We start from the raw sequence: 52,691 nt of genomic DNA, 5'->3' as shown, positions 1-52,691 counted from the left end.
CCAGCACCATGCCGAGCACCGCGAGCACCACGGCCTGGCGGGCCGGGTCCCGGGCGAGGGCCGCCATCGTGGCGACGGCGGCGAGCAGCAGCAGGACGGGCAGGATCACCAGCTCGTTCACGACTCGCCTCCCGGGCGGCCGGTGCGGCCCGCCGTGCCTCGCCCGGAGGGTTCGCGCCGCGCGGCTTCCCGCGCCGCGGGCCGGTGCGGCGGCCGCTGCTCGCGCAGGGCCTTGCCGATGGCCATGGTGGTCACCGGGCCGCTCACGGCGACCAGGGCGCCGATGAGGAGCAACTTGACGGCGCCCCGGCCTGGCCCGGTGTCGACGGCCACGGCAAGCGCCAGCAGCGGCAGACCAAGGGATGAGGCGAGAGCCGTCGCGTGCAGCCGCACGAACGGGCCGGGCAGGGCCACCAGGGCGAAGCAGCCGAGCAGCACCGCCGCCGCGCCGAGACCGAGCAGGGCGAGGGCGACGTCATGACGGATCATCGGGTGCCTCCCCGCGTTCGCCCGGCTCGTCTGCGTCCTCGTCGTCCTCGTCCGGGGCGAGGAGCCGCGTGAAGACCAGCGTTCCGGCGGGCGCCAGCACGGCCAGCACGAGCGCGACGTCCACGTAGGCGGACCGCCCGAGGCCCTGGGCCAGCAGGAGCAGCACGCCCACCGCCACGACGCTCAGCAGGTTGGCCCCGATCAGCCGGTGCAGCGACTCGCCCCGGCCCGCCACCGCGACGCACGGCGTCAGACCCGCCACGATCAGCAGGAGCGCGACGAGCAGCCAGGCGTTCACGGCCCGTCCCCCGCTCCGGTTCCGGGTGCGGGCTCGGGCGCGGGCCCGGTCAGCACCCGGTCGAGCGCGGAAGGCTCGGGGAAGATGCGATGCACCGTCAGCACGGTCACGTCCCCCCGTTCCTCGACGCCGACGACGCAGCCGCCCGGCGTGGCGGAGATCAGCAGACCGCTCCACGCCGCGCCAGCCCCGTCCCGCAGACGCACCTGGCGGAACGACCCGCGCGGGCGGCGGCCCAGCACCGCGCAGGCGGCAGCCAGCCGGAGCAGCCGTCCGGTGTCGGCGAGCAGCGTCCCCGGCCAGGCCGCGACGGCGGGGGCGAACCGGGTCAGCGGGCCGACGCGTGGGCGCTCCAGCCGGCTCAGCAGCGCGGCGGCCGCAGCCCCGAGGGCGGCCGCGCCCGCGCCGAGGACGAGTTCGGCCGGGGACACCGTGCTGATGAACACGCATTCCAGGCCCAGGAGCAGGAGCCACCAGGCTGCGAAGGTCGTCACGAGCTGTGCCATCCGGGCCTCCCGCCTCGTCGCCGCGCGGGCGTTCAGACCTTCCCGCCGCTGTAGAACGGGCCGTAGTAGCCGCTCAGCCGGTCCAGATAGTCGGGCTCGGGCGGTCGGATCACGTCTTCGAGCTCGGGGGCGTCCTTGATCTCCTGACGGGTCCGGTCGACCAGGACCACGGACCGGGCCAGGTCGATGAGGGAGACCGCGCCCGCGGGCAGCACGACGTGCTTGCCGAAGATCCAGTGGCCGGTGTCCACCACGATGTACCGCATCCCGCTGTCCGTCCCACCGGCGTGGATCACCTTGCCGATCTTCCCGTCGGTGGCCTCGACCGCGAAACCGACCAGGTCCGTCTCGTCCTGGTATCCCGTGCCCTCGCGGTAGCCCCAGATCAGGGTGTCGCCGTCCATGGGTCCCCTCCGGGTGTCTGCGGTTCTCCGGCTGTGCGTCCTGGGAGTGGTTCCAGGCGCGGGTACCCCGGGCCGGGGGAGGAAAACGCCGGGGAATCGTCTGGCGAAAGATTCACGCTTTCGCGGGCACGACACTTTTTTCGTGCTTCCGTTGACAGGCATCGCCTGTGGGAGTGAGCCTGTCCCTGGGACGGCTTCGAGGAGAACAGACCACCCGCCGGGGTCCTCGGCCGGTCCCTGCGTACAGGAAGGTTTCGACAGAGGGGCCGGGTGACCCGCCATGCGCGACGAGGATCTTCCGCTCCCCTGGCGGCCGGGCCTGTGCTCGTCCGAGACGGCCTGCGGAGATGTCCTGGTCTACCGCCTGTCCGGGGAACTCGACTCGGCGACCAGCGACGCGCTCGCCTTCGACAAGCCGCTGGACGCGTTCCGCGCCGTCGTGGTCGACATGGCGGACGTCGGGTTCTTCGGCTCCACCGCGCTCAACGCCCTGCTCAGCCTGCGGCTGGACGCGCAGCGGTCCGGCGTCGTCGTGCATCTGAGCGCGGCGCCGCGCGTCGTCGCTCGCGTCCTGGAGATCACCGGCGCGGACGCGCTCTTCCCCACCCACCGGTCCCTCGACGCCGCCCTGCGCCTGCTCGGCCCGGTCTAGTGACCCAGCGCGCGGGCGAGTTCGCGCTTGTTCATCCGGGAACGGCCGGCGACGTGGCGTTCCCTCGCCTCGGCGTAGAGCTGATCGAAGGTCGGGCCGCCGGCCGTGCTCCCTTGCCCCGGCCGGGACCCGCCGTGGGAGGGACCGTTGGCCAGCGCCGAGCGCACCAGGGCGGCCGCCAGGCGGGCGAGTTCCGAGTCCGGCACGGAGCGGGCGAGCCCGCGCGGGGTGCGCGGCAGGCCGAGCCGTTCCGCCTCGGCGAGGGCCCGGGAGTCGAAGGCGGGGCGCAGTTCCGGCCAGACCGCCTGGGTCTCACGGCAGAAGATCGCCGCTCCCACCGGCCCGATCCGCGGATGCTCCTGAAGAAGGGTCCGGATGCGCTCCGGGTCGCGGCCCGCCTCCTCACGCAGTCCGCGCAGGTCCCCGTCCCAGCGGTCGCGCAGCATCCGCGCGCCCTTCTGCAGCGCGGTCGCGGTGCTCTCGTCGTAGCGGACGTAGCCGGCCCGGCCCAGCGCCCGGACGATGTCCTGCCAGGTCGCGTGGGCCATCGCCCGGGGGCTGGTCAGGCCGTCGGCGGACAGCTCCCGCGAGGCGGCGACGGCGATCCGGGCCGAGATCCGTGTCGAGCTCAGCAGGGCCAGCACGAGGAGCCGGTAGAGCGGCTCCGGCTCGTCGCGCGGCGTGATGCCCGCCTCGTCGGCGAAGGTGCGGCCGTGCTCGGCCATGAGCGCGGCGATCCGCTTGTGCGCGCCGTGGTGCCTGTCGGCGCCGGACATGGCGCTCAGCCCTCCGCCCGGCCGTCGGCCTCGCCGTCGGCGCTCACGGCTCGGGTCAGCGCTTCGACGAGCAGCCCGACGCCGATGCCGAGCATCCAGCTGTCCTTGCTCAGGCCGATGCCACGCTCGGTGGGCCAGGGACTCCCGGGCTCGCGCAGGCCCGGCGTGCGGGCGTAGAGGCCGACCAGGGCGCCGGAGAACGCGGTCAGCGCCGCCCCGGCCAGGGCCGTCGGCACCAGCGGCAGCAGCAGCGCGCTCCCGGTCGTGATCTCCGCGGCGGACAGCAGCCGCACGAACCGGTCGGGCGGCAGGTGGGACAGCACGGGGTAGGCCCGGACGGCCATGCCGTGCAGGCCCTCGGCGGTGTCCTGGTCCGCGTCCCACTTCTGCAGGCCGCTGTGCCGGATGAAGGCGCCGGTCGCCAGTCGCGGCGGGTACTCGCCGGGGCGCATCGTAGGAGGTCGCATGACGTCTCGCTCTCGTTGCTCGCAATTCTCCCGCCGTGGGACGCCCGCTCAGGGGAGCGACCGGTAGCGGTTCCAGCAGGCGGGGCAGACGCCGCCCTGCACGATGGCGTGCGGGTCGGCGATCGGCACGGTCTCGGCGTCGTGGGCGAGGACCTGCCCGCACAGGGCGGCGTGCTGGTCCTGCCGTACGACGTGCCAGCGGGCCACTCTGGTCGTGCCACCGGTCCTCTGCCCTCGTTCGGCGATGAACTCGCAGTACATGACCGCCTCCTCCGCCCGCCGCCGCGCGTCTTCCCGAGCCGGTTCCGGACACACCTCACTCCTCCGGACGAAACCGGGTCCCACCGGCCCCGGGTAGGCCCCGGATTGGCCCCGACGTCCACGGGTAGGCGCGGGGCGCCGATCGCACGCGCCCAAGGAAGGAAGCCTCGATGACCCCGCAGGCCGCTGCCCTCTTCGACGTCGACGGGACCCTGGTCGACAGCACCTATCTCCACACCGTCACCTGGTCGGAGGCCCTGCGCCAGTACGGGCACGACGTGCCGATGAGCCGGGTGCACCGCGCCATCGGTCTGGGCACCGACAAGCTGCTGGACCACCTGCTCGGCGCCGAGCGCGACCGCTCCGGGGACGACGCGATGGACGCCGCCCATCTGGCCCTCTACGCGGCCCGGTGGCCCTCGCTGCGCCGTCTGCCCGGCGCCCGCCGACTGCTGCGCGCCTGCGCCGAGCGCGGCTGGTCCGTGGTCCTGGCCACCTCCGCCTCCGCGCGCGAGGTCGAGGTGCTGCGTCGCGTCCTCGACGCCGACGACGCCATCGCCCAGCACGTGGACGCCGACGCGGTCGACGCCGCCAAGCCCGCGCCCGATCTCGTCCAACGCGCCCTGGAACAGGCCGGCGTCTCCAGCGGACGCGCCGTCTTCATCGGCGACACCGCCTGGGACGTCCAGGCGGCCCGCAAGGCCGGCGTCCCCTGCCTGGGCGTCATGACCGGCGGCTGGTGCCGCGGCGAGCTGGAGGACGCGGGAGCCGCCCAGGTGTACCGGGACGCCGCCGAGATCGCCGACTACCTGGACGCGAGCCTGCTGGCCGATCCCGCGGCCCTGACCCCGCCCGTCTCCATGTGACGCCGCGCCGTGCGCTCGGACGAGGAACGGGTGCCGTGCACCCGGACGAGGAACAGGCGTGAGGGGCGCGAAGGCCGCTTGTCCAGCGGTTTAACCCCGGGGGAGCTGGTTAGCCGCGGGGCATGGACACTCCCCTCGTCACCTCCACGGCCTCCGCCCTCGGCGCCCGGCCCGTCCGTCGGGCGCTCGACGCGCTCGGCCGGATCGAAGGGCTCGACGCCGTCGCCCGGCCGCTCCGCGGCGCCGTCCGGGCCGCCCCGCTCGGCGAAGCCCGGGACGTGCTCCACGGCACCTGGCTCGGACATCCGCTGCACCCCGCGCTGGTCCAGTTCCCCATCGGCTTCTGGACCAGCGCGGCGGTGCTGGACCTGGTCCCCGGCGAGCACCGCGCGGCGACCGGGCTGGTGGCTCTCGGACTGCTCGGCGCCGTGCCGAGCTTCGCGGCGGGCTGGGTCGACTGGGCCGAGCAGCCGCCGGAGCAGCAGCGAACCGGGCTGGTCCACGCCGCCGCCAACGCGACGGGGGCGGTCCTGTACTCAGCCTCGCTGCTGGCCCGGCTGCGGGGCCGACGGGTCCGAGGCCGGCTGCTGGGCTGGGCGGGACTGAGCGCCGTGATGGTGGGCGGAGTGATCGGCGGGCACCTGGCGTACCGCCAGGCTGCGGGCGCCAACCGCACGGAGGACGTGCCGCTGCTCGCCGAGGAGGGCTGGCAGTGGATCGGGCGCACGGACGAGTTCCCGGTCGGCAAGCCGGTCCGGCGTGACCTCGGCGACGTGCCACTGGTGGTGGTGCGTCAGGCGGAGGGCCCGCCGCGGGTGCTGGGCGGCCGGTGCAGTCACCTGTCCGGGCCGCTCGCGGAGGGAACGCTCCGGGACGGCTGCCTGACGTGCCCCTGGCACGGCAGCACCTTCCGCCTCAGCGACGGCGAGGTGATGAGCGGCCCGGCGACCTCGCCGCAGCCCGTCTTCGAGAGCCGCACGGTCGACGGCCGCATCCAGGTCCGCCGACCGGCCTCCTGACGCCGGGCGCCCCGTCAGCTACCGCCGCTCCTCAGGTGCCGCTGCGGCGGTGGCGTTCCAGGACGTCGTGGCGGAGCGTCAGTCCCAGGCCCGGGGAGCCGTCGTGGCCGGGGCGGAGCGCGCCGCCCGTCGGATCGAGAAAGCCGTCGAACAGGGCGCTCTCGATCCGGACGTGGTCGTGGAACCACTCCAGGTGCCGCAGGTTGGGGATCGCGCAGGCGGCGTGCGCGTGGACGTGCGGGGCGCAGTGGCCGGAGAGCTGGAGGCCGTGTGCCTCGGCGACGGCCGCCGCCCTCAGCCAGACGGTGATGCCGCCGCAGCGGGTCGCGTCGGCCTGGAGGCAGTCGACGACGGGCGCCATCGCCGCGAAGTAGGGCAGCGTGAAGCCGTACTCCCCCGCGGCGACCTCGGTGTCGAGCGCGTCGCGGACGCGGGCCAGGCCGGGCAGGTCGTCGGAGGAGCAGGGCTCCTCGAACCAGCGCACGTCGAGGTCGCGGGCCATGCGGTGGCCGAGCCGGATCGCCTGGGCGACGCGGTAACCGCCGTTGGCGTCGACGTAGAGCTCGACGTCGGGGCCCACGGTCTCGCGCGCGAGTTCGACGCGGGCGAGGTCGCGGTGCTCGCACCCGCCCCAGCTCTCACCGATCTTGATCTTGACACGGGGGATCCGCCGGTCCTCCGCCCAGGCCCGCAGCTGCCCTTCGAGCCGTGCGTCGTCGTAGGTGGTGAAGCCGCCGCTGCCGTAGACGGGAACGTCGGGGCGGGCGCGGCCGAGCACGTCGGCGAGCGGCAGTTGCAGCAGGCGCGCCTTGAGGTCCCACAGGGCGATGTCGACCGCGGAGAGGGCGTAGCCGCCGACGCCGGGGCGTCCGGCGTTGCGCAGCGCGCGGGTCATGGCCTCGTTGGCGGCCGGCACGTCCCACGCGCTGCGGCCCACGACGCAGTCGGCCAGCAGGTCGTGGACGACGGAGGCCGCGCCCGCCGCGCCGTAGGTCCAGCCGATGCCGGAGGCCGTGCCGGACCGGGCCTGGACGAGCACCATCGTGGTCGCGCTCCAGCTCGCGGTGCCGTCGGCTTCCGGCTCGTCGGTGGGGAAGTCGAGCACCTGCACGGTCAGAGCGTCCACCGTCGGGTCTTTGGTCGGCCTGTCCACGGGTCAGTCCTCCTCGGCGACGTGCTGCGCGTGCACCCGCCCGAACTGGAGCAGGTCGGAGACGGCCAGCGCGGCGAACGTCGCGGTCACCAGGCGCGTGGCGCGCGGGGCGAAGACGGAGCCCGCGGTGAAGCCGGTGGCGATCCACAGGCCGGTGCAGAAGGGGCAGCTGACCATCTCCCCCACCGTCTTCCTGGCGCCGTGCCCGCGGACGTCCTCGGCCAGCTCGGCCGGTCCGCTGGTGCCCTCGAACCGGGTGAACGGCGCCCGCAGCGGGCTGGTCACCGGATCCTTGGCGATGAGGCGGCCGAGCTGGTGGGTGGCGAGCGCGGCCAGGGTCACGTCCCAGGGCGTCGGCGAGGGCAGCGGACGGCGCGTCAGCCGCGCGGCGGCGCCCAGTGCGAGGACCGTGGCGCCGTAGACGCCCATCGCGCCCGCATATCCGGCCAACGGGCGGTCGTCGTCCGGCGCGTAGGCCTGGGCCTGTTCCTCGAGACGCTGCTGGAGCTTGTCCCGCACGTCGCGGACGGGGTTCATGAGGTCCTCCGGGAGGCTCGGCGGGCAACGGCGGCGCGGCCCGCGAGGGTGACCGCCCCGAGCAGGCCCGCGACGGCCGCCGCGGTGAGCGCCTGGGCCCGCCGGGGGTGGTCGGTCGGGCGCGACACGGCTTTCTCGGGGTGGTCGCTCGGGGGCGGTCCGTCCAGGCCGAGGGCGAGAGCCTCGGCCAGATGCAGAGCGTGGCGGCCGGTGTCGGCCTGGTCGATCTGGGTGCGGCAGCTGAAGCCGTCCGCGAGGACGAAGGCGCCCGGCGCGGTCTCCCGCACGGCGGGCAGCAGCCCGTCCTCCGCGATCTTCAGGGAAAGGTCGTGGTGCCCCTGCTCGAAGCCGAAGTTGCCCGCGAGGCCGCAGCATCCCGCGTCCAGCACGTCGGCGTCGAGATCGGCCCGGCCCATCAGCTCGCGGTCGGCGTCGAAGCCGAGGACTGCGTGCTGGTGGCAGTGGGTCTGCACGGTCGCGGCCCGGGCCAGCTGCGGCGGCGTCCAATCCTTCGGTGCGTGGTGGACCAACTGCTCTGCGAGGGTTCGCAGTTGTCCGGTGAGCCGCATCACGTCCCGGTCGGCGGGCATCAGTTCGGGGGCGTCGGCGCGGAAGACGGCGGCGCAGGAGGGCTCCAGGGCGACGATCGGCGTCCCGGCCTCCAGCCAGGGCCGCAGCTCGCCGGTGGTGCGCCGCAGGATCCTTTTGGCGGTGGCCAGTTGGCCGGTCGAGATCCAGGTCAGTCCGCAGCACACGGTGGCCTCCGGCAGGGCGACGCGGAACCCGGCGTCCTCCAGCACGCGGACGGCGGCCTGCCCGATGTGCGGGTGGAAGTGGTTGGTGAAGGTGTCCGGCCACAGCACGACGGTCTTCGGGTCGCGGGGGTCGGGGTTCTCCCGTCCGCTCTCGCGACACCACTCCTGCAAGGTCCGGGCGGCGAACAGCGGAGCCTCCCGCTCGGGAGCCACGCCGGCCAGGCGTTTGCCCGCGTTCGCGAGCAGCGGTGCGTGCAGGGCCGCGTTGGCGAGCCCCGGCGCGACGCGCGCCAGCCGCGCCCACAGCGGCAGCCACCCGAGCGCGTAGTGCGCGGGCGGACGCAGCCGGCCCTCGTAGTGGTGGGAGAGGAACTCGGCCTTGTGGGTGGCCATGTCGACGCCGACCGGGCAGTCGGACTTGCAGCCCTTGCAGGCCAGGCAGAGGTCGAGGGCGTCGCGGACCTCGGTGGACCGCCAGCCGTCGGTGATCGCTGAGTCGGCGTGGCCGCCGAGCATCTCGAACAGCAGCCGGGCGCGGCCCCGGGTGGAGTGCTCCTCCTCCCCCGTGGCCCGGTAGGACGGGCACATGACGCCGCCCTGGTGGGTGCGGCAGTTGCCGACGCCGACGCAGCGCAGCACGGCGCGGGTGAAGTCGTGGCGGTCGTCGGGGTAGGCGAACTGCGTCTCCAACGGCTCGGGCCGCCACTGCTCGCCGAGGCGCAGGTTCTCGTCCACACGGTACGGGTGGACGACCTTGCCGGGGTTCATCCGGTTGCCCGGGTCGAAGAGCTGCTTCACCTCCCCCATGGCGTCGACGAGCGGCTGCCCGAACATGCGCGGCAGCAGCTCGCCGCGGGCCTGCCCGTCACCGTGCTCGCCGGAGAGCGAGCCGCCGTAGGAGGCGACGAGGTCCGCGGCGTCCTGCAGGAAGGCGCGGAACTGCTCGATCCCCCGGCCGTCGCTCAGCCCGAACGGGATCCGGGTGTGCACGCAGCCCTGACCGAAGTGGCCGTAGAGCGAGGCCTGCTGGTATCCGTAGACGTCGAACAGACGGCGCAGGTCACGCAGGTAGTCGCCGAGGCGCGCGGGCGGGACGGCGGAGTCCTCCCAGCCCTCCCAGGTGTCGCGGCCGTCCGGCGGGCGGGCGGTGACGCCGAGCCCGGCCTCGCGGGTCTTCAGCATCTCCTGCTCGCGGCCGGGGTCGTCGGACAGGGCCACCGAGGGGTCCTTCTCGTCGCGGCCGAGCGAGCGCAGCAGCGCGCGGGCCTTGTCGTCCGCCTCCTGCTTGCTGTCGCCGGTGAACTGCAGAAGCAACCAGCTCTCGCCCTCGGGCAGTTGCCCCAGCGAGTCGAGGTGGACGCCCTCCTCGCGCATCAGTTGCGCCATGCGGCCGTCGACGGCCTCCAACTGCGCCGGGTCTGCGTGGGCGAGCAGCTCGGGGACGGCGTCGGCGGCGTCGCAGATGTCGTCGAAGCCGATCACGAGCATGGCGTCGGCCGCCGGCACGGGCACCAGTTCCAGCTCGGCGCGGAGCACGGTGACCAGGGTGCCCTCGCTGCCGACGAGCGCGCGGGCGAGGTCGAAGCCGTTCTCGGGCAGCAGCGAGTCCAGGTTGTAGCCGGAGACGCGGCGCGGGATCTTCGGGTAGCCGCGCCGGATCTCGCCGAGGTGCCGGGCGGTGATGCCGTGCAGCCCCTCGTACAGCCGGGCCAGGGCGCCGCCCTCGCCGAGGACGCGCTCGTACTCGACCGGGCTCGTCGGGCCGGCCCAGAAGCGCAGGCCCTCGTAGGTGAGGACCTCAAGCCTGCGCACGTTGTCCACGGTCTTGCCGTAGGCCTGCGCGGAGGCCCCGCAGGAGTTGTTGCCGATCATTCCGCCCAGCGCGCAGTGGGTGTGCGTGGACGGCTTGGGGCCGAACATCAGCCGGTGGTCCGCGAGTTGCCGGTTCAGCTCGTCCAGCACGATGCCGGGCTCGACGACACAGGTCCGGCTCTCGGCGTCGACGGAGATCAGGCGGTTGCAGTACTTGGTCCAGTCGATCACCACGGCGGTGTTGGTGCACTGGCCGCCGAGGCTGGTGCCCCCGCCGCGCGACAGCACCGGCGCGGCGAAGCGCGAGCAGAGCGCCACGGCTTTGGCGCCGGCCTCCACGTTCCGCGGCACCACGACGCCGAGCGGGACCTGACGGTAGTTCGATCCGTCGGTCGCGTACGCACCGCGGCTGCCCGCGTCGAAGCGGACCTCGGCGTCCACCTCGGCGCGCAGCGCACGCTCCAGACCGACGAGGTCCACGTCCCCGGTCATCGGCTCTCCTCACTCGGTCGTGCCGGCCAGGGGGCGGTCGGCCTACGGGCTCGTCGCGGAGCGCCTAACCGCCTCCTCTCACGGCAAACCACCTGTGTGTGCGGGGCGGTGACGTGTACCGGCGGAGATCGCGGGCAGGCGCGAGCAGCACACACAGCCGCCGGAGAGGAGCTTGCAGTGGGCACGGAAGACGGCACCGCACCCGAGGCCAAGCGCTCGGGTGTCCCGGACCGCACCGACGACGATGTGGTCAAGACCCGGATACCAGCCCGACTCGACCGCCTGCCTTGGTCACGCTGGCACTGGCGGATCGTGATCGGGCTGGGCACGGTCTGGATCCTGGACGGGCTGGAAGTGACCATCGTCGGGAACATGGCCGCCCGTCTGGCCCAGCACGGCAGCGGCATCGCCATCAGCACCGCCCAGGTCACCACCTGGGCCGCCGCGCTGTACGTGGCGGGCGCCTGTTGCGGCGCACTGTTCTTCGGCTATCTGACCGACCGCTTCGGGCGAAAGCGCCTGTTCATGGTGACGCTCGCCGTCTACCTGTCGGCGACGGCGCTGACCGCGGTGTCCTGGACGGCCTGGTTCTTCTTCCTGTGCCGCTTCATCACCGGCCTGGGCATCGGCGGCGAGTACGCGGCCATCAACTCCGCCATCGACGAGCTGATCCCGGCGCGCGCCCGCGGCCGGATCGACCTGCTCATCAACGGCAGCTTCTGGGTCGGCGCCGCGGTGGGCGCGCTCGCCTCGATCGCGCTGCTGAACACCGCACTGTTCGCCACCAACGTGGGCTGGCGGCTCGCCTTCGGCATCGGCGTGGTCCTCGGCCTGTGCATCCTGCTGGTGCGCCGGCAGGTCCCGGAGAGCCCGCGCTGGCTGATCACGCACGGCCGAGCGGAGGAGGCCGAGCGGCTGGTCGGATCGATCGAGGACGAGGTCCGGGAGCAGACCGGGCAGGAGCTGGAACCCGCCCAGGACGAGATCTCCGTGCGGCAGCGCGGGGCGCTCGGCTTCGGCACGATCGCCCGCACGGTGCTGCGCGACTACCCGCGCCGCGGCGTGCTGGGCCTGTCCCTCTTCGTCGGCCAGGCGTTCCTGTACAACTCGGTGACCTTCGGTTACGCGGTGATCCTGACGACGTTCTTCAAGACGCCGGCCGACGAGACCGGCTACTACTTCGTGGTCATCGCCGTCGGGAACTTCCTCGGCCCGCTGCTGCTGGGCCGCCTCTTCGACACCGTCGGCCGCAAGCCGATGATCTCGGGCACCTACATCCTGTCCGGCGTGCTGCTCTTCGGCACGGCCGCGCTCTTCCAGCGTGGCGTCCTGGACGCCGCGACGCTGACGGCGTGCTGGACGGCGGTGCTGTTCTTCGCCTCCGCGGGGGCCAGCGCGGCCTACCTCACGGTCAGCGAGATCTTCCCGCTGGAGACGCGTGCGCTGTGCATCGCCTTCTTCTACGCCGTCGGCACCGCGCTCGGCGGCATCACCGGGCCGCTGCTCTTCAACGGCCTGGTCAGCAGTGGCAAGACCGCCGACACCACGTTGGCGTTCTGCATCGGCGCGGCACTGATGTGCGCGGCCGGGCTGGTGGAAGCGGTCATCGGGGTGCGCGCCGAACGGCGCAGCCTCGAATCGCTGGCCGCCCCACTCAGCGCCGTCACCGCGCCCGCCAGCACGCCCGGCACCGGGGCCTGAACACGGAGGGTCTGATCCCCGGTCGCACGCCAGTGGGGCCCGCGCCTCGCGCGGGCCCCACTGAGGTTGCCACAAGAGGTCACGGATCGACGGAGCCCGTCCCCAGATGCAGTCCCGGCTCCTGGCCGAGCCGCACGGCGCACTCCAGCATCAGCGCGTGCACGAAGGCCTGCGGCAGGTTGCCGCGCAGCTGCCGCTGGGCGGTGTCGTACTCCTCGGCGAACAGGCCCGGCGGACCGCAGGCGGCGCGGTTGCGTTCGAAGTAGCGCACGGCGCTCGCCTCGCGGCCCTGCTGGTGCTGGGCCAGCGCCATGGTGAACCCGCACAGCAGGAAGGCGCCCTCGGCGTCGCCCAGCGCGCCCTGGGAGTGACGGTAGCGGTAGACGTAACCGTCCTCCGTCAGGCTGGTGCTGACCGCGTGCAGCGTGGCCCGGGTGCGCGGGTCGTCGGCGGGCAGGGCGCCGCGCACGGGAGGCAGCAGCAGGGCTGCGTCGGTGCGCTCGTCGTCGGGTGTCCGCTGCCAGTAGCCGTCCGGGTGCAGGGCCTCCTTGGAGGTCTGCGCCAGGATCGTGTCGGCCAGCGCCGCGCAGCGCGTGGAGCGCCGGGGCGAGCCGGGGAGCGCGGCGACCGCCCGCAGTCCGGCGACACAGGCCAGCCGCGAGTGGGTCCAGCACTTCGGGCCGAGCTCCCAGATGCCGGCCTCCGGCTCGGTCCAACGGTCCTCGATCGCGCCGACGGCCAGGGAGAGCGCCCGGACGCCGTCGGCGTCCAGCCGGTCGAGCCGTGCCGCCGCGGCGAGCAGTTGCAGGGACTCGCCGAAGGCGTCGAGCTGGAACTGCCGGTGGGCGCGGTTGCCGATCCGGTCCGCCCCGCCCGGGTAGCCGGGCAGGTCGAGGATGCTCTCGTCCGGGACGGGGTCGCCCTCCACGGTGTAGGCGGGCCGCAGCGCCGGACCGTCCTGCAGCAGCCGCGCGCCCACGAACGACGTGGCGGCGTCCACGAGTTCGGTGGCGCCGGTCGCGGCGGCGGCCAGCCCGGCGTAGCACTGGTCGCGGATCCAGGCGTAGCGGTAGTCGTAGTTCCGTTGCCCCTCGGCCTGCTCCGGCAGGCACATGGTGGCGGCGGCGACCATCGCACCGCTGTCGCTGGTGAGACCGCGCAGCACGGCGTACGCGTGGTGGGCGTCACGCGGGGCGATGGCGCCGTCCAGCGCCGGACGGCCCTCTGCCCAGGCGGCCTCGGTGGCCCGCCACGCGGCGTAGGGGTCGGGCGGCGAGGACGGCAGCGGACCGTCGGCCAGCTCCAGCACGATGTCGTGACGGCCGCCCTGCTCCAGGTCGAACTCCCACACCAGCGGCTGCCCGTAGGCCTCACGTCGGGGCCGGGCGTCGGCGGCGCCGGTGAGCCGCCAGCGCACAGGACCGGTCCGGCCCTCCCAGACCCCGTCCTGCCGACGGGGTTGCCCGGCCGGCTCGCGGCCGAAGTCCGCACGCGGCTCCAGTGCCAGTCGGACGTGCGCGGCCCCTTCGACGGCCCGGACGCGGCGCAGCAGCACCGCGCGCCCGCTCTCGCCGGGAAAGGCCAGCGCCTCGCGGCACTCGATCACGGAGTCGGTGGTGACCCAGCGGCTGTGCCAGATCAGACTGCCCTGCTCGTACCAACCTCCCCAGAAGCGCCGGGGATCGCGCGGGGTCAGCGCGAAAACGCCGCCCCCGCCGATCAGTTCGGAGCAGACCGCGGCACTGTCCCAGCGCGGCACGCAGAGCCACGCCACCTCGCCGTCCGGGCCGATCAGGGCCCCGCGCTCCCCGTCCGCGAGCAGCGCGTACTGACGCAGCACGCTGGGCCGAAAGGCCCACGCGCCATCGGACCGGGTCCGCCGCCGGCTGTGGCGCTCCACGGTCACCGGCCGGAGGGCAGGAATTCCTGGATCTTGGCCTTGATCCCCTGCCGCACCATCGACGCGCGGTCACTGTCCCCTCGGATCACCGCCTCGGCCGCGGCCTCGATCTGGTCGAGCGTCGCGTGCGGCGGGATCGGCGGCACGGCGGGATCGGTGCGGAAGTCGATCACGTACGGCCGGTCGGCCGCGAGCGCGGCGGCCCAGGCGCCCTCCACATCGGCGGGCGACTCGACCCGGGTGCCCTCCAGGCCGACCATCCGGGCGAAGTCGGCGTAGCGCACGTCCGGGAGGTGCTGCGAGGGCTCGAACTGCGGCGCGCCCTCCATGGCGCGCATCTCCCAGGTGACCTGGTTGAGGTCCTGGTTGTTCAGCACCGCGACCACGAGCCTGCGGTCCTCCCACTGATGGTGGTACTTGGCGGCGGTGATCAGCTCGGCCATGCCGTTCATCTGCATCGCGCCGTCGCCGACCAGGGCGATGACGGGCCGGTCCGGGTGGGCGAACTTGGCGCCGATGGCGTACGGGACGCCGGGCCCCATGGTGGCGAGCGTGCCGGAGAGCGAGCCGCGCATGCGACCGCGCATCCGCAGGTGCCGGGCATACCAGTTGGCCGCGGACCCGGAGTCGGACGTGATGATCACGTCCTCGGGCAGCAGCGGGTCCAGCGCGTGGATCACGTACTCGGGGTTGACCGGGTCGGCCGTGACCTTCGCCCGACGGCCCATCACCTCCCACCAGCGGGCGGTGTTCTTCTCGACGGTCTCGCGCCACTTCTTGCGGTCGTCGCGCTGCTCCAGCAGCGGCAGCAGCGCCTGCAGCGTCTCGCGCGCGCCGCCGACGAGGTTCACCTCGAAGGGGTAGCGCAGCCCCACCATGCCCGGGTCGATGTCGATCTGCACCGCGCGGGCCTGGTCGAACTCGGGCAGGAACTGCGTGTAGGGGAAGCTGGAACCGATCATCAGCAGGGTGTCGCAGTCGCGCATCAGCTCGTAGGACGGGCGGGTGCCGAGCAGCCCGATCGAGCCGGTCACGTAGGGCAGGTCGTCGGAGAGCACGTCCTTGCCGAGCAGCGCCTTGGCGACGCCGGCGCCGAGGACCTCCGCGGTCTGCTCCACTTCCGCCCGGGCGCTGCGGGCGCCCTGGCCGACCAGCATGGCCACCTTGCTCCCGGCGTTCAGCACCTCGGCCGCGCGCCGCAGCTCCTCGGCCGCGGGCACCGGCACGCTGTGCGGCATACCCAGGCTGGAGGGCACCATCTTGAACGCGTGCCCCGGCGGGCTGTAGTCGAGCTCCTGCACGTCCGCCGGGACGATCACGGCGGTGGGCGCGCGGCGGGTCGCGGCGATGCGCATGGCGCGGTCCAGGACGTTCGGCAGCTGTTCGGGGACGGTGACCATCTCGCAGTAGTCGGAGGCCACATCCTTGAACAGGCTGAGCAGGTCCACCTCCTGCTGGTAGGAGCCGCCCATCGCGGAGCGGTTCGTCTGACCCACGATCGCGACCACGGGCACGTGGTCGAGCTTCGCGTCGTACAGGCCGTTCAGCAGGTGGATGGCGCCGGGCCCGGAGGTCGCCGCGCAGACCGCGACGCGGCCGGAGAACTTGGCGTAGCCGACCGCCTCGAACGCGGCCATCTCCTCGTGGCGGGCCTGCACGAACACCGGCTTGTTGTCGGCCCGGCCCCACGCGGCGAGCAGGCCGTTGATGCCGTCGCCCGGATAGGCGAAGACGTACTCGACCTCCCACTGGCGCAACCGCTCCAGCATGTAGTCCGACACCTTCATCAGCGGGTCTCTCCCTTCGCCCTGCGGCGCAGGCCAGAGCTGCGCCCTCGTCCCGGCGCGTCTGTCCCGGCGGGGGCGCGGTAAACCTGCGGCGGGCCACCCGCGATCACCTTCCGTGGCAGCACCGGAACGCGGCGTGGCGCGCGAAATCCGGTCTCCCCGGCCCCGTCCCGACCCCCGGCTGTACGCGTGTCTGCGGTGGAGCGGTCCGGGTGAGAGCCGTGGGCGAATAGTCCGTTTTCGTCTGCATGTGGCGAGGGTGGTCGGGTAGGCGTGGGATGAGCCCCGAAGCGGGACGGGTCCGCGCGGCCTCGGGGTCCGCGGACGCACACCAGTTCAGGAGCCCCACCCCATGTCCCCAATGCCCACTGACACGACCCCGGCCCGGGGTCGGCTGCCCGCGCCCCACGCCGTCGACACCGAGGACGCGCGTGCGCTGTCCTCCCTGCTCTTCGAGCGCCTCGACGAGCTCGACGAGGGCACGGCCGACTACTCCTACGTGCGCAACACGCTCGTGGAACTCAATCTCGCGCTCGTCCGCTACGCCGTGGCGCAGTTCCGCCACCGGAACGAGCCGACGGAGGACCTGCTCCAGGTCGGGATCGTCGGGCTCATCAAGGCCATCAACCGGTTCGACCCGCACCGGAACGTCGAGTTCTCGACGTTCGCCCTCCCCACCATCACGGGCGAGCTCAAGCGGTTCTTCCGCGACACGAGCTGGTCGGTCCGGGTCCCCCGGCGGCTCCAGGAGCTCCGCCTGCGGCTGGCCAAGGCGCGCGACGGACTCTCCCAGGAGCTCGAACGCGAACCCACCGACGCCGAGCTCGCGAAGCACCTGAGCCTCACCGAAGCGGAGATCGCCGAGGGCCAGGCCGTCAGCAACGCCTACACCGCCGGAACGCTCGAACCCCCCGACCCCGACGAGCTGGAGGGCCCGCAGACGCGCCGCATGGGCTACCTGGACCGAGGCATCGAGGGGATCGAGAACCTGGAAAGCCTCAAGCCCCTGATCGCCGCCCTCCCGGAACGCGAGCGCACCGTACTCGCGCTCCGGTTCACGGGCGAGCTGACGCAGTCCGAGATCGGCGCCCGCCTGGGCATCTCCCAGATGCACGTCTCCCGGATCCTCAGTCGGGTGCTCACGGGCCTGCGCGAAGCCCTGCTCGCCGAGGACTGAACAGCCGACGAGGGGACCGGGACGACTGAGACGGCGGCGTCAGGCGGAGGTCGGTGCCTCAGGCGGGGGCCGGTGCGGGGCCCGGTCCCGGGCGGCCGGGCGGCGGTGGCGGCACCGGGTCAGGGCCGAGGGGCTCCGGACGCGGGGGCGGCATCGGATCGGGCCCGAGCGGATCGGGGCGCGGACCAGGGTCCGGTCCCGGCTCCGGTCCTCCCGGGGGCGCCGGCGTGGGAGTCGGCGGAACCGGGTCGGGGTGGCGCACTGCGATGACGGACACGAGGCTCAGTCCTCCTGGGTCGGACCTTGTTCGGACGAGGACGGCCGCTGACGTGACGTCAACGACCGTTCCAGAAGAGCGACTCGGAAGTGGATCACCTTCGGTACCAGCGACCGCGACGGGCGCCGGCTCCCTCCGCGCCGCGGAACAGGAAGCCCAGGAGCCAGAGCACCAGAACCGCGAGGGCGATCCACCAGAGCACGTGCACAGCGAAGCCGAGACCGCCCAGGACGAGGGCGAGAAGCAGCACGAGTATCACAAGCAGCATGTCGGTCCAACCTCCTCAAAGGCGCGTCTGCCCCGGCTTCGCGGCGTCACACCTGGGCGCGGCCGTCGCGGTCGTACAGGCGCAGCAGCAGGTCGTGGAGCACCGCGCGCTCGTTCGGCGCCAAGGGGGCGAGGACGGCGTCCTGCACTTCCCGCGCCTCGGCGTCCAGCGCGGCGAGCTCGGTTCGGCCGGCGTCAGTGAGGGTGACCCGCACCCGGCGGCGGTCGGCGGCGTCGCGGTCGCGCGCGACGTGGCCGAGGGCGGCGAGCTCGTCCAGGAGCTTGGCCATGTCGCTGGGATGCACGTCCAGCCGTTCGGCCAACTCTCTTTGGGCGTGGGGGCCGAAGTCGGCCAGGGCGGCCAGGGTCGCCATGTGCCACAGGCGCAGCCCCCGGCTCGCGAGGCGCTCCGCGAGCTGCCCGCGGGCATCGCGGCCGACCTTGGACAGCAGGTAGGTGGTGAGCCCGGTGAGGGTCGGCGGTGTGGTGGTCACCGGCCTATAGTAGGCGCGCACCAATCGTTGGCCTGTTCCTACTGTTCGGGGGACCCATGGACGCCGCCTATCCGCGCCTGCTCGTCGCCGACTTCGCGGACAGCTTCCGCTTCTACGCCGCGGTCCTGCCGCAGCTCATCGGCGCGCACCGGACCAAGGGCGACGCGGAGGGCCCCTACGCCAGCTGGGACCTCGGCCACGAGGGCGTCATCTCGCTGCTGGACCGCGCCGCGATGGCGGCGCTCGCGGGCACCGCCGAGCTGCCCCAACCGTCCCCGGCGCAGGACACGTCGATGCTGGTCTTCCGCGTCCCCGACGTGGCGGTGGCGCACGCGTTCTGCCTCGACCGAGGCGCACGGCACGTGGCCGGGCCCGCCGACCGTCCGGCCTGGGGTCCCACCTGCCGCACCGCCCACGTCCGCGACCCCGAGGGCCACCTGCTGGAGTTCCAGTCCTACTGACCTCGGGCGTTCCGCCGACGGCGTCCCGCCACCCGTGCGGCCTCCAGCAACGCGACCGCCGCCCAGAAGCCAGCCGTCGAGGCGGTGACGGCGGTGGTACGGACCTCCACGGCGACGGTCGCGAGCGCGAGGCCGGAGGCGACCAGCAGCACCATCCAGTCGAGTTGGACGCGGGCGCAGCGTTCCAGCAGGCGGCCCCACAGCCCGCGGTCCGGCGCGGCCATCGTGCGGAGCGCGCGATCGAGCGCCTTCTCCTGCCGCAGGTCGCTCTCCAGGGCGGCGAGGATCCTCCGCTCGCGTGGGCTCAGTGTCTGCCCGGCCACGACCGCCTCCGTCCGCCGTCACCCGGGGGACGGCCACCCGTTCTCCCGGCAGGCGGCTTCTGTCCACATGTTGGACCGGTAAACGCCGCCGGCCCGTTCAGACCACGTCGTGCGGCGGCCCCGGGGCCGTCGGCGGCGCCCCGTCACCGTTGGGCGACGGGGCCGGGCCGGAGTGGTGGCTGAGCAGCAGCGCCAGCAGGTCGGCGACGTTGGGGCCGGCGTCCGCAGGGTGGCGCAGCGGGCTGGCCGCGGTGATCTGGTAGTGGTTGGTGCGGCCGACCCGCGTGTGGGTGAGGTAGCCGCCCTCTTCCAGATCGGCGATGATCCGCTGCACGGCGCGCTCGGTGAGCAGGCACTGCGCGGCGATGTCCCGCACCCGCATGCCCGGGTCCCGGGAGATCTGCACCAGCACCCTGGCGTGATTGGTCAGGAAGGTCCACCTCGCGTGCGTCGCGTGCGAACCCGGCACCTGGTCCATGGGCACCATCGTAGGACTGTCGATTCACGCTTCGCGACAGCCGAAAGGCTTTTCGTGCGATCACGATCCGATCGGCACACCACAGGAACGGGCACCCGTCGGCCGATGCCCGTTCCTGTGGTGTGCCCGGGCCGCGCCCGATCAGTCGACGCGGCCGCGCAGCCCCAGCCAGGTGAGAACCCCGACGACGGCCGCCGCGCCGAGACCGACGAGCGTCTTCGTGCGGGTGCTCGTCCCCGCGCCGGCGTCCTTGGCGCCCTGGGCGGTGCCCTTCATGCTCTTCGCGGTGCCCTTCATGCTCTTCGCGGTGCCCTTCACGGTCTTCGCGGTGGACGCCGCCTGGTGCTGAGCCCGGTCGAGGACCGTCGTGGTCCGTTCGGCGGCCGCCCGCGCCATCTTGGCGGCGCGGTCGGCCACCACGGCCGCGCCGTCGCTGACGGTGTGGGCCGCGGTCGTGGTCTTCTCCTTGGCCTGCGCGAATGTGCTGCCCATGAGGAAAGCCCTCCCTGACGGTGACGTTGCGGTTGCGCAGGGCGTCTACCCGGGATGGCGGCGGATATCAGCGCCGCGCGGAGTCCGCTGCCGACCTGCCCGTTTGGCCTACCGCCGGCCGGGCATCCGCGCGGTGGCGCTTCAGGACCGTCCACCGCACGCGAAAGAGGCTGACGAGCATGGCCGACCCCCACCCCTCCACCCGCGACCGCTCGCACGGCGGCGCCCCCGGAGAGCACCCCGGCGCGAGCGTCAGGGCCTTCTGGATCGGCGTCCTGATGATCCTCGTGCTGCTCGTCGCGGTGATCGTGGCCGTGGGCTGAGCCCGGCCGACAGCGTCGCGCTCAGCCGCGCTCAGCCGCACGCGGCCGCGCTCAGCCGCGGGTGACGCGTGCCCGGACCGCCGGGTCGGGTGCGGCAGCGGCGAGGTGGACGACGGTCCACCAGTCCGCCTCTTCGGCCTCCAGCCGCCACGCGCGGGCCGAAGCGGCGGCTGCGGCGGCGTTGCGCTGGGCCTGCCGGTTCCAGCCGCGCGGCTCGACGGCCGCCAAGCCGCGCACGGCGTGTGCGCCGATCGCCCGAAGCACCTGCCGGGTTCCGGGCAGCGCGAACATGAGCCATTCCTCTCGAGCGGAGACGAGCGCTCACGACGCTACTCGCCGTCGGGCGCCGCGCAGCCCGACCCGCACCGGGCTTGGGCCGAACGAGTCAGGACAGGCGTGGGGGCGGAGCGTCCGCGTCGGCCGTCCCTGGGTTTCGACGGGTGTTTCGGCGGACGCCGCGCGGGCAGGGAGCCTGGGACCGGAAGAGGGAGGTGGGGTCATGCCTGCCGTCACGGTCCGGGACGTCGTCATCGGCTTCGGCGGGGAGGCCGTCCACGGCGATCTCGCGCTCCCGCCGTCGCCGCCGTCCGTCGTGGTGTTCGCGCACGGGAGCGGGAGCTCCCGGTTCAGCCCGCGCAACCGCACGGTCGCGGCCGTCCTGCAGCGCGCCGGGCTCGGCACCCTGCTGCTGGATCTGCTGACCGCGTCCGAGGAACGCATCGACGACGTCACGTGCCGCCTGCGGTTCGACATCCCGCTGCTCGCCCGCCGACTCGTCGCGGCGGTCGACTGGCTGGACGGGGAGTCCGCGACAGCCGAGCTGCCGGTCGGCCTGTTCGGCGCGAGCACGGGCGCGGCCGCCGCGCTGCGGGCGGCGGCCGAACGCCCGGCCCGGGTGAGCGCCGTCGTCTCCCGGGGCGGGCGGCCCGACCTCGCGGGAGAGGCGCTGGCGCGGGTGCGCGCGCCGGTGCTGCTGCTCGTCGGCGGTCTCGACCAGGAGGTGCTGCGGCTCAACCGTGCCGCCGCCGACCGGTTGACTGCTCCGTGGCGGCTGGTGGTGGTCCCGGGGGCGACCCATCTCTTCGCCGAACCGGGGACGCTGGAGCAGGTCTCGGCCGCGGCCCGGGACTGGTTCCTCGACCCCGAGGGAACCCCGCCCTGACGGCTCGTCCTGACGGGGTTTCAAGCCCTCTCGGCGTCGGTTCGGCGTCAGCGTTCCTCGCCGCCCTGCGGGAGCTGGGCCAACTCGGCCGCCAGAGCTGCCCGCTGGGGACCGCTGATCGCGCCGATGGCGGTGTCCTCGTGCCGGACGCCCGCGCGCAGCAGCATGTCCCGTGCCGTCAGCCAGTCGATACCGGGCAGGGCCCGCAGCACCGGCCCGATCGGGAGCGCCGCGGCGCGGCCGTCCCCGCGCATGGAGGCGAGGAAGAGTTCGGCGACGCGGGTGGGCCCCTGCCGCTTGACGTCGGCCAAATCCCGCTCCCACTGCCGTCGCTCGTCGCTGGTCCCGCCGTTCGTGGTGTCCGGACGCGGCGCGGTCGTCATGACGCTTCCTCCCGTTGCGGGTTCCCTTGCGGGTTCTGGTGCGCTGAGGTGCGGTGCCTGCCGCCGAGCACGGCCAGGGCCGCCTCGGCGATGCGGGTTCCGGAGAGGCCCGCGCTGTCGAGCAGTTCCTCCGGGGTGCCGGAGCCGGGCAGGTCGCGGACGGCCAGATGGGCCCAGCCGCCGAGGGACTCGGCCGCCCCGCGGGCCGCGAGGGCGGACAGGACCGCCTCTCCCAGACCACCCTGGACATGGTGGTCCTCCGCCACCACGATCGCCCCGGTCTCCGCGGCGGCGCGCACGAGCGCGTCGCAGTCCAGCGGCTTGACCGAGTAGAGGTCCAGGACCCGGGCCGCCACGCCGTGGGCGGCGAGCCGGTCGGCGGCCTCCAGGCAGGTGTGCACGGTGACGCCGGTGCCCGCCAGGGTGATCCGGTCCTCCTTCGAGTGACGCAGCGTCTTGGAACCGCCCACCGGGAACTTCTCCCCCGCCTCGTACAGGACGGGATAGGCGCCGCGAGTGGCGCGCAGGTAGGAGATGCCGGGCAGGTCCGCCATGGCCGCGGTGAGGGCCGCGGCCGAGGTGGCGTCGCTCGGGCTGAGCACCGTCGAGCCGAGCACCGACCGCATCATCGCGAGGTCCTCCAGACCCATCTGCGACGGTCCGTCGGGGCCGATCTCCACTCCGGCGTGGGTCCCGCACAGCGACAGCGCCACCTGGGAGATCGCCGCCATCCGGATGAAGTCGTGAGCGCGGGTGAGGAAGGCCGCGAAGGTGCTGGCGAAGGGGTGGTAGCCGCGCACCGCGAAGCCCACGGCGGTGGCGATCATCTGCTGCTCGGCGATGTAGCTCTGGAAGAACCGCTCCGGGTACGCCTCGCCGAAGTCCTCGGTGTGGGTGGAGTTCCCGACCTCCGCGTCCAGCACCACGATGTCGGGGCGGACGCCGAGCGCGACCAGCGCCTTGCCGAACGCGGCGCGCGAGGCCGCCTTCTCCCCCACCTCGAAGCGGGGCAGGTCGACGGCGGCGCGCCCGCCGTCCCGCCGGGGCGACCCGACGGCGCCCCGTGTGGGCGAGGGGGCCGGGCCCTGGACCGTCAGGGCGCGCAGACCTCCCAGCTCCACGAGAGCCCGATCGGCCAGGTCGTCCGGGAGCGGCTTGCCGTGCCACCCGTCCGCGTCGGCCACCTCCGTCACGCCGCGCCCCTTGACCGTACGGGCCAGCACCACCGTGGGCTCGTCACCCTCCGTGGCCTGCGTCAGCGCACGGTCCACGGCGGCGAGGTCGTGGCCCTCGACCGTCAGCGGACGGCAGCCGAACGCGGCGACCCGGCGCGCGTAGGCGTCCAGGTCCCAGCCCAGCTCGGTCGGACCGCACTGGCCCAGCCGGTTGACGTCCACGATCACGGTCAGGTTGCCGAGCCGCCGTCGGCCGGCGCGGTCCAGCGCCTCCCACACCGAGCCCTCGGCCATCTCGCTGTCGCCGCACAGCGCCCACACCCGGTAGTCGCGGTGCTCCAGCTCGCGTCCGGCCAGAGCGATGCCGACCGCGTACGCGACTCCCTGCCCGAGCGAGCCGGTCGCCAGGTCGACCCACGGCAGTACGGGGGTCGGGTGCCCCTGCAGTCGCGCCCCGGCGCGGCGGTAGGTGGTCAGCAGCTCCTGCTCGCCGATCACCCCGGCCGCCTTGAACAGCGAGTACAGCAGCGGCGAGGCGTGCCCCTTGGAGAAGATCAGGTGGTCGTTGTCGGGGTTCGCCGGGTCCTGCCAGTCGTAGCGCAGGTGCCGGGCGGCGAGCACCGCGATCACGTCCGCGGCCGACAGGCTCGACGTCGGGTGGCCCGAGCCGGCGGCGGTACTGGCGCGGACGGAGTCCACGCGCAGCTGTTGCGCGAGCTCGAACACACCGCCCAGGTCCGTGTCCGGTCCCACTCGTCCGGTCTCCGCCGAAGTCAGCACCTCGCCACCTCCATACCGCCGCTGCTGCGCTACCCAAGGTCAGTGCTGCGCCTTGCCCCGCCCTACGTGGGCAAACCCGCGACCGGGGTAAAAGGCGAGGCAAGTCGATCGACGCCCGGCACGTCGACGGCACAGGCGTCACGGTGTGTGACCGGTGGCGCCCCGGGTAGGCGCGATGCGGGTCAGGATCCGCTCGTGGCCCGTCCGTGGCCCGCTCGTGGCCCGCCGGCCGATGAGGAGGAACATGCCCGGCGCAGACGTCCAAGTGAGATCCCAAGGAGTCCGCTTGCACGGGGAGCTGGCGCTGCCCGAGTCGCCGTCGGGGGTGGTGCTGCTGGCCGTCGGCCGCGCGGGGATGCGCCGCCGTGACGAGGCGGTGGCCCGCACCCTCCATCTGCACGGTTTGGGGACGCTGCTGCTCGACCTCCTCCCCCGCGCCGAGGCGTCGCTCGATCCGTTCGAACCGGTCGAGACCACGGCGCTGGCGCGCCGGATCGTCTCCGCCGTGGACTGGCTCGGCCACAGGGCCGGGACCGCGCACCTCCCGGTCGTGCTGCTGGGCTTCGGCGACGACACGGACGCCGTGCTCGCGGCGGCCGCGAGTCGGCCCGACCAGGTGGAGACGGTCGTCCTGCTCGGGAGCGGCGGAGATCTGAACGTGCCCGTCGAATGGGTGCGCGCACCAGTCCTGCTGGTGGTCGCCGCCGGCGACGACCAGGCGCGCGGCAAGCAGGAACAGCTCCGGCGCCGGCTGCGGGCGCCCTTCCGCGCCGAGTGCGTGGCCGCGTCCGACCAGCGGCTGGCCGACCCCGACGCCCGGGAGCGGGCTGTCGGCGTCGTCGCCCGCACGTTGCGCCGTCCGCGCGCGCTGAGCACCGCGACGGCGGCCGGGAAGGCCCGCTGACGGCGGTTCAGCCGTCGCGCTGGTCCGAGCCGAGGAGCCTGCCGAGAGGGCCGAGGTCGAGATCGAGGTCCTTGCGGGTGAGGCCGAAGTGCTCGCACAGTTCGTCCATCCGCTGGTTCAGGGCCATCAGGGTGAGCCCGATCTCCTCGATCTGCTCGTCCCGCAGGCCGCCGTCGTCGATCCTGCGCAGGGCCTGGCGTTCCATGAGTTCGCGGATCAGCTCGACGACGGTGAGCACGAGCCCGGCGAGGTCGCGCCCCACCCGCTCCGGGTCGGTCTGAACGCGGTGCCGCGGCGGCCGGCCGTCGGTCATCCGTCCTCCTCCCAGGCCTCGATTCCGGCGGCGCGGATCGTCGCCACAAGCGCCCGCAGGCTGATCCGGACCAGGTCGACGTCGGCGATGCCGAGCGTGATCTCACCCGCGATCACCACGCCTCCGGCGAGCAGCCGGTCGAGCAGGTCGACCAGGGCGACGTTCCGGTTGTCGTACAGCGCGGGCGGTGCCGCAGGTCCGGTGGTCATGCCGACTCACCCTCCCCCGCGTCCTGCCGCTCGTGACCGGCGAAGGAGTAGGGCGGCCACGGCCCGGTGAGTTCGAGGGTCAGTTCGGCCGTCTCGGCGGCCATCGCATCGACGGCGGACCGGAACCCGGGGAGGCGGTCGTCGTCCACCAGGTACGCGCAGTTGAGGAGCATCGGCTCGTCACGGCCCGTCGCCTCGCCGGGCTGCGGCGGGTGCTGCACCCAGTCCGCCGCGACCCCGGCGAGCCGCGCGTGGACCCGGCTCGCCTGCTCCATGGCCGCCTGGGTCGCCCGGTCGCGCTCGTCGCGGCGCGCGCGCAACCGCGACAGATACGCGGCACCTGGGCTCTGCCCATCCGCCGGACCGCTCGCCTCCGCCCCGCGCGGAGCGGACCACGCCTTGACGCCCAACTCGGTCCGACCCGAGACGTGGTCGACCGCGGCCAGCAGGCGGTCGTGCCGCTCCGTGAGCAGTTCCACCGCGCGCGCGTCGTCCTGACACAGGGTGGCGAACCGCATGGGCAGCACCCGGTGGGTGCGGCCGAGCACGCAGACGACCCGGTGGTGGTCGCGGACCGCCCGCTCCAGCCAGGCGGGGTCCTGAATGTGGGCGTTCAGCGCCTCCTCGTCGAAGTCGGCCCGCGGCACCGATCCGGCGACCGCGGCGAGGCCGGGGACGTCGAGCAGGCGCAGCGGCTCCCCCGCCACGCCGGTCAGCGACTCGGGCAGAGCGCCCGACGGCGCCTGGACCACGGCGTACAGCCAGGTGTTTGCGGAGCCGGTGTCGGGGACCGCGGTCATGGTTCCTCCCCGTCCGCCTCGTCCGACCGGTCTGCCCGATCCGCCCGGTCCCCGTCCGGGAGTTCACGCCGCCGGGCGGAGGAGGAGAGCGTGGGGTCGTGCTCCCACCAGTCGATGCCCATCTCCTTGGCCCGGTCGACGGAGGCGACGAGCAGCCGGATCCGGATCGTCAGCAGCTCGATGTCCAGGAGGTTCACCTGGATGTCCCCGGCGATGACGATGCCCTTGTCCAGCACGCGCTCCAGCAGGTCGGCCAGGCTCGCGGGCTGGGCCGGCGCGGCCTGCCGGGAGACAGCCGGGCCCCACGGCCGGTCGCCGGAGCGGGCGACAGGGCTGCTCATGTGTCCTCCTCCGGACGGCCGCGGTGGTAGCGCCTCTCGCGGCGGTAGCCGACGAGGTCGCCGTCCGCGTCGAGATCGACGCGGTAGAGCGCGAGCAGGTCGGTGGAGTCGGGGATGCGCCGGCTCTCCAGGACCTCTACGCGGACCCGCCAGCCGTCGTCGAGACGTTCCAGCCCGGTCACGCCCTCGGGGGTCTTGCCGGTGAGCTCGCGGACCTGGGCGGCGGCCATGGCCGCGGCGCGGTGGGCCTTCAGCTTCGGGGTGCGATGCCCGGAGTCACCATCCTGGGACGGCTCGTCCGCGTCGCGCTGCCGCGCCGAGGACGCGGCGCGCCGCGTCTCCGACGCGTCGTCATCCGTGGTCCTGCGCCGAGGCCGTGCGGACTTCGGCGCCGTCGACCGGGTCCCACTGGTCCGGGATTCCGTCACGGCTCACACCTCCAGGCCCCCACCTGTTTCGCGTCCCTGCCACAGGAGTTGCAGCAGTTCCTGCTCGCGTTGGTCGGCCTCCTCCTGACTGATCTCCCCCTCGGCCCTGGCACGGTCCACCTCGTCGAGCTCCGCCCGCACGCGTTCGGGGTCCGTGAGTTCGCGCAGCGCCTGGTCGTACAGCCGCTCCGCCACCCACACCACGCCGCGGACGGGGGCCAGCGGCAGGGTCAGCAGCCCGGAGACCAGACCCATGGTCAGGCCGCCTCGTCGCCCGCGCCGCCGTCCTGCACGGCCGCCACCGCGAAGTCGTACGGGGCCAATGGCCCGAGCAGGCGGAGTCGGATGCGATCCGCCCAACGCAGGGCGAGTTCTTCGGCGGCCTGCTCGAAGCCGAGGCGTTCGTCGATCCGGACCAGGAACGACGTGTGCACCGCCTCGTCCCCGGTGGTCGACTCGGCGCGACGGGAGGCTCCCGCGTGCGGGCCCAGGCGCTCGACCAGCTCCTGGGAGTCCTGCGACCGCGCCGCGGCCACCGCGTCGGCGACCATCTCGCCCAGCCGGATGAGCTGGTGCCGTTCGGCCTCCTCCGGCATGCCGCGCGTCGCCTCCCGCAGGTCCGCGATGTCGGGACGTGCGGCCAGCACGTCGCGCAGCAGCCGCTCCTCGCTGTAGGAGCCGCGTACGGTGAACTGCACCCAGCCGTCGAGTTCCTCCAGCGCGCCGCGGAACTTCTCCTCGGCCGGGGTGAGCAGGTCGGTGCCGACCGCCTGCGCGTCGGCGAGGACCGCACCGAAGCGGAAGGGCAGCACGGGGGTGCCGGTCGCGGCCAGCGTGTCCAGCACGTGGGCGTGCGAGCGCAGGTCGTGCGCGTTGCCGAGCGGCCCGTCCGCGGGGATCTCGCTGACGACGGCGGCGATGCCCCCTTCGGGGAGCAGCGTCACCGGCGCCGGTGGGTCGCCGAGGCCGGTCAGGCCCTCGGGCGTCGTGGTGTCGGCGGGCACGACGCCGTAGACGTAGCAGGCGGACTGCGTGCCGCTGCCCATCACCGCTCACGCTCCCTTCGTGCGGAGGCGGTCCGGGACCTCCGGCGCGGCCGTTCCTCCTCCTCTTCCTCCTCGTCCTCGTCGCCATGGCGTCCGAACACCTGCTTGACGGTCTCCTGGGCACCTTCGAGAGCGCCCTTGGTCTTGCTCTTGGCGCCCTTCTCCCCGAGCCCCTGCACCAGTTCGGGCAGCCCTTCGCTGTTGCCGGTCTGGGCGAGGTCGAGCCGGTTGACGGCTTCGGCGAACCTCAGGTAGGTGTCGACGCTGGCGACCACGATGCGCGCGTCGATGGTGAGCAGTTCGATGCCCACGAGCGAGACCCTCACGTAGACGTCGATGACCAGCCCCTTGTCCAGGATCAGGTCGATCACGTCCACCAGTCCGCTGGACTGGGGTCGGTCCAGGTAGTGGCTGCGCTGGGAGGCCACGGTCATGTCCGCTCACCTTCCTCGTGCGGCGGTGCGACGGCTCCGGGACCGGCGGGCGGGCTCGTCCTCCGGCTCCTCCTCGTCGTCATAGCCGTCTTCGTCGTCGTACTCGTCCTCGGGCTCTTCGTCCTCGGGCTCTTCGTCCTCCGGCTCTTCGTCCTCGGGCTCTTCGTCCTCGGGCTCTTCGTCCTCCGGCTCTTCGTCCTCGGGCTCTTCGTCCTCCGGCTCTTCGTACTGGTCCTCGGCGTCCTCGTCCTCCGGCTCGTAATCCTCCGCCTCGTCCTCGTCGCCTTCCTCGGGCTCCTCGTCCTCGTCGCCCTCGTACTCGTCCTCGTACTGGTCCTCGTCCTCCCGCTCGTCGTCCTCCTCACCGTTCTCCGCTTCCTCCTGGGCGCGGGCTTCCTCTTCCTCCTGCATGGCGTCCTCGTGCGTCCGGACGACCTCGCCGTCGCGGATCTCGCCGCGCCAGCCCTCGACGCCGTCCGGGTCGAGGATCGTCTGTGTCATGACGTGCCGCCGGAAGTGCTTGAGCTCCAGCCGTGCGCGACGGCCCTGCGCCCGCCAGATGTTCCCGGTCCGCTCGAACAGCCCCTGCGGGTGGTACTCCAGGACGACGAGGATCCTGGTCAGGTTCGGGGCCAGCTCGTGGAAGGTGACCGCGCCGTCCACGCGACCCTTCTCCCCTTTGGACTGCCACACGATCAGCTCGTCCGGCACCTGTTCGATGATGGTCGCTTGCCAGGTCCGGTGGGACAGGAAGATCCCGGCTTTCCAGGTGAGCTTCTCGTCGGACTCCTGTTCCACCGTCTCAAGCCGCTTGGTGTACTTGGGGAAGTCCTGGAACTGCGTCCACTGGTTGTAGGCGACGCGGACGGGGACGCCTACGTCGATCTGCTCGATGATGTTGGTGAGCTTGAGCTTCTTGCCGCCGCCCCGGCCTCCGCGGCCTCCGCCCCCGCCCTCGCCGTTGCCGCTGTCCTCGCCGTTGCCGCCGCTGTCGCCGTTCTCGCCGTTGGCTCCGCCGTCGCCGTTCCCGCCGTTGCCTCCGCCGTCGCCGTCGTCGCGATTGTCGCCGTTCCCGCCGTTGCCGCCCGATCCGTTCTCCGCGTAATTGAGGAGCCGGTCCGTCATCTCGCTGGCCTTGTCCTCGGCCATGGAGATCGCTCGTTCCCCGGCGGCGCTCAGGAGCTTGCGAGCTCCCCGAGCCATGAGGTCGGTCGGGAGCTCCTGCATCAGCGTGCCGAGGACCTGTCCTTTCTTCGGGGCAGCCATCGTCATCACCCACGCTTCCGTGCCGCGTCACGCCGCCCGCCGGTTGCCTTCCGCGCCGTGCTCGCGGTCTTCTTCGCCGCCGCACCGGTCCGGGCGGTCGCCTTCGTCGCGGTGGCCTTCTTGGCCGGCGCCTTCTTCGCCGGTGCCTTGGCCGCGGCCTTCTTCGCCGGCGCCTTCGCCGCGGCCTTCTTGGCCGGGGCCTTCGCGACTGCCTTCTTCGCCGTGCCGCCGGCCCGGCTCTTCGTGGCCGAGGACGGAGCGGCCGACCTCCGGGACGCGGCGGGCTTCGCCGCCGTCCGCGAACCGCGTGTGGAGCTCCGCGACCCCCCGCTCCGGCGCGGCGGCTCCTCCTGGTCCTGCTCCTCCTGGTCCTCGACGTCCTCGTCCTCGTCTTCGTCGTTCTGGTCCTCGGCGTCCTCGTCTTCGTCCTCCGGCTCTTCCTGCTCGGGCTCCTCGGGCTCCTCCTGGTCTTCGGGCTCGGGCTCCTCGGATTCGTCCTCGGCTCCGTCCCTGCTCCTGCCGCGTCCGGCGTCACGCAGCGCCGCCGTCCCGCTCTCCAGACGGTCCGTCAGCGAGCCCATGCGTCGGCTCGCCGCCGCGATCGCGGCCTTGCGGCCCGCGTCCGCGAGTTCACCGGTCACGGTGCCGGCCAGCTCCTTCAGCTGCGGGGACTCCATGAGGCCGCCCAGCAGGCCCCCGCCGTTGGCGCTGAGGCGCTTACCGGCGGCGAGACCTGCCAAGGTCAGCGCCCACCGCGCCTTGTGCATGCGGCCCAGCAGATAGCCGCCCCCCACGGCCATCGCCAGCTTGGTGTTGTTCATGGCTCTCCCTGCTCGTGAAGTCCGGACTCCGGCTCCGCGTCGCGTTCCGGGTCCGATGGGGCCCGGCGCGTACCCGAGCCCCTGGTGCTGAAACCGGCCACGGTCACCTTGCGTGACCGTGGCCGTGACCGGACGCGCGACGGTCCGGGATCAGTGCTTCAGCGCGTCCTTGGCCTTCTGGCCGGCCTGGGCGGCGTCGCCCTTGACCTGCTCGGCCTTGCCCTTGGCGACCATGCGCTCGTTGCCGACCGCCTTGCCGGCCGTCTCCTTGGCCTTGCCCTTCGCGGTCTCCGTCGTGTGCTTGATCTTCTTTCCCGCACTCATCGCACGGTTCTCCTATCTGTGGAGTGAGCTGTGCTGTGCCTGCGGGCGCTTTTGCCCCCTATGTCCGGGCTCACGCAGAAAACGGAATATTGGCGTCCGTTTCTATCCGCGGTGTGAGACACGCCAGGGGTGGCCGAGGAAGACACCAGCCGGGATCCCGCTACCCGCCGCCATGTGCATTCCTCGACGAGCTCCAGGAACGGGCAGCGCCGCAGGCGGATCACCCCGGTCACGCCGGTCCGGGCCGCCAGGCGGGCCCCCGCGCCGCCTTCGCCGCCCTCGCCCGCCAGTCGGCTGAGGAGGATCTGCGCGAGCAGCCGGTAGCTGCGTGCTGGCGCGCACGCCGGGCCGCTCGGCCACGTCCGCGAGCCCGAGCGGCTCACCTGCGCCGCGCAGCAGCTCGATAATGGGCGGTGCCGGTGCGAGCGCACCAGAAGGGAACGAGGCCGTGACTGACGACGACGCGGACGAGCCGTTCACCGGCGGGTTGTCCGCCGCCTCCACTCCCGCCCCTGTGCCGGGCCTGCTCTGCGACATCCACGCGCTCACCGCGGCCCCCGAAGCTGCCGCCGCCGGAGCGATGTGGAAACTGGCCGAGTCCGGGCGTCAGCTGGACGCCAACGTGGTCCACCTGCGGCCCGGCCGCCAGGTCGGCACGCACACCGAGCCCGACCTGGACGTGCTGCTGCTGGTCGTGTCCGGAGCCGGCACGCTCACCTCGCCCGAGGGCGAGCAGCAGCTCGCCGCCGGCTCGCTCTACTGGCTGCCGCACGGCTCCACCCGCGGCCTGACCGCCGGTGACGACGGCCTGTCCTACCTGACGGTCCACCGACGGCGCCCTGGCCTGCAGATCCGCTCCCGCCGACGGCCGGAGCACTCCTGACCACCCGAGACATCGGCCTCCACGTGTTCGCCGCGAGCGTGCTGCCCGTCCTCTTGGTCGCGCCGCCGCATCACTTACCTGAGCGGCCGTCAGCGCCGTCGGCGGACGGTGACCTCCTCGTCTGCCGTCCCCAGCTGCTGCTCCTGCTCCTGCTTCCGTTCCCGCCGCGCGTCGTGGACGACGTCCGCGACGCCGACGAGCAGGGCCGCCGCCACCGCGACGGCCACCGCGCACAGGCTGGCGGCGAACGCGCCGGTCCAGTCGTGCGGAGCATGGGCGATCCGGCTGAACAGCACGCTGCCGATGGCGGCGATGCCGAGCGCGGCCCCGATCCGCTGGATCGTCTGCACCACCCCACCGGCGCTGCCCGCGCGTTCGACGGGCACGTCGCTGAGCGTCAGCGTCAAGTTCGGGGAGATGACCAGGCCGCTGCCCAGCCCCGCGACCAGCAGCGGGCCGGTCAGTGCCGCCGACATGTCGGCCTGGTCGGCCTGCGTGGCCGCGAAGGCCGTCGCGAGGACGCCCACCACAACCGTGGCCGCGCCCGCCACGACCATGCGCCGGCCGAACTTGTGGACGATCCGCCCGCCGACGGCGGCCGACGCCGCCGAGCCGAGCGCGAAGGGCGTCAGCGTCAGGCCCGCGACGAGCGCGCTCTCGTGCTCGCCGCTCTGCAGGAACAGCGTGACGGCGAAGAAGATGGCGGTGAACCCCGCGAAGTAGCATCCGGCCAGCGCGGAGCCGAACACGTAGGAGGGCTTGGCGAACAGGTCCAGCGCGACCAACGGCGCCTCGGGATCACGGCGCTGGTAGCGGTGTTCCCAGAGGGTGAAGGCGGTCAGCAGCACGGCGGCCGCGGCGAACCCGCCCGCCAGGGCCGCCACGGGCCAGCTGCGCAGCTCGATCAGCGGCAGCAGCAGAGCGGTGACGCCCGTCCCGAGCAGCACGACGGCGACGGGGTCCATGCGGGCGTTGCGGGTCCGGCCGCGGACGCGGCCCTTCGGGAGCAGCTTGGCGGCCAGCACCACGGCCGTCGCGCCGACAGGCACGTTGACGTAGAACACCCAGCGCCAGCCCTCGTGCTGGCCGAACAGCTCGATCAGCAGGCCGCCGAGCAGCGGCCCGACCGCGGTGGAGATGCCGACGACCGCGCCGAAGATCCCGAAGGCGCGGCCGCGGTCCTTCCCCTGGAAGCTCTCCTGGATGTAGCCGGACACCTGCGGCAGCACCGCGCCGCCCGCGCCGCCCTGCACGAGGCGTGCGCCGACCAGCCACGCGGGCGTGGGGGCAAGTCCGCAGGCGACGCTGGCGACAACGAACCCGCTGACCCCGAGCATGAACACCTTGCGCCGGTCCCGGGCGTCGCCCAGCCGCCCAGCCGGGACGAGCAGCAGACCGAAAGTCAGCGAGTAGCCGGAGACGACCCACTGGAGGGCCGCGTCGCCGGCGCCGAGGCCCACCCGGATCGACGGCAGGGCCACGTTCACGATGCTGACGTCCAGCAGGGTCATGAACCCGGCCGTCAGGCAGACGGCCAGGGCCCGCCACGGCTGTGTGCCGGCGGCGGCGTCCTGACCGGCTTCCGGCTCCGTCACCTGCGGGCCGCCGTCAACGCTCCGCCCAGATCAGGTCGTAGTCCTTGTCCATCGTGCCGGTGACCTGCCCGGCCTCCTCCACGCGCGTCTCTCCCATGGCGGGCCTCCCTTTCCGTACCGCGCGGATAACCGGATGCCCTCCCCGCAAACGCCCGCCCGTCACCCGGCGGGTGGTTCAGTCCTCGTCGAGCTCGGAGACGAGCGCCATGCAGTCCACGTCGATCCGGTCGGCCAGGCTGTCCATCATCTCCTTGACCTCCAGCAGGGTGGCCGGGTCCGCCGCCCGGCCGGACCACGTGCCGACCTCCTCCGACACGTGCCGCAGCAGCCCGGAGAGGGTCACCGCCGGGACCAGCACCTCACCGTCCACCAGACAGACCAGCTCGATCGTCACCCGTCTCACCGCGACCACTTCCTCCGTCGGCTCGCTCCGCGTCGGGCAGGCCGCCCGCGGGCGGCCTCGCGGCGCGAGTACCCTCGCTCACCGGGCCCACACCCCGCGCGTCAGCTCCGGGCGTCACCGCCGCCCTCACCGGCGGCGTCGTCCCCGATCCCGTCCTCGAGCTCGGAGGCCACGGCGATGCAGTCGACGTCGATCTGGTCGGCGACCTCGTTCAGCAAGGTGCGGACTGCCTCGACCGTGCTCTGGTCCGCACCCTGGCCCGGCCAGCCGGACAGCTGGTCGTCGATCTCCCGCAACATGCGCGACAGGACCGAGGCCGGTACCAGCACCTGGCCGTCCCCGCGCCACACGAGCGGGAAGCTGATGGATGCCATCCGCTGCTCCTCCCGATCGGGCCGCGGCCCGGCGCACAGGCGCGCCGGGCGGCGGCTTCCGGGCGCGCTTTCCCCGTCGGGGAGGGGACACACCTGCCTTTTCGGCCCTCGCGTTCGGGCCTCGCGTTCGGGCCTCGCGTTCGGGCCTCGCGTTCGGGCCTCGCGTTCGGGCCCCTTTCGCGGCCCTCCTGCGCGGACGCCGCTCAGGCGTGGTCGATCTCGAACCAGACGACCTTGCCGCCGTCCCGGGGCTCGCTCCCCCAGCGGTGGGCGAGCCGCTGGACCACCCGCAGCCCGTGGCCGCCGGGGTACGCGGGGACGGTGAGCGGGCGCAGCTCGGGGCTGACCGGGTTGGCGTCGGCCACTTCGACCCGCAGGCGGTCGCCGGCCGCGGACACGGCGAGCTCCTGCGGTCCCCCGGCGTGCAGGCAGGCGTTGGTGACCAGTTCGGACGTCATCAGCAGCACGTCCTCCACCACGGCGAGCTGCTCCTCCTGCGGGTCGTCCAGCCAACCGCGCGCGGCGAGGCTGGCGCTGACGAAGTCGCGGCACCGGCCCACCACGCCGGTCGCTCCCCCGAGGTGCAGCCGGTCCACGCCCGCCGCGCCCGTCGAACCGCCTGTGCCGTCCACCGCGAGCCTCCGCTCCTTGGTCCTGCCTGCCCTTGTCAGGACTCCCGTCCGTCCCCCGTTCTCAGGCCCCCTGCGGCGCCCCGCCGGCCGAGCGCGCCTCGGCGAGCGTCGGGTAGCGGGGGAAGAGCGTCGCGGCGCCGGTGAGGTCGAAGACCCGGGACACGCCGCGGCCCAGCCCGACCAGCTCGACAGCCCCGTCGCGCGCCTGGGCCCGGGCGCGCGCCTGCAGCAGCACGTTGAGGCCGGTGGAGTCGCAGAACCGCAGGTCGGAGAAGTCCACCAGGATGCGCGCCGAGCCCGCGTCCTCGCAGTGGTCGAGGGCCGTGCGCAGAGCGGGGGCCGTGTCGTGGTCGAGCTCCCCTGAGAGCCGCAGCAGCGCCTCCGACGCGCCGATGTCCTCGGCCACGGCGAAGCGGCTGGCGGCGGTGTCGCCGGTTTCGTCCGTGCTGGACGTCATGTGCACGCTCCCGGTTTCGGGCCGTCCCCCCTTCCGGCCATCATCTCCCAGCTGCGGGAAACGAGCAGCTCCTGCTGGGTTTTGCCCACGATCGGGAAGGTTATCCGTCGAGTGAGAGACGTCTTTCCCACGGAGGAGACGGCCATGAGCGTGCCGGACCCGACCCGGGCGGGCGGGGAGAACCACGAGCGGCAGCAGGAGCCGGAGCTGCGCACCGCCCCTCCGCAGCACTCCAGCGTCGGCGTCCACAGCGTCACCGAGACGGTGAAGTACGCCCGGGAGGAACCGGGCCCGGTCCGTGGCATGCAGTCGCTGCTCGCGCTGAACCAGGTCAACGGGTTCGACTGCCCGAGCTGCGCCTGGCCCGATCCGCCCCCGGGTGAGCGCAAGAAGGCCGAGTTCTGCGAGAACGGCGCGAAGGCCGTGGCCTGGGAGGCCACGCGCAAGCGCGTCGACCGCGCCTTCTTCGCCGCCCACTCCGTCGCCGAGCTGCGCGCGCACGACGGGTTGTGGCTGGAGTCCCAGGGCCGCCTGGTCGAGCCGATGCACCTCGCGCCGGGGGCCACGCACTTCGCCCCGATCTCCTGGCAGGACGCGCTCGCGCTGACCGCCGACCGGCTGCGCTCGATGGACGATCCGAACCGGGCCGTCTTCTACACCAGCGGCCGCACCAGCAACGAGGCGGCGTTCGCCTACCAGCTGCTGGCCCGGCGCCTGGGGACCAACAACCTGCCGGACTGCTCGAACATGTGTCACGAGTCCAGCGGCGCCGCGCTGAAACAGACGATCGGCGTGGGCAAGGGCGTGATCTCCCTTCAGGACATCACCGACCACTCCGACCTGATCATGATCGTGGGCCAGAACCCCGGCACCTGCCACCCGCGCATGCTGACCGCGCTGGAGCAGGCCAAGCGTCGCGGCGCGAAGATCATCGCCGTCAACCCGCTGCCCGAGGCCGGCTTCGGGCGCTTCCACAACCCGCAGTCCCTGCGCGGCCTGACCGCCGGCACCCAGCTGACCGACCGCCACCTGCCGATCCGCGTCAACGGCGACCTCGCCTTCTTCGCCGGGCTCAACCGCGCCCTGCTGGCGGACGAGGAGACGGCACCCGGCACCGTGCTCGACCACGACTTCATCGACCGCTACTGCGAGGGCTTCGAGGAGGCCGCGGCGGCCTGGCTCTCCCTCGACTGGGCACGGATCGAGGAGCTGAGCGGTCTGACCCGGCGGGTCATCGAGGACACGGCGGCCGACGTCACGAACGCCGACAGCGTGATCGTCTGCTGGGCCATGGGCCTGACCCAGCACCGCAACGCCGTCCCGACGATCCGCGAGATCGTCAACTTCCTGCTGCTGCGCGGCAACATCGGCCGTCCCGGCGCGGGGCCCGCACCGATCCGCGGCCACAGCAACGTCCAGGGCGACCGGACCGTGGGCATCTGGGAGAAGATGCCGGACGCGTTCCTGGACCGGCTCCGCGACGAGTTCGGCTTCGAACCGCCGCGCGCCCACGGCTTCGACACCGTCGACTCCATTCGGGCCATGCGTGACGGCAAGGTCGATGTCTTCTTCGGGCTCGGCGGCAACTTCGCCGCCGCGACCCCGGACACGACCGTCACCGAGGCGGCGCTGCAGAACTGCGCGCTGACCGTCAACGTGGCCACCAAGCTCAACCGCACGCACCTCTGCCACGGCACGGAGGCGCTGCTGCTGCCGTGCCTGGGCCGCACCGAGCGGGACCTCAAAGACGGCGTCGAGCAGTTCGTCACCGTCGAGGACTCGATGGCGATGGTGCACGCCTCGCGCGGCCGGCTGCTGCCGGGCTCGCGTGAGCTGCGCAGCGAGGTCGAGATCGTCACCGGCCTCGGCCGGGAGCTGTTCGGCGACGAGCTGGGGTGGAGCGAGATGGGCCGGGACTACTCCGTGATCCGCCGTCACATCGAGCACGTCGTCCCGGGCTTCCACGCCTACGAGGCGCGGGTGACCCGGCCGGGCGGCTTCACGCTGCCGCGCGGTCCGCACGACTCGCGCACCTTCCCCACCGCGACGGGCAAGGCCCGGTTCACGGTCAACCCGGTCACGGCGGCCGAGGTGCCCGCGGGCCACCTGCTGCTGACCACGGTCCGCTCGCACGACCAGTTCAACACGACCGTCTACGGCCTCGACGACCGCTACCGCGGCGTGCGGGGCGGCCGCCGGGTTGTCTTCGTCAGCGCGGAGGACCTGAGCGAGCTGGGTTTCCACGACGGCGAGCTGGTCGACCTGGTCAGCGACCACGCGGACGGCGAACGCCGCGCCCGGGGCTTCCGCGCCACCCGCTATCCCACCCCGCGCGGGTGCGCCGCCGCCTACTTCCCCGAGGCCAACGTGCTGGTGCCGCTGGACTCGACGGCGGAGACGAGCAACACGCCGACCAGCAAGTCCGTCGTCATCCGCCTCGAACCCGCCGTCGCACCGGTGACCGACGCCTGACGGCGGTCACACCCGGTGGTGGGTGGTGACCCGGGCGATGACGAGCACGACCACCGCGCCGAGGATGGACCACAGGATGCCGCTGGTGTGGAAGCTGTGCGACCAGTGGTGCAGCTCGAACTCGTCGCCCAGGACGCCGCCGAGGAAGGACCCGACGATGCCGAGCACGATGGTCCCGAGCACACCGATGGGATCGCGGCCCGGCACGACCAGACGCGCGACGGCGCCGGCGACGAGGCCGATGATGACGAGGTAGATCACGTACGCAGCCATACGGAGCGCCTGCCCCGTTTCGGCCGCGTCATGTGACCCGGGCGCCCGTCGAGGCCGCCCACCGGGGCCGTTAGGCTCGCCCCGCCGTCGCCCGCGCGCGCCTCCGCCGTGCCCGCATCCCGACGTTCGCCGCGCGTTCATCTGCACTTGGCCGGACGCGTCTCGTCCGTTTGACCCGTTGCTCCACGGTTCTAACCACTGTTACTTTTCACTTGTGCTGGAGCGAACATGTCTCTTCGAACCGCTGTGGGCGCGCGTAGACGGTCGGTCGGCGTCGTCGCCGCAGCAGGACTGGTGATGGCCGTGCTCTCTGCGTGTGGATCGAGCCAGGGCGCCTCTTCTGGAGGCAGCGTGGTCTCCACCGGGGCGCCCGTGCCGCTGGTGGTGTACTCCGCCCAGGGCTACGACCAGGCCATGGTCACCGCCTTCCAGAAGGCCACCGGCATCCCCACCAAGCTCGTCGACGACAGCACCGGCCCGCTGCTGGCCCGCGTCCAGGCCGAGCGCGGCAACCCGCAGTGGGGCGTGCTGTGGGTGGACGGCGACGAGGCGTTCGCCGCGCTCGACCAGGCAGGGATGCTGGTCAAGAACTTCGAGCCGAGCGTGCAGCTGAACGCGGCCGGCCAGGCCGTCGTGCCCAAGGACAAGAGCTACGTGCCGACCGGCCTGACCGTCACCGCGGCCCTGGTCTACGACGCGAGCAGGACCCCGAACCCGCCGACCAGCTGGCAGGACCTGCTCACCCCCGCCTGGAAGGGCGCGGTGGGCATGAACGACCCGGCCGTCTCCGGCCCGACCTACCCGTTCGTCGCGGGCATGCTCAACCAGCTCGGCGGCGACAGCCAGGGCGAGGCCTTCTACAGCTCGCTCAAGTCCAACGGCCTGCACGTCTTCCAGACCAACGGCGACACCCTGCACGCGCTGCAGACCGGCCAGATCAAGGTCGCCCTGATCCAGAGCTCCGCCGGCATCGCCGCCGGGATCAAGGACAAGAACATCAAGACCGCCTACCTGCCCAAGGTCACCTCGCTGCCCAGCGTCATCGGCATCGACGGCAAGGTCTCGGCGCAGGAGCGGTCCGAGGCGGAGAAGTTCGCCTCCTTCGTGCTCAGCCCCCAGGGCCAGCAGGTGATGCTGACCGGCGACCGCAACGGCGACTCCCTGTACTGGCCCATCGTCCAGGGCGTCACTCCCGACCCGGAGCTGCCCGCCCTGGAGTCGGTGCCCACCCAGGCGATCGACCCCTACGTCTGGGGCCCCAAGGAAGGCACCGTCAACACCTGGTTCAGCAACACGATCGTCCACTGACCCATGACCGACACCACGCTCACCCCTGGCCCGCGCGCCGCCGCGCGCGCGGACCAGGCGTCCCCGGCCGGGCCCCGGCGTCTGGCCCGGCTGCTGCGCCCGCAGGTCGCGGGTGCCCTGCGGCTGCTGCCCTGGGGACTGTTCGCCGCGGTGCTGCTGCTCCCGGTCGCCGGGTTCCTGCTGGTCGCCGTCTCGCCGCGGCTCTTCGGCCAGGGCGACGCCTGGTTCACCTGGGCGCCGTTCCAGCAGGTGCTGTCCGGGTGGACGGCGCACGCGCTGCTCGACTCGCTCGCCGTCGGCCTGGGGGCAGCGCTGCTGGCCACCGTCGTCGCGCTGGCGCTCGCCTGGCTGACCGAGCGCACCACGCTCGCCGGACAGGGCGTATGGCGGGTGCTGCTGTGGGCGCTGCTGCTGGCCCCCTCCTACCTCGAATCGCTGGGGTGGACCTGGCTGGTGGAGCCGCAGGGCGTGCTGGCCCGGCTCCTCGGGCAGGACCCGGTGGGGCTGCGGTCGGTGGTGCTCGGACCGGCCGGGGTGATCTGGGTGCTGGCCTCGCGCGGCGTCCCCTTCGCCTACCTGGCCGTCACCGCGCTGCTGCGGGGCCTGGGCCGGGAGTTCGAGGACGCCGCCCGCACCCACGGCGGCGGGCGCCTGGCCACGGCCCGGGTCGTGCTGCCGATGCTCGCGCCCGCGCTGTGGGCCGCGTTCGCGATCGTGTTCGCGGAGTCGATCTCCGACTACGGCGTGGCCGCGACCCTCGCCTCGCAGGGGAACTTCCCGCTGCTGACCGGCGCGATGGAGCAGTCCATCTCCACCTTCCCGGCCGACTTCCCGCTCGCCTCGGCGATGGGCTGGCTGCTGCTGGCCCTGGTCGGCCTCGCCCTGCTGGCGCAGCGCCGCTCGCTGCGCGGGCGCAGCTACCAGGTACTGTCCGGGCGCACCCGCCCGGCCCGCCGGGCCCGCCTCGGCGCGCTGCGGCAGACGGCGGCACTGGTCGGCGTCGGCGGCTTCTTCCTCGCCGCCGCGGGCGTGCCCGCCTTCGGCGCGGCGGCGGCCTCGCTGCTGCCGTCCGGCGGCAAGGTCACCACCGCGTCGCTGAGCCTCGCCAACTTCCGCCACGTGCTGCGCTCGGGCGAGCTGATCTCCGCGCTCGGCTACTCGGCACGGCTCGCGGCCATCACCGCGTGCGCCGCCGTGATCCTGGGCGCGGTCGCCGGACGCGCGCTCGCCCGCCAGGGCGGAGGCCGGGCCGGACGCCTGCTGGACCTGCTGCTCCTCGCGGCGATCGCGCTGCCGAGCGTGCTGCTCGCCAGCGGCTACATCTTCACCTACAACCTGCCGTTCGCCTCCGAACTCGGCATCGACCTGTACGGGACGACGACGCTGCTCGTTCTCGGCTATCTCGCGGGCGCGCTGCCGTCGGCGGCGCGGCTGCTGTCCGGGCCGCTCGGCCAGGTCAGCGACTCGCTGCTGTGGGCGGCCCGGATCCACGGCCGCCGTCCGGTGTCGGCCTGGGCCGGGGCCGTGCTGCCGCTGGTGGCCGGCTCGCTGGTGTGGACCTGGCTGATCGCCTTCTGCGGCACGCTGCTGGAGCTGCCGGTGTCCCAGCTGCTCGCCCCGCCCGGCCAGGAGCCGCTGTCGGTGGCGATCACCCGGCAGTTGCAGGGCTACGACCTGGGCGCGGGCGCGGCGATGACCGTCGTCGTGGTCGCCGGTTCGCTCGTCCTGATCGGTCTCGTGCTCGGCGCTGTGCGCCTGTTCCTTCCCGCGGCCCGACGTCTGGAGGCCCTCGCATGACCGCCACGACCACTCCCGCCACGAGCGCTCCCGCCACGACCGCTCCCGGCACGACCGACGCCCTGGTGGTGGAACGCCTGAGCAAGTCCTTCGGCGCGACCCGGGTCCTCGACGAGGTCTCCTTCTCCGTCGAACCGGGCCGCTTCCTGGTCCTGCTGGGCCCGTCCGGGTCCGGCAAGACCACGCTGCTGCGCTGCCTGGCGGGCATCGAGCGCGCCGATGGCGGCGGTATCCGGCTGGGCGAGCGGACACTGGCCGAGGGCCGCACCCACCTGCCGCCGGACCGGCGCGAGCTGGCGATGGTGTTCCAGGACTACGCGCTGTGGCCGCACATGACCGCAGCCGAGAACGTCGCCTACGCGCTCCGGCGCAGGCGGCCCACGAAGGAGCAGTCCGCGGCCCAAGTCGCGGCCTGCCTGGACCGCGTCGGCCTCGGCGCGCACGCCGAGCGCTACCCGCACCAGCTCTCCGGGGGCCAGCAGCAGCGCGTCGCGCTCGCCCGGGCGCTGGTCGCGCGGCCCGGCCTGCTGCTCTTCGACGAGCCGCTGTCCAACCTCGACGCGGACCTGCGCGAGCGGCTGCGCGTGGAGATCGCGGCGCTGACCCGCGAGAGCGGCGCGACGGTCGTCTACATCACCCACGACCAGGCCGAGGCGTTCGCGCTCGCCGACACCGTCGGCGTGCTGGAGCAGGGCCGCCTGGTCCAGCTCGCCGGGCCCGAGGAGGTCTACCAGCGCCCCGCCAGCCCGTTCGTGGCCCGCTTCACCGGGCTGGCGGGCGAGCTGACCGGGCGCGCCACCGGCGCACCGCACGTCGGCCGGGTCATGTGCGCCACCCCGGCCGGCTCCCTGGTGGCCACGGCCATGGGCGCGCACGACGACGACGCGGCGGTCCAGGTCCTGATCCGCCCGGCCGCGGTCACCCTCGCGGAGGAGCCCGGCGACCCCGCCGACGGCCGCACCGCACCCCTCGCCTCACAGAGCCTGACGGGCACCGTCGCCGACACCGCCTATCGCGGGCGCGGCTACGACCACGTCGTGGAACTCGCGGACGGCTCCCGCCTCACCGGCGTCTTCGACCGGCGGGCCTGCCCGCGCGGCGCACGCGTCCGGGTCACCTTGGACCCTGACGGGTGCTTCGCCTACCCCGCGTCCTCCGCCCGGCCCACCGGGGCTGGACAGGACGCCGCTCCATTGTCCGACCGCACACCCGTGGAGGTCCCATGACCATTCGTCGCCGCCCCTGTTCACACCCTGGAGGTGACCGATGACGACCTTCGTGCTCTTCGTCACCGTCCTGCTCGCCTGCGCGGTCGAGGCCGTGGAGGCGCTCACGATCGTGCTCGCCGCCGGCACCAGCCGCCACTGGGGCTCCGCCTGGCAGGGCACCCTCGCCGCGCTGCTGTCGCTGGCGGTGACCGTCGCGGTGCTCGGCCCCGCGGTCGGGCAGATCCCGCTCGGGGCGCTGCGCCTGATCGTCGGCGCACTGCTGCTGGTCTTCGGCCTGCAGTGGCTGCGCAAGGCCATCATGCGGGGCTCGGGGTACAAGGCCCTGCACGACGAGACGCAGGCCTACGCCGACGAGGTCGCGGCCGCGTCCGCAGCCGTCCAGGGCGGCCGGGGCCGGGTCAAGGACTGGTACGCGTTCACGCTGTCCTTCAAGGGCGTCTTCCTCGAGGGCCTGGAGGTCGCGTTCATCGTCGTCACCTTCGGCGACAACCAGCACGACATCCCCGTCGCGGTGCTGGGCGCCGTCGTCGCCGTCGCGATCGTGACCGTCGCCGGGTTCGCGGTGCGCGCGCCGCTCGCGCGGGTGCCGGAGAACACGATGAAGTTCGTCGTCGGCACCATGCTCACCGCCTTCGGCGTCTTCTGGGCCACCGAGGGCGCGGGCGCGAACTGGCCCGGCTCCGACGCCGCGCTGCTGGTCGTCGTCCCGGCCGTGGCGCTGCTGGCCCTCGGCTACACCTCCGTGCTGCGCCGTGCCCGCGCCGCGGGCACGCTGCGCACGGTCCACCCCACCGAAGGGAGCCTCACATGAGCGTCGTCGAACGCACTGTCTCGGCCCTGCGGTCGTTCGGCCGCTTCTGGTACGACTTCGTCGTCGGCGACGACTGGCGCGTCGCCCTCGGCGTCGCCGTGGCACTCGCCGCCACCTGGGGCCTGACGCAGTCCGGGGTCAACGCGTGGTGGCTGGTGCCGCTGGCCGTCGCCCTGCTGCTGGGCCTGTCGCTGCTCCGGGTGGTCAGGGCCGCCCGCGCCGCCGCGACGGGGTCGGGCGGCGCCTCCTGAGCGTCCGGCACGTCCTGGGCACGGCTCCGGCCCCGTCCGGAGCCTGAATCCGCCCGCGGGAGGGGGTGGCCTCAGCGGCCCTCCCCCTCCTCGGCGTAGACGCGGCCTGCGTACTCGTCCAGGACCTTCGCGCAGCGCTCCAGCGCCGCGGCCGCCGCGGTCTTGCCCGAGGCGCCCAGCACGTCCCGCGCCTCGACCTTCGCGAACCAGTTCCGCAGCTTCACCAGGTCCTCGTCGTTCTCCTCGAGCTCCGCGTAGGTGAAGTGCTCGGCCCGGTACTCCTTCTCGATCTGCCCGAGGAAGTCCTCGCAGCGGTCGACGATCTCCTCGTACTCGTCGTTGCGGGCCGCGTTGAACTGGTCCTCCATCTCGGCGCCGCCGCCGAGGACGCCCGCGTCGAGCAGCGACGCGGTGCCGCCCATCTCCACGATCTCCTTGCGCAGCAGGCGCAGCGCCCGCTCCGCCGCCGTGCTCGCGGGCAGCGCGGCCACCGAGTTCTGCAGGTAGATGGCGCCCATCCCCTTGATCTTCCGCCACACGCCGGCACGCAACCGCGTCGGCTCCGCCGGGATCTTGTAGACCAGCACCAGCCAACGCAGGCCCTGGGCCTGCCCCTCCGAGGCGCTCTGCCCCACGTCCGTCCTCCCGCACATGCTTGCTGCTACCTGCACGTTACTGGGTGGAAGTGACGCGCAGGCGACGCCTCACTCCGCGCTCGCCGCGCCCGCCGCCGCCTGCGCGGGCGGCCGCAGCAGGTCCCAGCGGCGGTCGGCCTCCAACTGCGCGGCCAGCGAGACGAGTCGGGTCTCGCTCGCCGCCGGGCCGAGCAGCTGGCAGCCGATCGGCAGGCCCGCCGAGGTGAACCCCGCAGGCACGTTCACGCCGGGCCAGCCGAGGACGTTCCAGGGCCAGGCGTAGGGGCAGGTCGTGATCATCGTCCGGTCCATGGCGGACGGGCCCAGCTTGTCGGTCGCGCCGACGCGGGGCGGCGGGGCGGCCGTGGTCGGCGTCAGCAGGACGTCGACGTGCTCGAAGACCGCGCCGATCCGCCGTTGCAGCGGACGCTCGGCCGCGCGGGCCGCGCGCAGCACGGGGCCGTCCAGGAGCGCGCCCCTGCGGATGTTGCTGCGGGTGCGCGGATCGAGCAGCGCGGCGTCGGGCACGCGGCGGGCCCAGGCCCGGATGCCCGCGAGGGCGCGCGGCAGCTGGGCCGGACCCACCAGGCCGTAGCGCGGCCCGGCCTCGATCACGTCGTGGCCCAACCGGGCCAGGGTTTCAGCCAGTTCGAGCGTCGCGGCACGGATCTCCGGGTCCAGCCGCAGCGGGTGGACCGCCCAGGCGGTGTGGAAGGACAGCCCGATGCGCAGACGGCCCGGCTCACGTCCGGCCGCGGGCAGGATCGCCTCCGGGGCGAGCCGGTGCGGGTCCCCCGGGGCGTTGCCGGAGGCGACGTCCAGCAGCAGGGCGGCGTCGGCGACGGTCCGCGCCAGCGGACCGAGCACGGTCAGGCCGTGGAAGGGCTCCGGCTCGGGCCAGGCGGAGACGCGGCCGCGCTGCGGCTTGATGCCGACCAGGTGGGTCCAGGCGGCAGGGATCCGGATCGACCCGGCCCCGTCGGAGCCGATCGCGGCGGGCACGACCCCGGCCGCGACCGCGGCGGCGGCTCCGCCGGAGGAGCCGCCGGGACTGCGTTCGAGGTCCCACGGATTGCGGGTGGCGCCGAAGCCGCGCCCCTCGGTGAAGGCCCACTGACCGATCTCGGGCGTGTTGGTCTTCCCGACGACGACGGCCCCGGCCGCGCGCAGCCGCCGCACCACCTCGGCGTCGGCCCGTGCGACGGGGAACTCCCCGGCGCACCCGAACGCCGTGGGCTCCCCCGCGATGTCGGTGTCGTCCTTGATCGCCACCGGCACGCCGAGCAGCGGCGCCCGCTCCCCGGCGGCGAGCCGCCGGTCCGCCTCCTGCGCCTCCGCGAGCGCGGCCTCGGCCCGCACCCGCCGGAACGCGTTCAGCGTCGGCTGGGTCTCCGTCACCCGCGCGAGCGCCTGCTCGACGGCGGCCCGGGAGCTGAGCTGCCCCTCCCTCAGCAGCGCGGCCAGCTCGACGAGTCCGGGGTGCGGGCGGTTCGCGGGGGTCATGGTGAGGCGTCCGCTTCTGTCGCAGGTCCTGTCACGGGGCGATTCCTACTGCACAGTAACGGAGTGCCATGCGGTTCGCGGGCACTTCGTGTTCGGGGGCGAGGGCGCTGCCCCTGCCGGAGCCGACCGCGTCCGGCGCGGGGCTGGTCTGGCGGGGCCGGGCCCTGGTCACCGTCCGCAGTTCGGCCTGAGCCGTACGGCCACCGGGCCGGGCCCCCAGCCCGCGACGACGTGACTCCATGACGGTGCGACAGACGTGACAGCGGAGCGGTCAGGTGCGCGGCACGAGGGCGACCGGGCAGTCCGCCTGGTGCAGGACGTGCTGGACCACCCGTCCCAGCGGCGGGGCGAAGCGGGGGTGTTCGCGCTCCGCGCCGAGCACCACCAGCGCGGCGTCCTCGGAGGCCCTGACCAGCGGCGCCTCGGGGGCGCCCTCGGCGATCTCGGTCCGCACCGCCACCGTCGGATACGCCTCGCGCGCGGCGGCGAGCAGCTCGGTCAACCCCTCGGACTCCTCCTGGTCGCGCTTCACCCGCTCCTCGGTGGAGGCCGTGGCGAGGCCGGGATAGGCCGCGACCACGCTCCAGGCCCGGACGGCGAGGAGCGGCGAGCCCCGCCTGGCCGCCTCGGCGAACGCGAACGCGACCGTGTCGGGCTCCTGCGTGGCGCCGACGCCGAGGACGACCGGCGCTCCGGGGAGGGACGCGCCCCGGTCCGGCACCACCACGACCGGGCACGGGGCGTGCGCGGCCAGGCCCTGGCTGACGGATCCGACCACCAGGGAGGCGACCCGCCCGTAGCCGCGGCTGCCGGTCACCAGCAGGTCCTCCGGGCGGGCGAGGCCGATCAGCCCCGGCAGGGGCGCGTCGTCCACCAGGCTCGTGGTGGTCGTCAGCGCGGGGCGGCCGTCGCGTGCCCGCCGTTCGGAGTCGGCGAGCAGCGTCCGGGCCGCGCGGTCGGCCTCCTCGAAGGCGGCCTGGTGCGAGATCGCGGCGAGCCGAGAGGCGCCGGCCCCGCGGGCGTGCACGATCCGCAGCGGCCATCCGCGCAGCCGCGCCTCGTCCGCGGCCCAGTCCACAGCGGTGGCGGCGTGCTCGGACGGGTCGACGCCGACGACGACCTGCGGCCCATCCTGTGGGGTCATCCGTGCGCCTCCTTCGACAGCAGCTCGATGCTAAGTCGCGGGAGAGCGGCGCGCCTTTCGACGCGTCAGGACGTCACTTCGCGTTCCCTCCCCCGACGCGCGGGCTCGCGCGGAGAGGCCGACGGCGCCGAGGGCCCCTCGTCGAGCGGCTCGTCGGTGAGCGCGCTCCAGGAGACGGGACCGAGCAGGTCCGCGAAGCGCTGGAAGACGTCGAGGAACAGGTCGTCGATGGCCAGCAGCCCGACCAGGCAGCCCTGGACCAGGACCGGGAGCCGTCTTCGGCCGCTGCGCCGGAAGTCGCGGTAGGCGTCGGCGAGGTCCGCGTCGGCGTCGACGGTGACCACCGGCTCGGACATCACGGTCGTCACCGGCGCGGACGGGTCGAGGCCGAGAGCGACCGCACGGACCGCGATGTCGCGGTCGGTCACCACACCGAGAGGGACCCCGTCGGCCGTGACCAGGACGCAGCCCACGTCGTGGGCGCGCATGGACTCGGCGGCCCGTCGGATCGAGTCGGACGGTCCGACGGTGACCGTCGGTGAGTTCATCACGTCGCGGACGCGCATGGTTCGTTCACCCCACCGGATGCGTGGCGCGGAGGTCGTCCTCCGGATCAAGAGTTGGGCACGGGCCGGGTGCGGCACAGTGGCCGGACGGGCCACGAAGGGAGGGCCGATGGTCCCTGGCGCTCCGGAATGCACTGCGCTCACAGGCCGTTGTCGATGGGGTACGGCGAGCGGTTCTCGAAGAGGTGGGCAGCATGGACACGAACGCAGACGACCTTCACCGCGTGGGCTTCACCACCGTGTGCGGGCGGCGGATCCGCATCGGCGAGTTCCGCGTGGGCACGGGCCGGGGTGCGGGCGCGCACTCGCGCGTGACGCTGGACGTCGGCCCGGAGCCGGGCGGGGTGTCCCGCGCCTGGGCGGGTCTGACGCCGGCAGAGGCCCGGGCGCTCGCCGCGCTTCTGGTCCGCCAGGCCGGCGAGGCCGAGGCCGAGGAGACCGCACCGGGCCGGTGACGGCGTCGCGTGTCCCTGCGCCCACGTGTTCCCGGCGCTTACTCCGGACGGTGGCAGACGGCCTCGATATTGTTGCCGTCAGGGTCCCGGACGAAGACCCCGTAGTAGGCGTCGTGGTACTCGGGCCACAGGCGGGGCGCGTGCAGCACCTCGGCTCCGGCCGAGACGGCGGCGCGGTGGAAGGCGTCCACGGCGGCGCGGTCGGGCGCGGCGAAGGCCAGATGCGCCTCGCGGAAGCCCTCGCCGGTCGTGCGTGGACCGATCCAGAAGGACGGCTGCCCGCCCACGCCGTAGCCGACGACCTGGCCGAAGTCCATCACCCTGGTCCCGCCGACGGTCAGCAGCACCGCGTCGTAGAACGCCGCGCTGGCCGCGGTGTCGGCGCACTGGATCGACACGTGATCGAGCATGCGGCCATCTTCGCCCACGCCTCCCCTCCGAGTGGGTGCGCCGCGCCGCACGGCGCAGCCGTCCGCCCGGCCCGGAGCGGCCGGGCGGACTACGATCGAAACGCGGGACGCCGCGCGGGACGCGGAGGTTCCGCGTGCGCAGGCGCCTTGAGGGAGCCGACCGCCATGCACGTCGAGACCATGCACGTCGAAGCGAACTGAGCGGCCCGGGACGAGCGGCGAGGAGCGGTGTCCGGGCTTCCGGAGACGGCCGGGCCGGGCGCCCCCGACCCCGATGCCCCGCGTCGTGCCTGGCGGCGCTACGCCTGGTGGATCAGCGCTGCGGCCGTGGCGGTGGCGGGCGGGCTGTTCGCCCTGACGCACCGGCGCGAGCTCGACGCCGCCCTGCGGCTGCTGCACCGGGTCGACCTGGACCGGCTCGCGGTGGCGGGCGCCCTGGAGGCGGTCTCCGTCGTCGCGCTGGCCGCCCTGGAGCGGTGGCTGCTGCGTGCGGCGGGTTCACCCGTGCGCCTGGGCACGGTCACCGCGATCACCACCGGCGCGAACGCGATGTCCGGGGCCCTGCCGGGCGGCGGTGTGCTCTCACTGGGCTGGACCGTGCGCCAACTCCAGCGCCGTAGCGTCGCCTTCGCGACGGCCGCCGCGGCGCTGGCGGCGGCGGGCGCGGTGAGCATCGTCGTCCTGGTGCTGCTGCTGACGCTCGGCGCGCTGGTCGCCGATCCGGCCGGCCCCGCACCCGGACTGCGCGAGGGGGTGCTGCTCGGCGTCGCGTCGGCCGCGGCGCTGGGCCTGGTGCTGGCCGCGCTGTCCCTGTGGCCCCGCCTGCGCCGGGCGGGCGCGCGCGGTTGGCGGGGTCTGGGCGCGGGACGGCCGGGCGTGGCCCGGTTCCAGGCCTCCGTCGAGGGCATCGGGCGCGAACTGCACCGCCTCGGTCCCGACCCGCGCGGGTGGGGGCGACCGCTGCTGCTCTCGGCGCTCAACTGGTCCTGTGACGCGGGCTGCCTGGCGGCCTGCCTGTGGGCGCTTCGGCTGCCGGTGCCCTGGCGCGGCTTCCTGCTGGCCTACACGCTCATCCAGCTCCTCGGCAGTCTGCGGGTGACGCCCGGGAGCCTCGGGATCACCGAGGCCTCCCTGACCGCCCTGCTCGTCGTCTACGGCCTGCCGGCCAGCCAGGCCATCGCGGCGACGTTGCTCTACCGGGGCCTCAGTTTCTGGGCGCTGCAACCGATCGGCTGGGCCTGCTGGCTCGGCGTCACCCTGCACCGGCCCAAGGCGTCGACGGCCTGACCCCGCACCGGCCCAGGACGTCGACGGCGCGAACCCGGCCTCAGCGGCCGAACCCGGCGGCGAGCAGCATCTCCCTGGCCAGCCGCGCAGTGCGGCGGACCTCGTCGGGGTCCACGGGTGCGCCGGGCACCGACTCCAGGCCGCCGGTCAGCTGGTCGAGGACCTCGGCCAGGGCCGTGACCTGGCCCTCCAAGAGCTCCACGCGCTCGCGCAGCGCCTCCTGGTCGTGGCCGGTCGGCCGGGACGCCCCGGCCTTCCCGGACACGGCGACGGCGGGGCCCGTGACCGGCGCCGCGGCCGGAGCGGCAGCTGCGGGAGCAGCCGTCCCGGCAGCACCAGGGCGGACCGGAGCGCCGGACGGGACGGGGCTGATCAGGCCGTAGTGGCCGTCGTAGCGGCCGTACAGGACGCTGCCGCGGCCCGTCTCCGCGTCGCGGAAGAAGAGGAAGGGGTAGTCCGTGGCGTCCAGGCGCTCCCTGGCCTCGTCCTCGGTCAGCACCGGCGCGGGCGTCTTCAGCACGCTCACCGGCAGCGCGAACGGCGCGAGGCGCTCGGGCTGCGGCGCGAGCTGTGCGAGCCGGAACGGGCCCGGCCCGAACCGGTAGACCACGCTGTCCTGTCCACTGCCGGACTCGGTGAAGAGGCGGAAGTCGTAGTCCATCATCTCCATGGTCAGCGCCGCCTGGTCGACCGTCTCCTCGGCCAGGGTGAAGTTCTTGCGGCGCACCACCGTCCGCTCGCCCCGGGGCAGGTCCAGCCGCACCGGCCGCCGCACGGCCTCGGTGCCGTCGCGCCAGTCCAGCGGCCCGGACCCGTCGACGTCGTAGCCGGGCTCCCAGCGGCGGGCCCACTCCAGGCGCGTCAGCTGCACGGTCAGACGCGCGCGCAGCAGCGCGATCGCGTCCGTCATCGTGTGGGCGGCGACCTGAGCCCGCACCAGCCGCCCGTCGACGTCGACGAGCGCCTGGGCCACCGCAGCCCGTCCCTCCTTGTGCCGGGACCGGGCCAGCCGGACCTGCGCCGAGCGCACCGGCAGCCGCGACTCCGCCAGCACCTCCTCCACGGTCGAACGCGCCAGGTCGCTGGTGCTCGGGGACAGCTCCCCGAGCACGGCCACCTGCAGCTCGGGCAGGCCCTGCGGACGGTCTTCGTGGTCCATGACGTGTACCCCCGTGAGGTCGGGTCCCTGATACCACTGTGAGCCGTCCGCCGTCGCGCGGCACTCGGGACGGCCCCGCCCGGGCGGCGTATCCCCGGGAGGACCGGGCAGGAACCAGCCAGGAGTACGACCAGCCCGACGCGAACACCGCCCATGACGATGCGGAGGCCGGACTCGCAGCGCGAAGGAGAAGGACGATGCGATCACGGTTCGCTCCCGACCGGCAGTTGACGGCACGGATGGCCTTCGTCCTGCTGCTGCTCGCCCTGGTGTACGCGGCGTTCGTCGCCGCGCTGGTGCTGCTGCTCAAGTCGGTCGTGCTGATCGTGGTCGTCGCGGCCGGCGTGCTGGTGCTGCAGTTCTGGTTCTCGGACAAGATGGCCATGTTCGCGATGCGCGCCCACGAGGTCTCCCCCGAGCAGGAGGCGCGGCTGCACGGAGCCGTCGACCGGCTGTGCGCGCTGGCGGACATGCCCAAACCGCGGGTGGCCGTCTCCGAGACGGACCTGCCGAACGCCTTCGCCACCGGGCGCAGCGCGGACCACGCGGTGCTGTGCGTCACCCGGGGCCTGCTGCGGCGGCTGGAGGGCGACGAACTCGACGGCGTCCTGGCCCACGAGCTCTCCCACGTCGCGCACCGGGACGTCACGGTCATCACCGCGGCCTCGTTCCTGGGGGTGCTCGCGGGGCTGATGGTCCGGATGGCCTTCTACTCCGAGCTGCTCGGCGGACGCCGCCGCGACCAGAACACCGCGCTGCTGCTGGCCCTGGTGATGGCCGTGTCCGCGACCGTCTACCTACTGAGCCTGCTGCTGATCCGGGCCCTGTCCCGCTACCGGGAGCTGGCCGCGGACCGCTCGGCGGCGCAGCTCACCGGGCGCCCCTCGGCGCTGGCGTCCGCGCTGGTGAAGGTGAGCGGCGAGATCGCCCGCATTCCCACCCAGGACCTGCGCACAGCCCAGGCGTTCAACGCCTTCCTGTTCGCTCCGGCCCTGTCCGGCGACTCCGGTGTGGCGTCGATCCTGTCCACGCACCCGAGCCTGCAGCGCCGCCTGGACGCGCTGGCCGCGCTCTCCAAGGAGTTGGGCGAGCCGTCGGCGGCCGCGGAGTAGGACCGTGCTGCCTGAGCCGTTCGAGCCGCCCGAGCGGTGCGACCGGCCTCAGCCGTGCTCGGCGGCGCTGAGGGCCGCCTTGGTGGTCCGCAGGGAGGTCTCCAGGACGGTGAGCCGGTGCTGCGGCGCCATCAGGTTGGCGCCCATGGCGGCCAGGTCCTCGGGGCCTGGGACGAGCACGTGCACCTGGGTGCCCGCGTCGCGCACCTCACGGGCCTCGCGCAGCAGGCGGGCCGTGGAGCCGCGGCGCAGCCGGCGCTCCACCCGCGCGGGGATGCTGTGCGGGTGGTCGGTCTCGCGGGCGCAGGTCGGCGCCAGCACGTACACCTCGTCCAGCGGTTCGCCCGCCACCAGGTCGACGTTGGTGTCCGACCAGGCGCAGCCGTCCACGTAGCGGCGGCCGTCGATGCGCACGGGCTCGAACCACGAAGGCAGCGCGCAGGAGGCCGTCACCGCCGAGCCGAGGTCGGTGGGCGGCGCCCCCGGCGTCCCGAAGAGCACCCGGGTGCCGGTGTCGAGATCCACCGCGACCACCCGCAGGGCGGGGGTGTCCGGCCAGTGGTCGTCCATGCGCAGCTGGTGGAAGAGGTCGCGCACACCGCCCAGGCTGCCCCGGCCAGGGGGCGCGGCGGCGGCGAGCACGGTGGTGAGCGGCATCCGGTGCGGGTGCTCGACGAGGTCGAGCAGCAGTCTCAGCGAACCGAACCCGGGTCGGGGAATGCGCGGCAGCGCGCCGCCCACCCAGGTGTCGTAGTCGAGCCGGACCCCGCCCACCGGCCCGGCGACCTCCGCGAGGCCGCGCTGGTGGTCGAGCAGCTCCGTGGCGCTCGCGCCGACGGCGAGCAGGGAGCCGACGATGGCGCCGGCGGAGGTGCCCAGGATGACGTCCGCGCCGCGCGGGTCCCAGCCGGTGGCGTCCTCCAGGGCGCACAGCGCGCCGACGGCCCAGGCCGCGCCCAGGCTTCCGCCGCCGCCGATCACCAGGCCGCGGCGCGGCGCGGCAGGCCCGGGAGGAGCATCAAAGGTTCCCTGTTCCCCCCGATCCGCCGTCCGGCCTGCCATGGCTGTCGCCACCTTCCTGCCGTGCCCGGTCCCCCGCGACGCCGGGTGGGCGTCCGCCGGATGGCCGGATTCCTCCAGGGTCCATGATCCGGCGCGCCCGCGCGAGCCAGGAGCGCCGGTCAGGTGGCACGAGTCGGCTCGAATCGCCCGTCACGAGGACGGTGCGGGTCGCTCGGCGCGAGGGGCGACACGGTCAGGTGGTGAGCACCATCCGGAAGCGGGCCTGGCCGGCCAGCATCCGCTGGTAGGCCTCGTCGGCCTGGGCCAGCGGCAGCGTCTCGTTGACCGGGCGGATGCCGTGCAGGGCGCTGAAAGCCATG

Annotated in this window: 64 protein-coding genes and 1 pseudogene (2 of these 65 only partly in view); 19 read left to right on the top strand and 46 right to left on the bottom strand. The window is 73.7% G+C overall.

Going from position 1 to position 52,691, the window contains the following annotated elements; all coding sequences use genetic code 11:
* The 5 genes in view from TR48_RS04775 to TR48_RS04755 are tightly spaced (at most 32 nt apart) and all read right to left on the bottom strand, a layout consistent with a single transcriptional unit that may run on beyond the window.
* A protein-coding gene (locus TR48_RS04775) for a Na(+)/H(+) antiporter subunit B (RefSeq protein ID WP_042364588.1) crosses the window boundary here: on the bottom strand, nt 1–121 show its 5' end (the start). The gene continues 152 nt to the left of window position 1, outside the view; 121 of the gene's 273 nt are visible here — the first part of the coding sequence; the start codon lies at nt 119–121; its stop codon lies beyond the left edge, outside the window.
* Complete coding sequence (locus TR48_RS04770; protein ID WP_042364587.1) at nt 118–489, bottom strand: cation:proton antiporter; 372 nt, start codon at nt 487–489, stop codon at nt 118–120. The genes TR48_RS04775 and TR48_RS04770 overlap by 4 nt, the downstream gene beginning before the upstream one ends.
* The gene (locus TR48_RS45165) at nt 476–787 is read right to left on the bottom strand and encodes an MrpF/PhaF family protein (RefSeq protein WP_052442399.1); all 312 of its coding nucleotides are present in this window, start codon (nt 785–787) and stop codon (nt 476–478) included. Before TR48_RS45165 ends, TR48_RS04770 begins: the two co-directional genes overlap by 14 nt.
* Complete coding sequence (locus TR48_RS45160; protein ID WP_042364586.1) at nt 784–1,293, bottom strand: hypothetical protein; 510 nt, start codon at nt 1,291–1,293, stop codon at nt 784–786. Before TR48_RS45160 ends, TR48_RS45165 begins: the two co-directional genes overlap by 4 nt.
* 32 nt (nt 1,294–1,325) lie before the next feature.
* Nucleotides 1,326–1,697: a hypothetical protein gene (locus TR48_RS04755; protein ID WP_042364585.1), complete on the bottom strand. Its 372-nt coding sequence runs from the start codon at nt 1,695–1,697 to the stop codon at nt 1,326–1,328.
* A 280-nt stretch (nt 1,698–1,977) separates the two neighbouring features.
* Between TR48_RS04755 and TR48_RS04750 the strand changes: the two genes are divergently transcribed.
* A complete protein-coding gene (locus tag TR48_RS04750) occupies nt 1,978–2,349 on the top strand; it encodes an STAS domain-containing protein (protein WP_052442398.1) in 372 nt (123 codons plus the stop codon).
* A 152-nt stretch (nt 2,350–2,501) separates the two neighbouring features.
* On the opposite strand, the pseudogene TR48_RS04745 reads toward TR48_RS04750, so the two are convergent.
* The 3 genes and pseudogenes from TR48_RS04745 to TR48_RS04735 all read right to left on the bottom strand — a co-directional run.
* Nucleotides 2,502–3,125 (bottom strand): annotated as a pseudogene (locus tag TR48_RS04745) (endonuclease); the annotation flags it as partial.
* Nucleotides 3,126–3,130: 5 nt separating this feature from the next.
* Nucleotides 3,131–3,592, bottom strand: coding sequence for a hypothetical protein (locus TR48_RS04740; RefSeq protein WP_042364584.1), 462 nt, complete (start codon nt 3,590–3,592; stop codon nt 3,131–3,133).
* A 48-nt stretch (nt 3,593–3,640) separates the two neighbouring features.
* Nucleotides 3,641–3,853, bottom strand: coding sequence for a hypothetical protein (locus TR48_RS04735; RefSeq protein WP_042364583.1), 213 nt, complete (start codon nt 3,851–3,853; stop codon nt 3,641–3,643).
* Nucleotides 3,854–4,023: 170 nt separating this feature from the next.
* On the opposite strand from TR48_RS04735, the gene TR48_RS04730 reads away from it, so the two are divergent.
* Both TR48_RS04730 and TR48_RS04725 read left to right on the top strand, forming a co-directional pair.
* Complete coding sequence (locus tag TR48_RS04730) at nt 4,024–4,719, top strand: HAD family hydrolase (protein ID WP_042364582.1); 696 nt, start codon at nt 4,024–4,026, stop codon at nt 4,717–4,719.
* Nucleotides 4,720–4,841: 122 nt separating this feature from the next.
* Nucleotides 4,842–5,738: a Rieske (2Fe-2S) protein gene (locus TR48_RS04725; RefSeq protein WP_042364581.1), complete on the top strand. Its 897-nt coding sequence runs from the start codon at nt 4,842–4,844 to the stop codon at nt 5,736–5,738.
* Nucleotides 5,739–5,769: 31 nt separating this feature from the next.
* On the opposite strand, the gene TR48_RS04720 is transcribed toward TR48_RS04725, so the two are convergent.
* From TR48_RS04720 to TR48_RS04710, 3 genes are read right to left on the bottom strand one after another with little or no spacing between them, the layout of a single operon-like run.
* Nucleotides 5,770–6,891 carry an enolase C-terminal domain-like protein gene (locus TR48_RS04720; RefSeq protein WP_042364580.1) on the bottom strand — a complete coding sequence of 374 codons (1,122 nt, stop codon included), beginning with the start codon at nt 6,889–6,891 and terminating at the stop codon, nt 5,770–5,772.
* A gap of 3 nt (nt 6,892–6,894) precedes the next feature.
* Nucleotides 6,895–7,428: a DUF1360 domain-containing protein gene (locus TR48_RS04715; protein ID WP_042364579.1), complete on the bottom strand. Its 534-nt coding sequence runs from the start codon at nt 7,426–7,428 to the stop codon at nt 6,895–6,897.
* A complete protein-coding gene (locus TR48_RS04710; RefSeq protein ID WP_042364578.1) occupies nt 7,425–10,487 on the bottom strand; it encodes an FAD-binding and (Fe-S)-binding domain-containing protein in 3,063 nt (1,020 codons plus the stop codon). The genes TR48_RS04715 and TR48_RS04710 overlap by 4 nt, the downstream gene beginning before the upstream one ends.
* 246 nt (nt 10,488–10,733) lie before the next feature.
* On the opposite strand from TR48_RS04710, the gene TR48_RS04705 reads away from it, so the two are divergent.
* Entirely contained in the window at nt 10,734–12,188 is a 1,455-nt protein-coding gene (locus tag TR48_RS04705) for an MFS transporter (protein WP_042364692.1), read from the top strand.
* Nucleotides 12,189–12,267: 79 nt separating this feature from the next.
* Here the strand turns inward: TR48_RS04705 and TR48_RS04700 are convergent, their stop codons facing one another.
* Both TR48_RS04700 and TR48_RS04695 read right to left on the bottom strand, forming a co-directional pair.
* Complete coding sequence (locus TR48_RS04700) at nt 12,268–14,028, bottom strand: glycoside hydrolase family 15 protein (protein ID WP_236652007.1); 1,761 nt, start codon at nt 14,026–14,028, stop codon at nt 12,268–12,270.
* 62 nt (nt 14,029–14,090) lie between these two features.
* Nucleotides 14,091–15,875, bottom strand: coding sequence for a thiamine pyrophosphate-requiring protein (locus TR48_RS04695; protein ID WP_042364577.1), 1,785 nt, complete (start codon nt 15,873–15,875; stop codon nt 14,091–14,093).
* Nucleotides 15,876–16,227: 352 nt separating this feature from the next.
* Here TR48_RS04695 and TR48_RS04690 point away from each other — a divergent pair, with 352 nt between their 5' ends.
* Nucleotides 16,228–17,052, top strand: a complete 825-nt coding sequence (locus TR48_RS04690) for a SigB/SigF/SigG family RNA polymerase sigma factor (protein ID WP_042364576.1) — start codon at nt 16,228–16,230, stop codon at nt 17,050–17,052.
* A gap of 371 nt (nt 17,053–17,423) precedes the next feature.
* Here TR48_RS04690 and TR48_RS04685 read toward each other — a convergent pair whose 3' ends face one another.
* Both TR48_RS04685 and TR48_RS04680 read right to left on the bottom strand, forming a co-directional pair.
* Entirely contained in the window at nt 17,424–17,597 is a 174-nt protein-coding gene (locus TR48_RS04685) for a hypothetical protein (RefSeq protein WP_042364575.1), read from the bottom strand.
* A 46-nt stretch (nt 17,598–17,643) separates the two neighbouring features.
* On the bottom strand, nt 17,644–18,090 hold the full coding sequence (locus TR48_RS04680; RefSeq protein ID WP_042364574.1) for a MarR family winged helix-turn-helix transcriptional regulator: 447 nt from the start codon (nt 18,088–18,090) through the stop codon (nt 17,644–17,646).
* Nucleotides 18,091–18,146: 56 nt separating this feature from the next.
* On the opposite strand from TR48_RS04680, the gene TR48_RS04675 reads away from it, so the two are divergent.
* Nucleotides 18,147–18,551: a VOC family protein gene (locus TR48_RS04675; RefSeq protein WP_042364573.1), complete on the top strand. Its 405-nt coding sequence runs from the start codon at nt 18,147–18,149 to the stop codon at nt 18,549–18,551.
* On the opposite strand, the gene TR48_RS04670 is transcribed toward TR48_RS04675, so the two are convergent.
* The 3 genes from TR48_RS04670 to TR48_RS04660 all read right to left on the bottom strand — a co-directional run bounded on the left by TR48_RS04670 (nt 18,545) and on the right by TR48_RS04660 (nt 19,844).
* The gene (locus TR48_RS04670; RefSeq protein WP_042364572.1) at nt 18,545–18,874 is read right to left on the bottom strand and encodes a hypothetical protein; all 330 of its coding nucleotides are present in this window, start codon (nt 18,872–18,874) and stop codon (nt 18,545–18,547) included. The genes TR48_RS04675 and TR48_RS04670 overlap by 7 nt on opposite strands.
* 97 nt (nt 18,875–18,971) lie before the next feature.
* On the bottom strand, nt 18,972–19,352 hold the full coding sequence (locus tag TR48_RS04665; RefSeq protein ID WP_052442397.1) for a helix-turn-helix transcriptional regulator: 381 nt from the start codon (nt 19,350–19,352) through the stop codon (nt 18,972–18,974).
* Nucleotides 19,353–19,493: 141 nt separating this feature from the next.
* Nucleotides 19,494–19,844, bottom strand: coding sequence for a hypothetical protein (locus TR48_RS04660; RefSeq protein ID WP_042364571.1), 351 nt, complete (start codon nt 19,842–19,844; stop codon nt 19,494–19,496).
* Between the two features lie 179 nt (nt 19,845–20,023).
* On the opposite strand from TR48_RS04660, the gene TR48_RS42940 reads away from it, so the two are divergent.
* Entirely contained in the window at nt 20,024–20,167 is a 144-nt protein-coding gene (locus tag TR48_RS42940) for a hypothetical protein (protein WP_161789772.1), read from the top strand.
* 51 nt (nt 20,168–20,218) lie between these two features.
* Here the strand turns inward: TR48_RS42940 and TR48_RS04655 are convergent, their stop codons facing one another.
* Nucleotides 20,219–20,458 (bottom strand): hypothetical protein, encoded by a 240-nt coding sequence (locus tag TR48_RS04655; protein ID WP_042364570.1) that lies wholly within the window; start codon nt 20,456–20,458, stop codon nt 20,219–20,221.
* 208 nt (nt 20,459–20,666) lie between these two features.
* Between TR48_RS04655 and TR48_RS04650 the strand changes: the two genes are divergently transcribed.
* The gene (locus TR48_RS04650; RefSeq protein WP_042364569.1) at nt 20,667–21,329 is read left to right on the top strand and encodes a dienelactone hydrolase family protein; all 663 of its coding nucleotides are present in this window, start codon (nt 20,667–20,669) and stop codon (nt 21,327–21,329) included.
* Nucleotides 21,330–21,376: 47 nt separating this feature from the next.
* Here the strand turns inward: TR48_RS04650 and TR48_RS04645 are convergent, their stop codons facing one another.
* Both TR48_RS04645 and TR48_RS04640 read right to left on the bottom strand, forming a co-directional pair.
* A complete protein-coding gene (locus tag TR48_RS04645; RefSeq protein WP_042364568.1) occupies nt 21,377–21,712 on the bottom strand; it encodes a hypothetical protein in 336 nt (111 codons plus the stop codon).
* A complete protein-coding gene (locus TR48_RS04640; protein ID WP_084728824.1) occupies nt 21,709–23,664 on the bottom strand; it encodes a transketolase in 1,956 nt (651 codons plus the stop codon). The genes TR48_RS04645 and TR48_RS04640 overlap by 4 nt, the downstream gene beginning before the upstream one ends.
* A 289-nt stretch (nt 23,665–23,953) precedes the next feature.
* On the opposite strand from TR48_RS04640, the gene TR48_RS04635 reads away from it, so the two are divergent.
* Nucleotides 23,954–24,571 (top strand): hypothetical protein, encoded by a 618-nt coding sequence (locus TR48_RS04635; protein ID WP_052442396.1) that lies wholly within the window; start codon nt 23,954–23,956, stop codon nt 24,569–24,571.
* Nucleotides 24,572–24,578: 7 nt separating this feature from the next.
* Here the strand turns inward: TR48_RS04635 and TR48_RS04630 are convergent, their stop codons facing one another.
* From TR48_RS04630 to TR48_RS04580, 11 genes are all read right to left on the bottom strand, one after another.
* Nucleotides 24,579–24,884, bottom strand: a complete 306-nt coding sequence (locus tag TR48_RS04630; protein ID WP_042364567.1) for a gas vesicle protein K — start codon at nt 24,882–24,884, stop codon at nt 24,579–24,581.
* Nucleotides 24,881–25,093 (bottom strand): gas vesicle protein, encoded by a 213-nt coding sequence (locus tag TR48_RS04625; RefSeq protein ID WP_042364566.1) that lies wholly within the window; start codon nt 25,091–25,093, stop codon nt 24,881–24,883. Before TR48_RS04625 ends, TR48_RS04630 begins: the two co-directional genes overlap by 4 nt.
* Nucleotides 25,090–25,893 (bottom strand): GvpL/GvpF family gas vesicle protein, encoded by an 804-nt coding sequence (locus tag TR48_RS04620; RefSeq protein WP_042364565.1) that lies wholly within the window; start codon nt 25,891–25,893, stop codon nt 25,090–25,092. Before TR48_RS04620 ends, TR48_RS04625 begins: the two co-directional genes overlap by 4 nt.
* Nucleotides 25,890–26,234, bottom strand: coding sequence for a gas vesicle protein (locus tag TR48_RS04615; protein WP_042364564.1), 345 nt, complete (start codon nt 26,232–26,234; stop codon nt 25,890–25,892). Before TR48_RS04615 ends, TR48_RS04620 begins: the two co-directional genes overlap by 4 nt.
* Nucleotides 26,231–26,662: a gas vesicle protein GvpO gene (gene gvpO, locus TR48_RS39635; protein WP_063770899.1), complete on the bottom strand. Its 432-nt coding sequence runs from the start codon at nt 26,660–26,662 to the stop codon at nt 26,231–26,233. Before gvpO ends, TR48_RS04615 begins: the two co-directional genes overlap by 4 nt.
* 3 nt (nt 26,663–26,665) lie before the next feature.
* Nucleotides 26,666–26,917, bottom strand: coding sequence for a gas vesicle protein GvpG (locus TR48_RS04605; RefSeq protein WP_042364563.1), 252 nt, complete (start codon nt 26,915–26,917; stop codon nt 26,666–26,668).
* A gap of 2 nt (nt 26,918–26,919) precedes the next feature.
* Nucleotides 26,920–27,708 carry a GvpL/GvpF family gas vesicle protein gene (locus TR48_RS04600; RefSeq protein WP_042364562.1) on the bottom strand — a complete coding sequence of 263 codons (789 nt, stop codon included), beginning with the start codon at nt 27,706–27,708 and terminating at the stop codon, nt 26,920–26,922.
* Nucleotides 27,708–28,142, bottom strand: coding sequence for a gas vesicle protein GvpJ (gene gvpJ, locus TR48_RS04595; RefSeq protein WP_042364561.1), 435 nt, complete (start codon nt 28,140–28,142; stop codon nt 27,708–27,710). Before gvpJ ends, TR48_RS04600 begins: the two co-directional genes overlap by 1 nt.
* 6 nt (nt 28,143–28,148) lie before the next feature.
* Nucleotides 28,149–29,408: an SRPBCC family protein gene (locus TR48_RS04590; RefSeq protein WP_052442413.1), complete on the bottom strand. Its 1,260-nt coding sequence runs from the start codon at nt 29,406–29,408 to the stop codon at nt 28,149–28,151.
* A gap of 5 nt (nt 29,409–29,413) precedes the next feature.
* A complete protein-coding gene (locus TR48_RS04585; protein WP_042364560.1) occupies nt 29,414–30,229 on the bottom strand; it encodes a hypothetical protein in 816 nt (271 codons plus the stop codon).
* Between the two features lie 150 nt (nt 30,230–30,379).
* On the bottom strand, nt 30,380–30,553 hold the full coding sequence (locus TR48_RS04580; protein ID WP_042364559.1) for a CsbD family protein: 174 nt from the start codon (nt 30,551–30,553) through the stop codon (nt 30,380–30,382).
* Between the two features lie 448 nt (nt 30,554–31,001).
* Here TR48_RS04580 and TR48_RS04575 point away from each other — a divergent pair, with 448 nt between their 5' ends.
* Nucleotides 31,002–31,436: a cupin domain-containing protein gene (locus TR48_RS04575; RefSeq protein WP_042364558.1), complete on the top strand. Its 435-nt coding sequence runs from the start codon at nt 31,002–31,004 to the stop codon at nt 31,434–31,436.
* A gap of 89 nt (nt 31,437–31,525) precedes the next feature.
* On the opposite strand, the gene TR48_RS04570 is transcribed toward TR48_RS04575, so the two are convergent.
* The 5 genes from TR48_RS04570 to TR48_RS04550 all read right to left on the bottom strand — a co-directional run bounded on the left by TR48_RS04570 (nt 31,526) and on the right by TR48_RS04550 (nt 34,897).
* Entirely contained in the window at nt 31,526–33,031 is a 1,506-nt protein-coding gene (locus TR48_RS04570) for an MFS transporter (protein ID WP_042364557.1), read from the bottom strand.
* A gap of 175 nt (nt 33,032–33,206) precedes the next feature.
* Nucleotides 33,207–33,434, bottom strand: a complete 228-nt coding sequence (locus TR48_RS04565) for a hypothetical protein (RefSeq protein ID WP_152627792.1) — start codon at nt 33,432–33,434, stop codon at nt 33,207–33,209.
* A 101-nt stretch (nt 33,435–33,535) separates the two neighbouring features.
* Complete coding sequence (locus TR48_RS04560; protein ID WP_042364555.1) at nt 33,536–33,808, bottom strand: hypothetical protein; 273 nt, start codon at nt 33,806–33,808, stop codon at nt 33,536–33,538.
* A gap of 203 nt (nt 33,809–34,011) precedes the next feature.
* Nucleotides 34,012–34,440: an ATP-binding protein gene (locus tag TR48_RS04555; RefSeq protein ID WP_042364554.1), complete on the bottom strand. Its 429-nt coding sequence runs from the start codon at nt 34,438–34,440 to the stop codon at nt 34,012–34,014.
* A gap of 61 nt (nt 34,441–34,501) precedes the next feature.
* Nucleotides 34,502–34,897: an STAS domain-containing protein gene (locus tag TR48_RS04550; RefSeq protein ID WP_052442395.1), complete on the bottom strand. Its 396-nt coding sequence runs from the start codon at nt 34,895–34,897 to the stop codon at nt 34,502–34,504.
* Nucleotides 34,898–35,041: 144 nt separating this feature from the next.
* Between TR48_RS04550 and TR48_RS04545 the strand changes: the two genes are divergently transcribed.
* Nucleotides 35,042–37,369 (top strand): FdhF/YdeP family oxidoreductase, encoded by a 2,328-nt coding sequence (locus TR48_RS04545; protein WP_042364553.1) that lies wholly within the window; start codon nt 35,042–35,044, stop codon nt 37,367–37,369.
* 6 nt (nt 37,370–37,375) lie between these two features.
* Here the strand turns inward: TR48_RS04545 and TR48_RS04540 are convergent, their stop codons facing one another.
* Nucleotides 37,376–37,642, bottom strand: coding sequence for a GlsB/YeaQ/YmgE family stress response membrane protein (locus TR48_RS04540; protein WP_042364552.1), 267 nt, complete (start codon nt 37,640–37,642; stop codon nt 37,376–37,378).
* 351 nt (nt 37,643–37,993) lie between these two features.
* Here TR48_RS04540 and TR48_RS04535 point away from each other — a divergent pair, with 351 nt between their 5' ends.
* Genes TR48_RS04535 through TR48_RS04515 form a run of 5 tightly spaced genes read left to right on the top strand, consistent with a single transcriptional unit; the run spans nt 37,994 to nt 43,038 of the window.
* Nucleotides 37,994–38,950 (top strand): ABC transporter substrate-binding protein, encoded by a 957-nt coding sequence (locus TR48_RS04535; protein ID WP_052442394.1) that lies wholly within the window; start codon nt 37,994–37,996, stop codon nt 38,948–38,950.
* Nucleotides 38,951–38,953: 3 nt separating this feature from the next.
* Nucleotides 38,954–40,747, top strand: a complete 1,794-nt coding sequence (locus TR48_RS04530; protein ID WP_042364550.1) for an ABC transporter permease — start codon at nt 38,954–38,956, stop codon at nt 40,745–40,747.
* Nucleotides 40,744–41,973 (top strand): ABC transporter ATP-binding protein, encoded by a 1,230-nt coding sequence (locus TR48_RS41610; RefSeq protein WP_052442393.1) that lies wholly within the window; start codon nt 40,744–40,746, stop codon nt 41,971–41,973. Before TR48_RS04530 ends, TR48_RS41610 begins: the two co-directional genes overlap by 4 nt.
* Nucleotides 41,974–42,013: 40 nt before the next feature.
* Nucleotides 42,014–42,787: a COG4280 domain-containing protein gene (locus TR48_RS45155; RefSeq protein ID WP_042364549.1), complete on the top strand. Its 774-nt coding sequence runs from the start codon at nt 42,014–42,016 to the stop codon at nt 42,785–42,787.
* Nucleotides 42,784–43,038 carry a hypothetical protein gene (locus TR48_RS04515; RefSeq protein WP_042364548.1) on the top strand — a complete coding sequence of 85 codons (255 nt, stop codon included), beginning with the start codon at nt 42,784–42,786 and terminating at the stop codon, nt 43,036–43,038. The genes TR48_RS45155 and TR48_RS04515 overlap by 4 nt, the downstream gene beginning before the upstream one ends.
* A gap of 71 nt (nt 43,039–43,109) precedes the next feature.
* Here TR48_RS04515 and TR48_RS04510 read toward each other — a convergent pair whose 3' ends face one another.
* The 4 genes from TR48_RS04510 to TR48_RS04495 form a co-directional block, all read right to left on the bottom strand.
* The gene (locus tag TR48_RS04510; protein ID WP_201777085.1) at nt 43,110–43,673 is read right to left on the bottom strand and encodes a Chromate resistance protein ChrB; all 564 of its coding nucleotides are present in this window, start codon (nt 43,671–43,673) and stop codon (nt 43,110–43,112) included.
* Between the two features lie 69 nt (nt 43,674–43,742).
* Entirely contained in the window at nt 43,743–45,176 is a 1,434-nt protein-coding gene (locus TR48_RS04505) for an amidase (RefSeq protein ID WP_042364546.1), read from the bottom strand.
* Nucleotides 45,177–45,447: 271 nt separating this feature from the next.
* Complete coding sequence (locus TR48_RS04500) at nt 45,448–46,320, bottom strand: universal stress protein (protein ID WP_042364545.1); 873 nt, start codon at nt 46,318–46,320, stop codon at nt 45,448–45,450.
* Between the two features lie 65 nt (nt 46,321–46,385).
* Nucleotides 46,386–46,886 carry a CBS domain-containing protein gene (locus TR48_RS04495; RefSeq protein ID WP_042364544.1) on the bottom strand — a complete coding sequence of 167 codons (501 nt, stop codon included), beginning with the start codon at nt 46,884–46,886 and terminating at the stop codon, nt 46,386–46,388.
* 194 nt (nt 46,887–47,080) lie between these two features.
* On the opposite strand from TR48_RS04495, the gene TR48_RS04490 reads away from it, so the two are divergent.
* Nucleotides 47,081–47,341 carry a hypothetical protein gene (locus TR48_RS04490; RefSeq protein WP_052442392.1) on the top strand — a complete coding sequence of 87 codons (261 nt, stop codon included), beginning with the start codon at nt 47,081–47,083 and terminating at the stop codon, nt 47,339–47,341.
* Between the two features lie 38 nt (nt 47,342–47,379).
* Here TR48_RS04490 and TR48_RS04485 read toward each other — a convergent pair whose 3' ends face one another.
* A complete protein-coding gene (locus TR48_RS04485) occupies nt 47,380–47,751 on the bottom strand; it encodes a VOC family protein (protein WP_042364543.1) in 372 nt (123 codons plus the stop codon).
* 228 nt (nt 47,752–47,979) lie between these two features.
* Here TR48_RS04485 and TR48_RS04480 point away from each other — a divergent pair, with 228 nt between their 5' ends.
* Complete coding sequence (locus TR48_RS04480; protein WP_084728782.1) at nt 47,980–49,038, top strand: lysylphosphatidylglycerol synthase transmembrane domain-containing protein; 1,059 nt, start codon at nt 47,980–47,982, stop codon at nt 49,036–49,038.
* A 40-nt stretch (nt 49,039–49,078) separates the two neighbouring features.
* Here the strand turns inward: TR48_RS04480 and TR48_RS04475 are convergent, their stop codons facing one another.
* Complete coding sequence (locus TR48_RS04475) at nt 49,079–50,197, bottom strand: sigma 54 modulation/S30EA ribosomal C-terminal domain-containing protein (RefSeq protein ID WP_052442391.1); 1,119 nt, start codon at nt 50,195–50,197, stop codon at nt 49,079–49,081.
* A gap of 197 nt (nt 50,198–50,394) precedes the next feature.
* On the opposite strand from TR48_RS04475, the gene htpX reads away from it, so the two are divergent.
* Entirely contained in the window at nt 50,395–51,309 is a 915-nt protein-coding gene (htpX, locus tag TR48_RS04470; RefSeq protein ID WP_042364542.1) for a zinc metalloprotease HtpX, read from the top strand.
* A gap of 48 nt (nt 51,310–51,357) precedes the next feature.
* Here the strand turns inward: htpX and TR48_RS04465 are convergent, their stop codons facing one another.
* Nucleotides 51,358–52,371 (bottom strand): patatin-like phospholipase family protein, encoded by a 1,014-nt coding sequence (locus TR48_RS04465; RefSeq protein ID WP_084728780.1) that lies wholly within the window; start codon nt 52,369–52,371, stop codon nt 51,358–51,360.
* A 193-nt stretch (nt 52,372–52,564) separates the two neighbouring features.
* Nucleotides 52,565–52,691, bottom strand: partial view of an alcohol dehydrogenase gene (locus tag TR48_RS04460; RefSeq protein WP_042364540.1) — the 3' end only. 893 nt of this gene lie beyond the right edge of the window; only the last 127 of its 1,020 coding nucleotides appear in the window; the start codon falls outside the window, past its right edge — the gene reads right to left on this strand; its stop codon occupies nt 52,565–52,567.

Source organism: Streptacidiphilus neutrinimicus (assembly GCF_000787815.1).
In the GTDB taxonomy this organism is placed as follows: Bacteria; Actinomycetota; Actinomycetes; order Streptomycetales; family Streptomycetaceae; genus Streptacidiphilus; species Streptacidiphilus neutrinimicus.
This window is presented reverse-complemented; position numbering and strand designations above follow the sequence as displayed.

Coding starts and splice junctions, on each gene's coding strand:
- TR48_RS04675 (WP_042364573.1), top strand. CDS start 18,147: ATGGACGCCGCCTATCCGCGCCTGCTCGTCGCCGACTTCGCGGACAGC.
- TR48_RS04605 (WP_042364563.1), bottom strand. CDS start 26,917: ATGGGTCTGGTCTCCGGGCTGCTGACCCTGCCGCTGGCCCCCGTCCGC.
- TR48_RS04770 (WP_042364587.1), bottom strand. CDS start 489: ATGATCCGTCATGACGTCGCCCTCGCCCTGCTCGGTCTCGGCGCGGCG.
- TR48_RS04495 (WP_042364544.1), bottom strand. CDS start 46,886: ATGCGCGTCCGCGACGTGATGAACTCACCGACGGTCACCGTCGGACCG.
- TR48_RS04750 (WP_052442398.1), top strand. CDS start 1,978: ATGCGCGACGAGGATCTTCCGCTCCCCTGGCGGCCGGGCCTGTGCTCG.
- TR48_RS45160 (WP_042364586.1), bottom strand. CDS start 1,293: ATGGCACAGCTCGTGACGACCTTCGCAGCCTGGTGGCTCCTGCTCCTG.
- TR48_RS04650 (WP_042364569.1), top strand. CDS start 20,667: ATGCCTGCCGTCACGGTCCGGGACGTCGTCATCGGCTTCGGCGGGGAG.
- TR48_RS04740 (WP_042364584.1), bottom strand. CDS start 3,592: ATGCGACCTCCTACGATGCGCCCCGGCGAGTACCCGCCGCGACTGGCG.
- TR48_RS04505 (WP_042364546.1), bottom strand. CDS start 45,176: ATGACCCCCGCGAACCGCCCGCACCCCGGACTCGTCGAGCTGGCCGCG.
- TR48_RS04620 (WP_042364565.1), bottom strand. CDS start 25,893: ATGACCGCGGTCCCCGACACCGGCTCCGCAAACACCTGGCTGTACGCC.
- TR48_RS04685 (WP_042364575.1), bottom strand. CDS start 17,597: ATGCTGCTTGTGATACTCGTGCTGCTTCTCGCCCTCGTCCTGGGCGGT.
- TR48_RS04665 (WP_052442397.1), bottom strand. CDS start 19,352: ATGGACCAGGTGCCGGGTTCGCACGCGACGCACGCGAGGTGGACCTTC.
- TR48_RS04710 (WP_042364578.1), bottom strand. CDS start 10,487: ATGACCGGGGACGTGGACCTCGTCGGTCTGGAGCGTGCGCTGCGCGCC.
- TR48_RS04735 (WP_042364583.1), bottom strand. CDS start 3,853: ATGTACTGCGAGTTCATCGCCGAACGAGGGCAGAGGACCGGTGGCACG.
- TR48_RS04655 (WP_042364570.1), bottom strand. CDS start 20,458: ATGTTCGCGCTGCCCGGAACCCGGCAGGTGCTTCGGGCGATCGGCGCA.
- TR48_RS04540 (WP_042364552.1), bottom strand. CDS start 37,642: ATGGCTGCGTACGTGATCTACCTCGTCATCATCGGCCTCGTCGCCGGC.
- htpX (WP_042364542.1), top strand. CDS start 50,395: ATGCGATCACGGTTCGCTCCCGACCGGCAGTTGACGGCACGGATGGCC.
- TR48_RS04625 (WP_042364566.1), bottom strand. CDS start 25,093: ATGACCACCGGACCTGCGGCACCGCCCGCGCTGTACGACAACCGGAAC.
- TR48_RS04695 (WP_042364577.1), bottom strand. CDS start 15,875: ATGAAGGTGTCGGACTACATGCTGGAGCGGTTGCGCCAGTGGGAGGTC.
- TR48_RS42940 (WP_161789772.1), top strand. CDS start 20,024: ATGGCCGACCCCCACCCCTCCACCCGCGACCGCTCGCACGGCGGCGCC.
- TR48_RS04660 (WP_042364571.1), bottom strand. CDS start 19,844: ATGGGCAGCACATTCGCGCAGGCCAAGGAGAAGACCACGACCGCGGCC.
- TR48_RS04490 (WP_052442392.1), top strand. CDS start 47,081: ATGGACACGAACGCAGACGACCTTCACCGCGTGGGCTTCACCACCGTG.
- TR48_RS04590 (WP_052442413.1), bottom strand. CDS start 29,408: ATGGCTGCCCCGAAGAAAGGACAGGTCCTCGGCACGCTGATGCAGGAG.
- TR48_RS04560 (WP_042364555.1), bottom strand. CDS start 33,808: ATGGCATCCATCAGCTTCCCGCTCGTGTGGCGCGGGGACGGCCAGGTG.
- TR48_RS04485 (WP_042364543.1), bottom strand. CDS start 47,751: ATGCTCGATCACGTGTCGATCCAGTGCGCCGACACCGCGGCCAGCGCG.
- TR48_RS45155 (WP_042364549.1), top strand. CDS start 42,014: ATGACGACCTTCGTGCTCTTCGTCACCGTCCTGCTCGCCTGCGCGGTC.
- gvpJ (WP_042364561.1), bottom strand. CDS start 28,142: ATGACCGTGGCCTCCCAGCGCAGCCACTACCTGGACCGACCCCAGTCC.
- TR48_RS04600 (WP_042364562.1), bottom strand. CDS start 27,708: ATGGGCAGCGGCACGCAGTCCGCCTGCTACGTCTACGGCGTCGTGCCC.
- TR48_RS04615 (WP_042364564.1), bottom strand. CDS start 26,234: ATGAGCAGCCCTGTCGCCCGCTCCGGCGACCGGCCGTGGGGCCCGGCT.
- TR48_RS04465 (WP_084728780.1), bottom strand. CDS start 52,371: ATGGCAGGCCGGACGGCGGATCGGGGGGAACAGGGAACCTTTGATGCT.
- TR48_RS04580 (WP_042364559.1), bottom strand. CDS start 30,553: ATGAGTGCGGGAAAGAAGATCAAGCACACGACGGAGACCGCGAAGGGC.
- TR48_RS04730 (WP_042364582.1), top strand. CDS start 4,024: ATGACCCCGCAGGCCGCTGCCCTCTTCGACGTCGACGGGACCCTGGTC.
- TR48_RS04530 (WP_042364550.1), top strand. CDS start 38,954: ATGACCGACACCACGCTCACCCCTGGCCCGCGCGCCGCCGCGCGCGCG.
- TR48_RS04725 (WP_042364581.1), top strand. CDS start 4,842: ATGGACACTCCCCTCGTCACCTCCACGGCCTCCGCCCTCGGCGCCCGG.
- TR48_RS04500 (WP_042364545.1), bottom strand. CDS start 46,320: ATGACCCCACAGGATGGGCCGCAGGTCGTCGTCGGCGTCGACCCGTCC.
- TR48_RS04550 (WP_052442395.1), bottom strand. CDS start 34,897: ATGACGTCCAGCACGGACGAAACCGGCGACACCGCCGCCAGCCGCTTC.
- TR48_RS04475 (WP_052442391.1), bottom strand. CDS start 50,197: ATGGACCACGAAGACCGTCCGCAGGGCCTGCCCGAGCTGCAGGTGGCC.
- TR48_RS04645 (WP_042364568.1), bottom strand. CDS start 21,712: ATGACGACCGCGCCGCGTCCGGACACCACGAACGGCGGGACCAGCGAC.
- TR48_RS04755 (WP_042364585.1), bottom strand. CDS start 1,697: ATGGACGGCGACACCCTGATCTGGGGCTACCGCGAGGGCACGGGATAC.
- TR48_RS04515 (WP_042364548.1), top strand. CDS start 42,784: ATGAGCGTCGTCGAACGCACTGTCTCGGCCCTGCGGTCGTTCGGCCGC.
- TR48_RS04690 (WP_042364576.1), top strand. CDS start 16,228: ATGTCCCCAATGCCCACTGACACGACCCCGGCCCGGGGTCGGCTGCCC.
- TR48_RS04545 (WP_042364553.1), top strand. CDS start 35,042: ATGAGCGTGCCGGACCCGACCCGGGCGGGCGGGGAGAACCACGAGCGG.
- TR48_RS04715 (WP_042364579.1), bottom strand. CDS start 7,428: ATGAACCCCGTCCGCGACGTGCGGGACAAGCTCCAGCAGCGTCTCGAG.
- TR48_RS41610 (WP_052442393.1), top strand. CDS start 40,744: ATGACCGCCACGACCACTCCCGCCACGAGCGCTCCCGCCACGACCGCT.
- TR48_RS04630 (WP_042364567.1), bottom strand. CDS start 24,884: ATGACCGACGGCCGGCCGCCGCGGCACCGCGTTCAGACCGACCCGGAG.
- TR48_RS04585 (WP_042364560.1), bottom strand. CDS start 30,229: ATGAACAACACCAAGCTGGCGATGGCCGTGGGGGGCGGCTATCTGCTG.